At 58.5% G+C, this 57,671-nt stretch carries 47 protein-coding genes and 3 pseudogenes; 7 read left to right on the top strand and 43 right to left on the bottom strand.

The genetic code is table 11. The features are described 5' to 3' along the window. Positions 1–127: 127 nt before the first annotated feature. The 5 genes and pseudogenes from GGD67_RS12820 to GGD67_RS12800 all read right to left on the bottom strand — a co-directional run bounded on the left by GGD67_RS12820 (position 128) and on the right by GGD67_RS12800 (position 3,026). Positions 128–930 (bottom strand): annotated as a pseudogene (locus GGD67_RS12820) (SIR2 family NAD-dependent protein deacylase). A 47-nt stretch (positions 931–977) separates the two neighbouring features. Further along, the gene (gene nifT, locus GGD67_RS12815) at positions 978–1,202 is read right to left on the bottom strand and encodes a putative nitrogen fixation protein NifT (RefSeq protein ID WP_179733190.1); all 225 of its coding nucleotides are present in this window, start codon (positions 1,200–1,202) and stop codon (positions 978–980) included. 5 nt (positions 1,203–1,207) lie between these two features. Continuing rightward, a complete protein-coding gene (gene nifS, locus GGD67_RS12810; RefSeq protein WP_179733188.1) occupies positions 1,208–2,380 on the bottom strand; it encodes a cysteine desulfurase NifS in 1,173 nt (390 codons plus the stop codon). Beyond that, a complete protein-coding gene (locus GGD67_RS12805) occupies positions 2,377–2,727 on the bottom strand; it encodes a NifU family protein (protein WP_409411344.1) in 351 nt (116 codons plus the stop codon). The genes nifS and GGD67_RS12805 overlap by 4 nt, the downstream gene beginning before the upstream one ends. Then, positions 2,706–3,026 carry an iron-sulfur cluster assembly accessory protein gene (locus GGD67_RS12800; protein WP_179733186.1) on the bottom strand — a complete coding sequence of 107 codons (321 nt, stop codon included), beginning with the start codon at positions 3,024–3,026 and terminating at the stop codon, positions 2,706–2,708. The genes GGD67_RS12805 and GGD67_RS12800 overlap by 22 nt, the downstream gene beginning before the upstream one ends. A 272-nt stretch (positions 3,027–3,298) precedes the next feature. Between GGD67_RS12800 and GGD67_RS12795 the strand changes: the two genes are divergently transcribed. After that, positions 3,299–3,889 (top strand): hypothetical protein, encoded by a 591-nt coding sequence (locus GGD67_RS12795; RefSeq protein ID WP_179733184.1) that lies wholly within the window; start codon positions 3,299–3,301, stop codon positions 3,887–3,889. A gap of 9 nt (positions 3,890–3,898) precedes the next feature. Here GGD67_RS12795 and GGD67_RS12790 read toward each other — a convergent pair whose 3' ends face one another. From GGD67_RS12790 to GGD67_RS12635, 32 genes and pseudogenes are all read right to left on the bottom strand, one after another. After that, entirely contained in the window at positions 3,899–4,294 is a 396-nt protein-coding gene (locus GGD67_RS12790) for a Rieske 2Fe-2S domain-containing protein (RefSeq protein ID WP_179733182.1), read from the bottom strand. A gap of 493 nt (positions 4,295–4,787) precedes the next feature. Continuing rightward, positions 4,788–5,411 carry a host specificity protein gene (locus tag GGD67_RS12785; RefSeq protein WP_246790762.1) on the bottom strand — a complete coding sequence of 208 codons (624 nt, stop codon included), beginning with the start codon at positions 5,409–5,411 and terminating at the stop codon, positions 4,788–4,790. A gap of 1,073 nt (positions 5,412–6,484) precedes the next feature. Next, entirely contained in the window at positions 6,485–6,784 is a 300-nt protein-coding gene (gene fdxB / locus GGD67_RS12780; protein WP_179733175.1) for a ferredoxin III, nif-specific, read from the bottom strand. Between the two features lie 11 nt (positions 6,785–6,795). After that, complete coding sequence (locus GGD67_RS12775; protein ID WP_179733173.1) at positions 6,796–6,996, bottom strand: CCE_0567 family metalloprotein; 201 nt, start codon at positions 6,994–6,996, stop codon at positions 6,796–6,798. After that, the gene (locus tag GGD67_RS12770) at positions 6,993–7,469 is read right to left on the bottom strand and encodes a NifX-associated nitrogen fixation protein (protein WP_179733171.1); all 477 of its coding nucleotides are present in this window, start codon (positions 7,467–7,469) and stop codon (positions 6,993–6,995) included. Before GGD67_RS12770 ends, GGD67_RS12775 begins: the two co-directional genes overlap by 4 nt. A gap of 6 nt (positions 7,470–7,475) precedes the next feature. After that, positions 7,476–7,871, bottom strand: coding sequence for a nitrogen fixation protein NifX (gene nifX / locus GGD67_RS12765; protein WP_179733170.1), 396 nt, complete (start codon positions 7,869–7,871; stop codon positions 7,476–7,478). Beyond that, positions 7,868–9,277 carry a nitrogenase iron-molybdenum cofactor biosynthesis protein NifN gene (nifN, locus tag GGD67_RS12760; RefSeq protein WP_179733168.1) on the bottom strand — a complete coding sequence of 470 codons (1,410 nt, stop codon included), beginning with the start codon at positions 9,275–9,277 and terminating at the stop codon, positions 7,868–7,870. Before nifN ends, nifX begins: the two co-directional genes overlap by 4 nt. Before the next feature lie 9 nt (positions 9,278–9,286). Then, on the bottom strand, positions 9,287–10,933 hold the full coding sequence (gene nifE, locus GGD67_RS12755; RefSeq protein WP_179733166.1) for a nitrogenase iron-molybdenum cofactor biosynthesis protein NifE: 1,647 nt from the start codon (positions 10,931–10,933) through the stop codon (positions 9,287–9,289). 97 nt (positions 10,934–11,030) lie between these two features. After that, the gene (nifK, locus tag GGD67_RS12750) at positions 11,031–12,587 is read right to left on the bottom strand and encodes a nitrogenase molybdenum-iron protein subunit beta (RefSeq protein WP_104461849.1); all 1,557 of its coding nucleotides are present in this window, start codon (positions 12,585–12,587) and stop codon (positions 11,031–11,033) included. Positions 12,588–12,653: 66 nt separating this feature from the next. Beyond that, positions 12,654–14,156: a nitrogenase molybdenum-iron protein alpha chain gene (gene nifD, locus GGD67_RS12745; RefSeq protein ID WP_179733809.1), complete on the bottom strand. Its 1,503-nt coding sequence runs from the start codon at positions 14,154–14,156 to the stop codon at positions 12,654–12,656. Positions 14,157–14,597: 441 nt separating this feature from the next. Continuing rightward, positions 14,598–15,845: a cysteine desulfurase gene (locus GGD67_RS12740; RefSeq protein ID WP_179733164.1), complete on the bottom strand. Its 1,248-nt coding sequence runs from the start codon at positions 15,843–15,845 to the stop codon at positions 14,598–14,600. Beyond that, positions 15,842–17,164 carry a Fe-S cluster assembly protein SufD gene (gene sufD, locus GGD67_RS12735; protein ID WP_179733163.1) on the bottom strand — a complete coding sequence of 441 codons (1,323 nt, stop codon included), beginning with the start codon at positions 17,162–17,164 and terminating at the stop codon, positions 15,842–15,844. Before sufD ends, GGD67_RS12740 begins: the two co-directional genes overlap by 4 nt. Positions 17,165–17,183: 19 nt before the next feature. Beyond that, positions 17,184–17,936 carry a Fe-S cluster assembly ATPase SufC gene (sufC, locus tag GGD67_RS12730; RefSeq protein WP_179733161.1) on the bottom strand — a complete coding sequence of 251 codons (753 nt, stop codon included), beginning with the start codon at positions 17,934–17,936 and terminating at the stop codon, positions 17,184–17,186. Between the two features lie 63 nt (positions 17,937–17,999). Next, positions 18,000–19,496, bottom strand: coding sequence for a Fe-S cluster assembly protein SufB (gene sufB / locus GGD67_RS12725; protein WP_179733159.1), 1,497 nt, complete (start codon positions 19,494–19,496; stop codon positions 18,000–18,002). 194 nt (positions 19,497–19,690) lie between these two features. Next, positions 19,691–19,885, bottom strand: coding sequence for a 4Fe-4S binding protein (locus tag GGD67_RS12720; RefSeq protein ID WP_091956552.1), 195 nt, complete (start codon positions 19,883–19,885; stop codon positions 19,691–19,693). Positions 19,886–20,629: 744 nt separating this feature from the next. After that, positions 20,630–21,742, bottom strand: a complete 1,113-nt coding sequence (ald, locus tag GGD67_RS12715) for an alanine dehydrogenase (protein WP_179733157.1) — start codon at positions 21,740–21,742, stop codon at positions 20,630–20,632. A 388-nt stretch (positions 21,743–22,130) separates the two neighbouring features. Next, positions 22,131–23,177 carry a hydrogenase expression/formation protein HypE gene (hypE, locus tag GGD67_RS12710; protein WP_179733155.1) on the bottom strand — a complete coding sequence of 349 codons (1,047 nt, stop codon included), beginning with the start codon at positions 23,175–23,177 and terminating at the stop codon, positions 22,131–22,133. Then, the gene (hypD, locus tag GGD67_RS12705; RefSeq protein WP_179733153.1) at positions 23,174–24,316 is read right to left on the bottom strand and encodes a hydrogenase formation protein HypD; all 1,143 of its coding nucleotides are present in this window, start codon (positions 24,314–24,316) and stop codon (positions 23,174–23,176) included. Before hypD ends, hypE begins: the two co-directional genes overlap by 4 nt. Then, positions 24,313–24,489: a HypC/HybG/HupF family hydrogenase formation chaperone gene (locus GGD67_RS12700; protein ID WP_312013677.1), complete on the bottom strand. Its 177-nt coding sequence runs from the start codon at positions 24,487–24,489 to the stop codon at positions 24,313–24,315. The genes hypD and GGD67_RS12700 overlap by 4 nt, the downstream gene beginning before the upstream one ends. A 58-nt stretch (positions 24,490–24,547) precedes the next feature. After that, positions 24,548–26,803, bottom strand: coding sequence for a carbamoyltransferase HypF (gene hypF / locus GGD67_RS12695; RefSeq protein ID WP_179733149.1), 2,256 nt, complete (start codon positions 26,801–26,803; stop codon positions 24,548–24,550). After that, a complete protein-coding gene (gene hypB / locus GGD67_RS12690; protein ID WP_179733147.1) occupies positions 26,800–27,759 on the bottom strand; it encodes a hydrogenase nickel incorporation protein HypB in 960 nt (319 codons plus the stop codon). Before hypB ends, hypF begins: the two co-directional genes overlap by 4 nt. Beyond that, on the bottom strand, positions 27,759–28,100 hold the full coding sequence (gene hypA, locus GGD67_RS12685; protein WP_179733145.1) for a hydrogenase maturation nickel metallochaperone HypA: 342 nt from the start codon (positions 28,098–28,100) through the stop codon (positions 27,759–27,761). The genes hypB and hypA overlap by 1 nt, the downstream gene beginning before the upstream one ends. Next, positions 28,093–29,187, bottom strand: a complete 1,095-nt coding sequence (locus tag GGD67_RS12680) for a nickel-dependent hydrogenase large subunit (RefSeq protein ID WP_179733143.1) — start codon at positions 29,185–29,187, stop codon at positions 28,093–28,095. The genes hypA and GGD67_RS12680 overlap by 8 nt, the downstream gene beginning before the upstream one ends. A gap of 100 nt (positions 29,188–29,287) precedes the next feature. Further along, positions 29,288–30,151, bottom strand: coding sequence for a hydrogenase expression/formation protein (locus GGD67_RS12675; RefSeq protein WP_179733141.1), 864 nt, complete (start codon positions 30,149–30,151; stop codon positions 29,288–29,290). Beyond that, complete coding sequence (locus GGD67_RS12670; protein ID WP_179733140.1) at positions 30,148–30,594, bottom strand: hypothetical protein; 447 nt, start codon at positions 30,592–30,594, stop codon at positions 30,148–30,150. Before GGD67_RS12670 ends, GGD67_RS12675 begins: the two co-directional genes overlap by 4 nt. A gap of 189 nt (positions 30,595–30,783) precedes the next feature. Next, positions 30,784–31,074 (bottom strand): HypC/HybG/HupF family hydrogenase formation chaperone, encoded by a 291-nt coding sequence (locus GGD67_RS12665; RefSeq protein ID WP_104461859.1) that lies wholly within the window; start codon positions 31,072–31,074, stop codon positions 30,784–30,786. Between the two features lie 16 nt (positions 31,075–31,090). Then, positions 31,091–31,669, bottom strand: a complete 579-nt coding sequence (locus tag GGD67_RS12660) for a HyaD/HybD family hydrogenase maturation endopeptidase (RefSeq protein WP_179733138.1) — start codon at positions 31,667–31,669, stop codon at positions 31,091–31,093. Further along, positions 31,663–32,390: pseudogene (gene cybH, locus GGD67_RS12655) on the bottom strand (Ni/Fe-hydrogenase, b-type cytochrome subunit). Before cybH ends, GGD67_RS12660 begins: the two are co-directional and overlap by 7 nt. 4 nt (positions 32,391–32,394) lie before the next feature. Continuing rightward, positions 32,395–34,185: a nickel-dependent hydrogenase large subunit gene (locus tag GGD67_RS12650; RefSeq protein WP_179733135.1), complete on the bottom strand. Its 1,791-nt coding sequence runs from the start codon at positions 34,183–34,185 to the stop codon at positions 32,395–32,397. A gap of 12 nt (positions 34,186–34,197) precedes the next feature. Further along, positions 34,198–35,298, bottom strand: coding sequence for a hydrogenase small subunit (locus GGD67_RS12645; RefSeq protein ID WP_179733133.1), 1,101 nt, complete (start codon positions 35,296–35,298; stop codon positions 34,198–34,200). Positions 35,299–36,130: 832 nt separating this feature from the next. After that, a complete protein-coding gene (locus GGD67_RS12640; protein WP_179733132.1) occupies positions 36,131–37,402 on the bottom strand; it encodes a serine hydrolase in 1,272 nt (423 codons plus the stop codon). Between the two features lie 78 nt (positions 37,403–37,480). Further along, complete coding sequence (locus tag GGD67_RS12635; protein WP_179733130.1) at positions 37,481–38,170, bottom strand: molybdenum ABC transporter permease; 690 nt, start codon at positions 38,168–38,170, stop codon at positions 37,481–37,483. A 1,164-nt stretch (positions 38,171–39,334) separates the two neighbouring features. Here GGD67_RS12635 and dctA point away from each other — a divergent pair. The 4 genes from dctA (at position 39,335) to GGD67_RS12615 (ending at position 45,567) form a co-directional block, all read left to right on the top strand. Then, a complete protein-coding gene (gene dctA / locus GGD67_RS12630; RefSeq protein ID WP_179733128.1) occupies positions 39,335–40,645 on the top strand; it encodes a C4-dicarboxylate transporter DctA in 1,311 nt (436 codons plus the stop codon). 1,094 nt (positions 40,646–41,739) lie between these two features. After that, the gene (locus GGD67_RS12625; RefSeq protein ID WP_179733126.1) at positions 41,740–44,415 is read left to right on the top strand and encodes a PAS domain S-box protein; all 2,676 of its coding nucleotides are present in this window, start codon (positions 41,740–41,742) and stop codon (positions 44,413–44,415) included. Continuing rightward, positions 44,412–45,095: a response regulator transcription factor gene (locus GGD67_RS12620; protein WP_179733124.1), complete on the top strand. Its 684-nt coding sequence runs from the start codon at positions 44,412–44,414 to the stop codon at positions 45,093–45,095. The genes GGD67_RS12625 and GGD67_RS12620 overlap by 4 nt, the downstream gene beginning before the upstream one ends. Before the next feature lie 46 nt (positions 45,096–45,141). Continuing rightward, positions 45,142–45,567, top strand: a complete 426-nt coding sequence (locus tag GGD67_RS12615) for a response regulator transcription factor (RefSeq protein WP_179733122.1) — start codon at positions 45,142–45,144, stop codon at positions 45,565–45,567. A gap of 845 nt (positions 45,568–46,412) precedes the next feature. Here the strand turns inward: GGD67_RS12615 and GGD67_RS12610 are convergent. The 4 genes and pseudogenes from GGD67_RS12610 to glmS form a co-directional block, all read right to left on the bottom strand. Further along, positions 46,413–46,661 carry a hypothetical protein gene (locus GGD67_RS12610; RefSeq protein ID WP_179733120.1) on the bottom strand — a complete coding sequence of 83 codons (249 nt, stop codon included), beginning with the start codon at positions 46,659–46,661 and terminating at the stop codon, positions 46,413–46,415. A gap of 516 nt (positions 46,662–47,177) precedes the next feature. Further along, the gene (locus GGD67_RS40070) at positions 47,178–47,921 is read right to left on the bottom strand and encodes a hypothetical protein (protein WP_409411359.1); all 744 of its coding nucleotides are present in this window, start codon (positions 47,919–47,921) and stop codon (positions 47,178–47,180) included. Next, positions 47,913–48,888 (bottom strand): annotated as a pseudogene (locus tag GGD67_RS40065) (glycoside hydrolase family 127 protein); the annotation flags it as partial. The gene GGD67_RS40070 and the pseudogene GGD67_RS40065, both read right to left, overlap by 9 nt. A 1,259-nt stretch (positions 48,889–50,147) precedes the next feature. Then, positions 50,148–51,974, bottom strand: a complete 1,827-nt coding sequence (gene glmS / locus GGD67_RS12600) for a glutamine--fructose-6-phosphate transaminase (isomerizing) (RefSeq protein WP_179733807.1) — start codon at positions 51,972–51,974, stop codon at positions 50,148–50,150. Between the two features lie 1,013 nt (positions 51,975–52,987). Here glmS and gmd point away from each other — a divergent pair. Continuing rightward, on the top strand, positions 52,988–54,073 hold the full coding sequence (gene gmd, locus GGD67_RS12595; protein WP_179733119.1) for a GDP-mannose 4,6-dehydratase: 1,086 nt from the start codon (positions 52,988–52,990) through the stop codon (positions 54,071–54,073). Then, the gene (locus tag GGD67_RS12590; RefSeq protein ID WP_283814106.1) at positions 54,054–55,031 is read left to right on the top strand and encodes a GDP-L-fucose synthase; all 978 of its coding nucleotides are present in this window, start codon (positions 54,054–54,056) and stop codon (positions 55,029–55,031) included. The genes gmd and GGD67_RS12590 overlap by 20 nt, the downstream gene beginning before the upstream one ends. Before the next feature lie 317 nt (positions 55,032–55,348). Here the strand turns inward: GGD67_RS12590 and GGD67_RS12585 are convergent, their stop codons facing one another. Together GGD67_RS12585 and GGD67_RS39215 are read right to left on the bottom strand one after the other, a co-directional pair. Then, the gene (locus GGD67_RS12585) at positions 55,349–56,491 is read right to left on the bottom strand and encodes an MFS transporter (RefSeq protein WP_179733117.1); all 1,143 of its coding nucleotides are present in this window, start codon (positions 56,489–56,491) and stop codon (positions 55,349–55,351) included. Between the two features lie 453 nt (positions 56,492–56,944). Next, complete coding sequence (locus tag GGD67_RS39215; protein ID WP_246790761.1) at positions 56,945–57,343, bottom strand: hypothetical protein; 399 nt, start codon at positions 57,341–57,343, stop codon at positions 56,945–56,947. Positions 57,344–57,671: the final 328 nt, after the last annotated feature.

The raw sequence follows: 57,671 nt of genomic DNA, 5'->3' as shown, positions 1-57,671 counted from the left end.
GCGCTCCATGGCTTGCGCATTCATTCAGGCGCTGAGTGCCGGAGCCCGGCTCCATCTGAACGGGTCTTCGCGTTGCGGCTCTCGCAAATATGTCGATACGAGCTGGGGATTCGGCTTCACAAAGACGCTAATGGGTGACCAGTATCTCAACCGCGGCAGGGAGCCCAATCGCAAGCGGTGTAAGGCCTTGCTCGACTAGAAAGCGGAGCTCGTTGCGAGAGAGCGCGTCCGGATCAACGATCGCATAGTGGGTGTCGGCCGAGCGCTTGATGATCTGCCGGGCATAGCTACGCAACAGCTGGTCGTTGAAGCGACAGCCGATGAAGAGAAAGGTCTGTCCGATTCGCCTTTCCTTGATGATGTCCGGAATTGGTGTCTGAATGTCGATTTCGGTCAACGCCTCGACATAGTCAGAGTCGGAGATAAGTTGGCCGGCTCCACGCTGCCATGCGGATTGTACAACACCGTCGCCCAGCTGCCGGCCAAGGCACGTCGGCCTCTTGGCCAAGTGAATCGTAAAAGCGATACCAGCGATTCTCGCCAATGCCGACGCGGGTGATACCCTGCACTTCGCCCCATCCATCGCGCTTACCCAGCGCCGCGCGCATGGCGGCATCATACCACGCGTCGACTATGACAGGCAGCGACAGGGACGCAAGATGATGGTGCAACCGCGTCGGCTCGACTGGCCGAGCGAAGGCCTGCGTCATCAATGCCGTCACGGCGGACCGGTGTTTGCTGATCTCGATATGCTGCGCCGACGCCCACGCATTGCCCCTAGCCCGCCGCGGCAGCGCAACCTTGCTAGCGAAGAAGCTGGCCAACGCTTCTGGCGTGGTCGGCATACCGGATCTGCACAATTCGGCGAGGCCAGGACCGAGATAGAATGATGCTCGCGGCCCTCAGGCCGGCAGCGATGTCCACGAGCATCGCCTTTGCGTCGGCAGCATCGATAAAGTCGATCTGCGGGGACGCCCTCACGGAACGTCCCCGTTCTCGCCCCGTTTTTTAGCGTTGATTGTGATCGGTAACCGCGTGTCGCTCGCCATCTCTGGCAAATCGAGCACCCAGCCATTAGCTACTTTGATCCAGCCGCCCCATAGCGTCTCGTACTCGGATTCCACGATTGGCTCTTCGACATCCTTTTTTGGCACGTAGATCGACAGGCCCGCGTCCGGAGACCGGCGGATCATGATTTTCACGAGCTCTACTCCCTGACTGCGACGGGCGAGGTGGTGCGCAGGCGATCCGCGATGTCGGACACTGCGCACACGACCTCGTCGACCTCCGCGAAGGAGGTTTCACGCGACAGAGAAAAGCGCACCGCCCCGCGCATCCGCCACGCCGGCACCTGCATGGCACGCAGAACATGGGATGGCTGCATTGAGCCGGCGTTGCAGGCTGATCCGAGCGACACGGCAATGCCCGCCCTATTGAGATGGTGCGCGATGGCTTCGCCTTCGAGATGATCGAAAGCAATATTGGCCGTGTTCGCTAATCGATTGCTGATATCGCCGAGCACGACGCACTCGCCATTGTGCAAAATTCCCTGCTCAAGGCGATCGCGCAACGCGCCAATGCGAACGCGCTCCGATTCGAGCCGCTCCGCCGCAAGCTCGGCGGCCTTTCCCAGGCCGACAATGCCAGGAATATTCTCAGTTCCGCCGCGGCGCCCCCGTTCCTGTGATCCGCCGCAGATCAGCGGCCGGAATTTTGTCCCTGTGCGCAAATATAGCGCGCCGATGCCCTTGGGGCCGTGCAGTTTGTGCCCGGATAGCGACAGCATGTCGATCGCACTGTCCTTTAGGTTCACGCGCACCTTGCCGACGGCCTGGACCGCATCGGTGTGAAACAGCGCGCCCGCCTCACGGGTCAACCCGGCCAGAAACTCCACGGGAAACATCGTTCCGGTCTCGTTGTTGGCCCACATAACCGAGGCAATCGCTGTACGTGGCCCGAGTGCGCCGCGAAACGCCTCGATGTCGAGCCGGCCGTGGGCATCTACGGGTGCGATGCGCGTCTTGACTCCTCTTGCCGCCAATTGCTCGGTTAGCGCAAGAACGGCGGAGTGCTCAACTGAGGTGGTGACGATCTCGTCGCGGCCTTCCTGCATCGCAAGCGCAGAGAGGACCGCGGCATTATTGGCCTCAGTCCCTCCCGAGGTAAAAACGATTTCATGTTCGTACGCGTTCCCTAGTAGGCCCCGCAAGCTACGCCGGGCCTGCCTCACAGCGACTGCGACCTCGCTGCCGAAGGCATGCGTGGACGAAGCATTGCCGAATTGCTCCGTGAAGAACGGCAACATGGCTTGCACAACGGATGGATCCGTCCGCGTCGTTGCATTGTTATCGAGGTAGATCGGCACTCGATTTTCGCTCAATGCACTGCCTCGCCTGCAGCAGCGACGGGGATCAGGCGAACCAATTCGCCGAGTTTACCGACCAGCCGCGCCTGAATGCCTTTCAGCGTCACGATCGAAAGCTTACACAACGTGCAGGCACCGGTGAGCCTGACCATGACCCTGCTGCCATCGATCCCCATCAGGTGACGGTCGCTATCGTCGCGTTGCAGATTGGGTCGGATCTCTTCGATTGCGCCGCGAATGCGACGCTCTCGGTCTGTCGCAGTGGACGACGATTGCCTCAGTTGTCCGGTTCCGCCGGCATGCTCCGATGACCTTCTCAGCAGCTGAACGATTTGTCTCATCAGCTGAACGATTTTCCGCATGAGCAGTTCGCGGTGGCGTTCGGGTTGTGAAAGGTAAAGCCAGAACTCTCCAGCGCCATTACGAAATCGATGGTCGTGCCCATCAGATGCTCACAGCTCTTGTTATCGACGAACACCTTCAGCCCGTCGCATTCGATCACGGTGTCGCCAGGCTTCGGTTCTTCGACCAGACCCATCTTGTATTTGAATCCATTGCAGCCGCCTGCTTCGATCATGACGCGCAGACCGCCAGTCGGGTGCGTCGAGGATGAAATCGCGCTCTTGATTGCATTCACTGCGCTATCCGTCAGGTTGATCACGGCTTTCCCTCATCAGCTTGGATATAGCTGCTAAGGGCAAGCCACGTGCCAGCGCGCAGGCGCTTCATGATGCTCACTTTTTCGGATCGCGCCTGTTTGCTTTGGAACCGGTGTCGCGTTCCCGACAAGGCTCCTTGATGCGATCGCAGCCACTGAGGCATTTTCTTTCTAAGCTACGGCGAAGGCCCCTACTCGTGCGACGGCAAGCAATTTGCATCGCATCTGGGACCGGCAAAGGCGTCGGTGAAGAGCTTAGATCGAGGACGAATTTAATGACTGCAATCGAGAACACCGCACTCGGCAGACTTGAGAAGGAGGGCCGCTTGCTCAATGCCGTACTCAAAGGCGGGACTACCAAGCCGGGCAGGTTCGGCTTTCGCGGCGACGTCGCACTAAAATTCCAGACTCAGGTCGCGGACGAGAAACGGCCGCCAGAATATTCGATTGAGCAGGTGTTGACGATCGCGCAGGACGGCGAACGCACTATTCCGGTGCTGGCCGGCTACCTGCATTCCTTCGCCTATCTTGCTGACGTCGCGACCGTGCTTGACGGCGCCTTAAGCCCAACCGGCAGCTACTTCATGTTCTGCAACAACACTGACTTGCTGGCGAAGTACCGAGTGAAGTTAGGTGATATTATGTTCCATATTCTACCGTGCGATGAATCCACGGTTTGGAAGGAGATGATGGACCTGGTGGGGCTCAACAAGGACGAAATCAAGAAGCTCGATCCGGGCGGCAAGCTTGATTACCTCCTCGATGCCGCAAAGGATCTCGACCTGTCCTATGAGGAGATCTCGTACGACGACGGGCTAAAGAGGATGGAGCCCGTGAAAAACCGCAACGAGAACCGGCCCGTCTGAGCGCGGTCTTCAGGTGTGGGCCGATGCAACTTCTTCGACAAGATGCACACCAACGACGCAGATATCACCATCCAGAACTGCCAACGCGATCGGCGTGAGAGCTCTACCTTGACATGGACCTTCGACGCACCGGCCGGTGCCGAGTTCGAAGGTCGAACCGTGCTTGCCGCACATCAGCCGGATACCGTATGGGTCGAGGAATTCGTTCCGCTCCCAGTCCAAATTGACGCCGTTGTGTGGGCATTTATTGGCGTAGCCAAGCACCCTTTTGCCCCAGCGCACCACAATGATGGACCACGGCCGGTGATTGCCGTGATCATCGACGACCATGAGGTGGAATCCCATGGCCTGGCGGCTCGGAATGTCGTTAAAGCTGCAGATCGCGTAGATGGGATTTGACTTCATTTATCGCCCATTTATTGCAAGACGCTTTTTATTGTCGCTTTGCAATCAACCTGCAAGAACCGTACAAGTGCCGGGCTGATAGTGTCTGTGGTGATCCAACGCGCAAGCCAGCCGTTGCTGGCTCACCCAATTACCCGACGCATAATTCAGACCAATCAGTTCGACAATTTTGGGCCTTGCTGCCGTTTCCATGAAGGCCGTGCCGCTGCAGCTTTCGGGTCCAAGCCCTCTGCACTATTTGCCGATAGCTGCCTGCGGTGGCTGGTCATTGCTGCTCGTTGATGGCTACTCCGTAGGGAGCCCCCGTTACGCCCCCTCGGGATCGCGCATCCCACCGCAGCTTCGTAAGCACCTTCGGAGAAAGGTTGAACGGACGTTTCAGCCGGGGGCGACGCAGCGAGCGTGCGCCCCCCTTTGAAGCAAGACCGTTGAGCCCGGGATAGAACGGACAAATGTCCGTCATTTCAGGCCCGTTGCTGCTATTGCAGCCAATTTACTCCATGTGCATCCCACTAAGAGCGCGCTCCAAGTAAAATGAAGGGTCATCGTCCGACGAATCCGTTTCGTAGCTTCTCTGAGGACCGACATCACTGCCCCCATCTTTGGAAAGATACTTCGTAGGCTTGCCTACCCGCTGCCACTCGTCGTTTTCGTTCTTCGCCCACACATCGGGGCGCTGGTGAGGATCAAGCACCCAGTGGTTACGACCCACCTGAACAAAACCCATGTCCGCTAGACGAGGTTCCATGCCCGCTAGGGCCGGCCGCGACAAGATCAGCGGATGGTCCCCGTCCTCTCGCAGTTGATGTTCTAGCAAGATATCGCCAGCGTTCTCGACAAGCGGATGAGTCACCCTAAGATCAACCACGGATGTGATATCGTTGCGCCCAAACTGCTGCTGAAAATGGTCTCCTTTAATCCGAGCCGGGCCTCCTGCTCTTAGAAGCCCGACAACTTCGTCGCCCAACCGGTAGCTGTAAAATCGTGCCGGCTTATTTGGATCGTCGTAGGTGTTAACGTAACTTCCAGCAACCGTCGCTGCGCGCTCAGCCTTCTGGGAGACGAAGTCCGAGTACTCATCTGGGTTCTCGGCGATGTGCCTGATATCATTGCGCAAGAATCTCTCAGCTCCGCGCAAGAAGGACTCTCGGTCGATCTCTCTAATGGGCGCTTTGGAAACGAGAGAGTATGACGCCGCTGGTTCGGATGACGAGCCACCTCGCTCCATTCCTGCAACTGTTTCCGCAAACCGGGGACTACCTCCCGCTTCTGATGAATCGTCAGTTTGGTTACCGGGTGTGAACTGGCTGGATGAGCCAACGCTTCTGCCATACATGAGAGCGCTCTCCTATCGGCAAAGTTGCACGCAACTGAGCTCGTGCCGTGCAAGCTCTGCCGGCTAGGATAGGATTCCTAGCTGACCACAATCTGACCAAAGTACTCCGGGCGCTTCGGCCGACGCACTCTGCGCGTGAGTTACAGATAGTCGCTGCGACAAGCCAGATCCTGTGGGTAGAATCGGACGTAAGATCGCCCGCTGCCGATCCGTCAAAAAGACCGACGTCTAATGATAATCACTCGCAGGATCCTATCAGCAGATGGGTACGCGGCCCTACCAGGTACCCGCCCAACGACAGTAAGAGACCTGCGTGCCAAGTGCTCCGTGTCCTGATTTGCGATGTGCTCTCGATGTCCACGTGCCCTATTGCAACCACGGTGTACTGGGCAGCGAAATGTCCTCCGCCACCGGGCGTGCGCAAAAAGACCAACTAAGGAGTTCCCAGTACATCACGTTCTAGACTCGACCACTAGGCAGACATCATTATCCACGATCGGCAGCGCGGCGGACAAGTAAGCTTCTCCTGATCGTAAGCAGACATGCACAGCATCCCCTCCAATCGAAATTGGCTACCTGCCTTGAACTGTGCTCGTCGGACTTAATCATGACGGGCACATGGATCTACTTAGCGCCGCGGGAGGCACGGCTCGCCTTTGACGAATAGGCGGACCTTGGAGACGAGTGGTTTGTGAGCAACGGCGATTGCATCGGCATAACCTAGCCGTCGCCCAACCACCACCGGGCAATGCTTGCGCCTTAGCTCGCTCGATCTAGCCATTCAATGTTTGATTGAGATCCTTCTGGCGCGCCGTCCCCACCATGAGTGCCGCGAAAGGACGAGGTGTGTTCGCTCACGCCGCTTCAGAAACGTCCGAAGTGTGAGTCTGGCAGTTGGCCGGACAAACCCTGGCGCATGCACCACACCCGATGCAGGCGCCTTGATCATTCAGAACCATAATCTTCTTCTCGATCTCATCGTCCTCGTCGTCATCGAGCGTGACAAGTTCGCCCTCGTCGCTGATTCCTTTCAACGTCATGACATCTCGACCGCACACCTTGAAACAGCGACCACAGCCGATGCACTTCTTGGCATCGATCGAGCTCAGGTATTGTGGCGTCCAGTCGCGGCCGTCGCGCGTTGCAAATGACATGCATGGCTCCTTTAACTATTTTCGAGCGTCTTCAAGTCACGACTCTTGCGCTCGAATTCAGCATAGGCATCGTGCGCCTTCCGCGCCACCACCATGATCGACGTCCAATTGATGGGTAACTCTTCCGAAAGGTCGTGCAGATCCATCTTGGCCTGTATCGCCTTGGCGGATACTTTCTTTAGTTCGGCCTTCAGTGTTTCACGATCGCTCATGAGTATCCCCAATAGTTTGCCACGTCCGGAAATTTCCGAATAAGGTCGATTCCGTCGCTGACATATTTGTCGCCCTCCTGCGCAAGCTTTACGAAATTATCGAATCCGAAGCGATGCACGTCGCGCAGCTGCTTGTTCACGGCGATCAGCCGGCCTGAGATGAGCACCATGCGGCCGAAGCCTTCATGATGCAGATCCAGAATCGGCTGGATCATCCCGCCGGTCTCCCTCTCGATCGAGAGCGCGACGGCATCGAAGAACAGCTTAAGCCGCCACAGTGTATCGGGAGCGGGATCACCGATAATCGGCAATGCGCGCCTTTTCTGCTTGTCCAGGATGTAGGGTCCGAGCAGTTCAAGATCGCTCTTCGCCTCCCAAGCTCCGTTGGTATCCTGAGCACGCCAAATCTTGATCAACTCCTTGAGGAACGGCGCGTCGACTGCGCTGCCCTGTTGCTCTATATTTGCGGTCATATCACCTCATTCGTCGAACTCGAACGTACGCCCTCGGTCCTTTGCCATGGCCTTGCGTAGCCAGGGAGGTGGCGTGCCCTTCAGTACGCGCTCGAGTTTTTCGAGCAAAACCAGAATGCTTTCTGGCTTGTCCACCTTGATAGGATGGATCCTGTTGGCCACCACTCGCGCAGCCCCGGCACCACCAATGGCGGCGACGTAAAGGATTGCGCAATCCTTGATCGCCTCGATCTTCGGCGCCAACTTGTCGTCGTTGCCGTCTTCCTTAAGATCGCCCTCAAACTCAATCGCTTTGAGAAACACGTGCCCTCCAGGCGTGACATCGTAGATTGCGATATTCTTTGCCCAACCAAAATGGGCATCGACTCGTCTCAGGTCCTGAGTGGCAAACGCGACCTTCATCCAATCGCCCCCCCAGCCGCGCCGGCGGAGCTGTGATAGCCCGAGCAACGTGGCGGCCCGGACGCAGTCCGCCATCTATCAGGCGTAGGCTGATCGTTTTCCTCGCGGTGCGCGATCACGAGGTTGGCGATTTCGAAGATCAGATTGCGGGTACCGCGATAGCCCACGGACAGTTGGTGTCCCGCACCAAGTCGATCGAACATCGGAAAACCCGTGCGATAGAACGGCAATTTCAGCCGAGCCGCCGCTTGCCTGCCATGCGAGTGCGTGATCAGCAGGTCGCAATGGTGTGTTTTGGCAAGCCCTTCCAGATCCTCGAGATCGCCAATGAGTACCTCCTTGGTCTTGATCCGCTCGATCACCTCCGACTGGGTGGTCGTCACAGCCGCTGTCACCTGCGCGCCTATGTCGTGCAGCATGCCGGACAGATCGAACAGAAGGTCTGGCTCAGCGCCGATAGCAACTTTGCGACCGCCAATATGGAAGTGCGCGTCCAGCATTGCATCGGCGAGCTGACCGCGCTGGCGCCGATATTTCAAGGGTATGGGGCGGCCGCTGATCTCGCTTAAGAACGCCATGAATTCGTCGTTCGCACAGAGACCACACATCCGCTCGAAGACACGAAAAGGCACGCCGGTCTTGACCTGCATGACCTCTGCCGCACGCTGCATCTGCGCCCCGATTGCAATCGTCCATCCGGCTCGGCCCATGCTCGCGATTTCGTCGACGCCGATGCCGCCGATGGTCGTGGGCGTAAACTCATCGGGGATATGCCCATCGAGCGATCCCGCCAGGTCAGGGAGGAAGGAGGGGCACAAGCCGAAATCCTCCACTATGACACGGAGTTCATCAAGGTCGCCGGGCGTGAGGTGACATCCCGGCAGAACATTCACTTTCGACGGGTCCCGCAGGCCATTGGCGCTGGGCCCTTCCACCAGCACCTCCACAATGCGCGCCACAGCCTTCTCCCAGCCGTCCTGGAATGCGCCCTTGAAATCAGGCGTCGAGACATACACCAGTGGCAACTTTTCGAGTTGCGGATGGTTGCTCCGGATTAGCTTGAGGTAGGCATCCACATCGTCGCCGTTGGTCTCGGTGACACCGGTTGAGCAGATTCCGATGATCTTTGGCTTGGTACGGTTGTAGATGTTCAGTATCGCCTGCTCGAGATTCTCATAACCGCCAAGTACGGTCGCGACCTCGCTCATCGCGGTGGTCTGCAGCGGTACTGCCTCTTTGAAATGCCGGACGAAAAGCGTGAGCCCGAAGGATGTGCATCCCTGGGAGCCGTGCAGAAGCGGCATCGCCCCACGCAGCCCCATGAAGGCGAATGCGCCGCCGATCGGCTGGCTCATCTTCAGCGGGTTGACAGCGCAGGCTTTCGTCGGCGCCGTGACGATGGCCATGACGCCTCCCTACTCTGCGGCCTGTCGCATGGCAGACGGCCCGGACACCAAGATACCTTCGATGCGTCTTTGGCAGCAGCCACCGACCGCATTGGTATGCTCTCTCACCGCTGCGACGCTCCTCAGGCCGTGCGCGTATATTGCATCCTCAATCGTGCCCAGATCGACCGTGTTACACACGCAGATCTTCCTCGCACGGCGCGCGGTTTCGGCGAGCGCCGGATCGCAGGCGATCGCCGCCACCGGCGATTGCATCTGCTCCATCGCCTTGGCCAATGCCTGCCATGGTGCCGGTCGACGTAGCTGCTCCCACATCGGACTGGAGAGCGACTTATCGATCTCCTCCACCAGCTTGACCATTCCGACATAGCCCATATAGGCGTGGCAACGCTCCTGGTTGATATCGAGCCAGGGCATCGCCGCCTTCAGCGCGACGAACTGCGACTTGCCGCCCGATAGCATGATGTCCGCTTTTGCGTCCTTCAACATCTTATACATTTCGCGCGGCGTCATGTCCTCAATCATGTGGGCATCCTGCCCCATCAGCTCCTTGATGCGCTCCTTGTCTTTCCTGGTTGATTTCTTGACGCTGGTTCCGACTAACTCAAGCCCGGCTTGCTGGAGTGCCGCAACGACCGACCATGACTTGACGCCGCCGGTAATCAACAAGGCCTTCTTGCCTTCGAATCGTGGCTTGTACGGCTTGATCGCAGCCCAGGCCCACGCTTCCTCGCGCTCGATCACCGCTTCAGTGCGTCCAAGCAGATCTGTCGGCGCCCCGCGTTCAACCAATAAGCGGGCGAGCTGACGCAGTGATTCGCTTGAATCTTGAATACCGTAGAACGACCCCTCGAAGAACGGGATCCCGTAGCGCTGCTCCATCTTGCGTGCGACGTTGATCATGGACTTTGAGCACACCAACATCGCCGCCCGCGCGCGATGAGATGAAGCTACTTCGCAATACTTGCCATCGCCGGAGATACAGGAAAGAATCCGTACTCCAAGCTCATCTAGCAATGGCTTCACTTGCCAGAGCTCTCCCGAAAGGTTGTATTCCCCGATCAGGTTGATATCGTACGGGGTGGTGTAGTCCGGCTCTTGCGTCCCGATCACATAATCGAGCAACGCCTCGCCGGCGAGCTTGTTACCGAGGTTCTTCGAGCCGACGAAGCCCGGGGAATTGATCGGAATCACCGGCTTTGCGAACCTTTGAGATGCTGCCTTACAGACTGCGTGGATGTCGTCGCCGATCATCGCCGGGATGCAGGTTTGATAGACGAAGATGGCGGGCGGGTCGCACTTTTCGATGATCTCCTTGATCGCTTTGCAGAGCCGCTTCTCGCCTCCAAATACAATATCGGTTTCGCTCAAATCGGTTGTGAACGCGGTGCGCCACAGATTCGAGCCTGACGACGCCGCGCCGCGATTGTCCCAGGAATTACCTTCGCACGCAATCGGACCATGCACCAAGTGAGCGACATCGGTGAACGGCTGCAGCGCAACCTTGGCGCCATCGAAAGCACAGCCCCCGGCAGCGCTACCCGGCTGCAGTTGTTTTGTGCAGCCCCTCTTGCGTTCAGCCTCCGGCTTACTGCCGTTCTTGGCGCAGCCCGGCTCGTCGAAAACATTCTGGACCGTGGCCGCTAGTGAACTCATCCCTTTTTCCTCTCAGCGCAAATTAATTGCATGGTCAACCGTCGTGTGCTTGTGCCATCCTCGGGTGCTCGGGCGATGGCACGCGCACGGTCGCTCATCAACGAATGATGTCGAAGCTGTAATCAGTTTTGCCAAGAACGTTTGTCTTCTTGTCGATCTCATCGAAGATCTTGTCCAGGATCTTCACCAGCACATTCAGGCCACCCTGATAGCCCCATAGAGGGGAGCGGTGATGGTGATGCCGATCAAAAACCGGAAAGCCGATGCGGATCAGTGGCGTTCCTGTATCGCGCTCCAGATACTTGCCATAGGTGTTGCCAATCAGAAAATCGACTGGCTCGGTGAACAGGAGTGAGCGCATGTGCCAGAGGTCTCGGCCGGGATAGGCTTGGCACCCCTGCCCAAAAGGCGAGCTTGCAAGCAGCACCTGCATTTTTTCGTGCCAGGCCTTGTTGCCGTTGGTGGACAGCACATGGGTCGGTTCGGCGCCGAGTTCGAGCAGAAACGCAGCCAACCCATAGCAAAGATCCGGATCGCCATAGATCGCGAACTTCTTGCCATGGATATGCGCGCTGGAGTCAGCGATGGCGTCGACTAGGCGGCCACGTTCTCGCGCGAGTTGCTCGGGAATCTCCTTGCCGCTGATGCGTGACAGCGCCACGATAAAGTCATCCGTTGCGGATAAGCCCACCGGGTAGTTGAAGGAGACGACCTCCTGCCCATGCCCAGCCACGAATGGCAGCGTTTTTTCGGTGCACCACTGCTGCATGGAGATTGTCGCCTTGGCGTGAACCGCGTTGGCCGCATCTTCCAGCGTCGTGCCCCCGTCATACATCCGGAATTCGCCGTCGGTCGGAGTATCGAAGACTTCAGAATTATCCGCAAGAATCGTGTGCTGGATGCCCATCAACGCCAAGATGCGCTTGATCTCGCGAAGGTTTCCGACGGTATAGCCATCGAACCCACCGATGATGTTGATCGCCCCGTTCTGCTTGCGCTTCAGCTTCGGCGCTGTTCCGGCTTTACCGTCCCAAAAATGCTCCAGAATGCCCTTGAGCGCATTGTCATAACCGGTGACGTGGCTGCCGACGAACGCCGGGGTATGGGCGAATGGCACATCGAAGTTCGCCGGAACCGAGCCTTTTTCTTTCGACGTTTTGATGAAGGCGTTGAGGTCATCGCCGATCACCTCGGCCATGCAGGTCGTAGAGACCGCAATCATCTTGGGTTTGTACATGTTATAGCTGTTCGCGAGCCCGTCGATCATGTTGTTCAGGCCGCCGAATACGGCAGCGTCTTCCGTCATCGACGAAGAGACGCAGGAAGACGGCTCCTTGAAGTGCCGCGACAGATGACTGCGGTAATAAGCCACGCAGCCTTGCGAGCCGTGGACGAAGGGCAGCGTGCCCTCAAAGCCAACAGAGGCGAACACGGCGCCAAGCGGCTGGCAGGCCTTCGCCGGATTTACCGCTAGCGCCTCCCGCGCAAAGTTCTTTTCCCGATATTCGGCCGTTTTCGTCCATTCCTTGATACGTTCGACCTCGGCGGGATCGCGAGGATTCTCGAATATCTTCTTCTTGGCCAGCATCTGCTGGTATTCTGGACCGCGGAAAAGTTCGAGATGATCGAGCACGTGTTCGGCACTCTGCGCCATTGTCGAAATCCTTCACTATCGAGATTGGTATCGCCCCGGCTTTCCCAGAGAGCGAGATGAGTTGCTTTATTCTGCAGCCAGAAGTTTGGCCCTTGAAGCTTCCTTCCAGGGGGCCTTCGTTTTCTTCCAGATCGGCGAGTTGACGGCCATGTCCATGTCGCGCGCAAAGATCGCAAAGCCGTCATAGCCGTGATATGGACCCGAATAGTCCCAGGAGTGCATCTGCCGGAACGGCACACCCATCTTTTGGAAAACGTATTTTTCCTTGATTCCCGAGCCGACAAGGTCAGGCTGGAGCTGCTCGACGAAGCGCTCGAACTCATAGCCATTGACGTCATCGTAGATGAGCGTGCTGTCCTTTACGTAGTGCTGAGCTGTGCGCTGATAGTCGTCGTTGTGACCGAACTCGTATCCAGTGCCAATGACTTCCATCCCGAGGTCCTCGTATGCGCCAATCACATGACGCGGACGGAGCCCGCCGACGTACAGCATCACCGTCTTGCCCTCCAGGCGCGGGCGATATTTCGCGATCACGGCGTTCACCAGCGGTTGGTACTTTTCAATCACCCGCTCGGCGCCTTCCTTGATCTTGTCGTCAAAATAGCCCGCAATCTTGCGCAGCGACTCTGCGATCTTTGAAGGTCCGAAGAAGTTGTACTCGCACCAGGGGATACCGAACTTCTCTTCCATGTGGCGTGAGATGTAGTTCATTGAACGGTAGCAATGCAGAATGTTGAGCTTTGCTTTCGGCGTTGCCTCGAGTTCAGCCAGGGAACCGTCGCCGGACCACTGCGCGATCACCCGCAGGCCCATCTCCTCTAGTAGAATTCGTGATGACCAGGCGTCGCCGCCGATATTGTAGTCTCCGATGATCGCCACATCGTACGGCGTCGGCTCAAACTTTGGTTTACCATCGGGCTCGAGCTGATCGAAAATCCAATCGCGCACCGCGTCGTTGGCAATGTGATGGCCTAGTGACTGCGACACGCCCCGAAAGCCCTCACAACGGACCGGCACGATGGTCTTGCCGCCATATTCCTTGGATTTCGCTCTCGACACGGCCTCGATGTCGTCACCGATCAATCCGATCGGGCATTCCGATTGGATCGTGATGCCGTTGTTGAGCGGAAACAGCTCCTGGATTTCGTCAAGAATTTTGACCAGCTTTTTGTCGCCACCGAATACGATATCCTTTTCCTGGAAGTCGGAAGTGAACTGCAGGGTCACGAAGCTATCGATGCCCGTCGTGCCAACGTAATAATTGCGTCGCGAGCCCCACGAATACTGACCGCAGCCTACCGGGCCATGGCTGATATGGACCATGTCCTTGATCGGTCCCCAGACCACCCCCTTTGACCCTGCATAAGCGCAACCTCTGATCGTCATCACGCCAGGTATGGATTTGATGTTGGACTTCACCCCACAATCTGACTTGCCGGCTTGGTGAACGTTGAGGTGCTTGGCACGCCGTTTCGCGGTTTTCTCCGGATAGACCTTCAGCACCTCCTCGATCAGCTCTTTGTTGCGAGCCCTGATTTCTGCGATGCTCTGGGTCGTGGCGAGACTCATCTGATGTCCTTCAAAGGTTAGCTGTTGCGAGGGCGGCGTCTTGAGCAAGACTTTTGCAACCAGCATGCCAGCGCCTCGCGAGCACCAAAAAACACAGCAATCAAAATCGCTTAGCGCGCCTGGTGCGGTGACAGGGGGTCTTGTTGCGAACCCGACATCAGGCTTTGAGCAGAGAACGCTTGGTTTGGCCCTGTTCGAAATGGAACAAGGGCTGGCTACGTGTAAAATCGACCGCCCAATTCTCGAGGGCGTCCGATCTCAGTACTCTGCGCTCGCGGAAGGCGGCCGTACAGGAAGGCCGGCTCGCCGACACAGGCTTGCCAATGCTATTTATGCTTGCTGAGATCTACAGGTGCTTACCTGCTGTGATGTCGATGAGGTGCATGACCTCATCTCCAGACCTCAGCTATCTCGCCACCTGGACGTCGTAGGCCCGCCGAATTACGAGAACAGCCGCCGCGCCTTGATAAGCGCCCGCACGAGCACATCAATTTCTTCATGTGTATTGTAAAGTCCAAGGGACGCACGGCACGTCGCCAGCATGCCAAATCGCTTGAGCAGCGGCATCGCACAGTGGGCCCCCGCCCGCATCGCTACACCGGCGCGGTCGACGACGGTGGCAATATCATGCGCATGCGCACCCTCCATATCAAAGGAAATGATCGGACCCTTCTCGGCCGGGGTCCCGATCAAGCGCACGAAGTTGATGTCTGCCAGCTTCTCCTGCGCGTAAGCGAGCAGTACGCTCTCGTGCCTGCGGATCTGCACCTTGCCTATCGAATTGATGTAATCGATAGCCGCCCCTAGACCGATGGCTTCGACGATCGGCGGCGTACCCGCTTCGAACCGGTGTGGCGGATCACCATAAATGACGCCGGAACGCGAGACCTCACGGATCATCTCCCCGCCGCCATTGAAGGGCGGCATCGATCCCAGATGCTCAGACTTGCCGTAAAGCACACCGATGCCAGTCGGACCATAGAGTTTGTGGCCCGTCATGACGTAGAAATCGCAATCAATATCGCAGACGTCCGCGCTCAGATGGACGCAAGCTTGCGAGCCGTCGACCAGCACCGGGATACCACGAGCATGCGCGATCCTCACCACGTCTTTCGCCGGCAACACCGTGCCGAGCACGTTCGACATTTGTGTGATTGCAACCATCTTGGTGCGCGGGGTCAGCAGTCGCTCAAAATCATCGAGTAAGAAGTTTCCGTCATCATCCACTGGCGCCCATTTGATCACTGCACCGAATCGTTCCCTGAGAAGGTGCCATGGCACAATGTTGGAGTGGTGTTCCATAATCGAGAGAACGATCTCATCACCCGGGGTAATGCGTTCCCGGCCAAAAGTCTGGGCGACCAGATTGATTGCCTCCGTGGCGCTCCGAGCGAAGATGATCTCTTCGTTTAAACGCGCGTTCACGAACCGCGCCACTTTGGTACGGGCACCTTCATACGCCTCGGTCGCCGCGTTAGCGAGGTAGTGCAAGCCGCGATGAACGTTGGCGTATTCGCTGGAGTACACCTGTATCATACGGTCAAGCACGGCGTTGGGCTTTTGCGCGGATGCAGCGTTATCGAGGTAAACAAGCGGCTTGCCGTACACCGTCATGGCGAGCGCGGGAAAGTCCGTACGCAGACGGTTGACCTCGTAACTACCATTGCTCACGGCGGGATGTGCGCTCATCGCCCCGCCTGCAGCCAGTGTTCAGCTTGCCCTGTCACAAAATCGCGCAGTTTCTCGGAAGTGATCTCCTCAATCGATTCGCCAAAAAACGCTTTAATCAGCAACATCTGCGCGTCCTTCTCGGATAGCCCCCGAGCGCGCAGATAGAATACGAGAGTGTCATCCAGCGCGCCCGATGTCGCTCCGTGGCCGCAGGTCACGTCGTCAGCCAAGATTTCAAGTTCGGGCTTATTGTCGGCCTCGGCCTGGTCGGATAGGAGCAACGCTCCCGTCGTCAAGGTGGCGTTCGTCTTCCGGGCGGCGGGACGAACGACGATCCGGCCCTGAAACACCGAGCGGCCGCAATCGTCGACGACCGCGCGGAACTTCTCCCGACTGGTGCAATGTGGCACGGCGTGGTCGACCACGATCGTTGTGTCGGCGTGCAGCTTGTCCCTGATGAGATTAACCCCATTCGCCGAGACCTTGGTTCCTTCGCCGGCCAGCGTGATGAATCCCTGATAGCGGCTGATGGAGCCGCTGCAGGTCATGCTGAAGAGGTCGAGCTTAGCCCTGGCGCCCACTGCGATGATCGCCGACGAGATGTTTACGGCGTCAGAGGCATCGGCTGCCACGCGGATATGCGAAAGGCTCGCCTCGTCACCAACCAGGACGATTATCGCATCATTGGCTTGATAGCCGCTCGCGCCTTCAGCCGGAACGAAACTTTCCACGATGGCCGCATGCGCTCCTTTACCAAGCTGTAGATACGAGCGTGTAAAGGTGGACACCGACACTCCGGTTGCGACGTGAACGATTTGAATTGGACGCTTCACCGCGTTGCCGTCGGCGACCGTAATCACCAGGCCATCTGTCGCCATTGCGGCGTTGAGCGAGATAGCGGAATCGCTCGTCGTGGACAGCACCAGACCTGCCATGTCGCCAGGGACCGAATTCTCCAGAACCTCTCGCAGCGACCGCACAACCACTTCATTTTCCAGCCTGCCGAGATCGGATAGCTCCGGCGCGAATATGCCATCCACCAAGACCAGCTTGACCGCCTGATCGGCAGACACTTGCTCGGCCGACACCTTTGCGCGCACCAGCGCCTCGGCATCCGGTCGCGGAGCGAGTGGCAACACCTCGCCGATTAGGGCGCGCAGATCTGTGTATTTCCAGTCCTCCATGCCGCGATGCGGAAGGCCGGTACGCTCGTAGACCTCGAATGCGATCGCCCGGATTTGGGGGACAAGGCCTGCACCAGGCAGCCGTCCACGGGCCGCAGCGAAAACATTGCCAATTGTTCGTTCGGCGTCGGCTTTTGGCAAAACCTGCTTCATCGGGGAATCCCTAGAGCCGTCAGGCCGCGTCTTCGAATTGTGCGTAGCCAGAAGCCTCGAGCTCCAGCGCGAGTTCCTTGCCGCCGCTCTTAATGAGCCGCCCTTTCGACATCACGTGCACAACGTCCGGCACGATATGGTCGAGAAGCCGCCGATAGTGCGTGATTACGATCATCGCTCGTTCCGGCGAACGCAAGGCGTTGATGCCGCTGGCGACGATACGCAGCGCGTCGATGTCGAGGCCGGAATCGATCTCGTCAAGGATACACAGACTCGGCTCGACCAACGCCATCTGCAAAATTTCGTTGCGCTTCTTCTCGCCGCCGGAGAAGCCGACATTAACGCCGCGCTTGAGAATGTCCTGTGGAATGTTGAGCGAACCGGCCACCTGGCGGACTCTTTTCAGAAATGCGGGGGTGGAGAATTCCTGTTGGCCGCGCGCCTTGCGCTGGGCGTTCAGTGCCGCCCGCAGGAAGTTCATGGTGGTCACGCCGGGGATCTCGACCGGATACTGGAACGCCAGGAACACGCCCTTGGCGGCGCGTTCATTTGGCTCCATCCGCAATAGGTTCTCGCCCCTGAACAGGATTTGTCCGCCGGTGATCTCATAACCGGACTTGCCGGCGATAACATGCGAGAGCGTCGATTTGCCGGAGCCGTTCGGCCCCATGATCGCGTGGACCTCGCCCGCATCGACATTAAGATCGAGGCCGCGAATAACTTCTCGGTCTTCGACACCAACATGCAAATCTCGGATTTCGAGTAGCGCCATTCTGATCGATCCCTGAAATGTCATCTGGCGAGCCGCATTCGAGGGGGCTCGCGGGAGGTTTGGTTATCCGACAGATCCGTCGAGCGAGATCGAGATTAGCTTCTGCGCCTCCACTGTGAACTCCATCGGCAGTTTTTGCAGAACTTGCTTGACGAAGCCGTTGACGACGAGGCCGACCGCCTCCTCCTGCGAGAGACCGCGCTGGATGCAGTAGAACAGCACGTCCTCGGAAATTTTTGAGGTCGTCGCTTCGTGCTCGAAGGTCGCCGAAGAATTCTTCGCCTCGATGTACGGCACGGTGTGCGCGCCGCATTTATCGCCAATCAGCAGCGAGTCGCAGGCGGTGAAGTTGCGCGCGCCGGTCGCTTTCCGGTGCGCGGTGACAAGGCCGCGATAGGTGTTCTGCGACTTGCCGGCCGCGATGCCCTTGGAGATGATGCGGCTCGACGTGTTCTTGCCGAGATGAATCATCTTGGTTCCCGAATCGACCTGCTGGAAGCCGTTCGAGATCGCGATCGAGTAGAACTCGCCGCTCGAATTGTCACCGCGGAGAATGCAGCTCGGATATTTCCAGGTGATCGCCGAACCCGTTTCGACCTGGGTCCAGGAGATCTTCGAACGGTTGCCGCGACAGTCGCCACGCTTGGTGACGAAATTGTAGATGCCGCCCTTGCCTTCCGAATTGCCGGGGTACCAGTTCTGCACCGTCGAATATTTGATCTCGGCGTCGTCATGCGCGACCAGCTCGACCACGGCGGCATGCAGCTGGTTCTCGTCGCGCTGCGGCGCGGTGCAGCCTTCGAGATAGGAAACGTAGGAGCCCTTGTCGGCGATGATCAGCGTGCGCTCGAACTGGCCGGTATTGCGCTCGTTGATGCGGAAATAGGTCGACAGCTCCATCGGGCAGCGCACGCCCGGCGGCACGTAGACGAACGAGCCGTCGGAGAACACCGCCGAGTTCAGTGTCGCGTAGAAATTGTCCGAGGTCGGAACCACGGAGCCGAGATATTTCTGCACCAATTCAGGGTGCTCGCGGATCGCTTCCGAGATCGGCATGAATATCACGCCGGCCTTCTTCAGCTCCGCCTTGAACGTGGTCGCAACCGAGACCGAATCGAAGACCGCGTCGACCGCGATCTTGCGCCTGGCGGGATCTTCTTCGCCGGGCTTGGGCTCGACGCCTTCGAGCATGGCGACTTCCCGCAGGGGAATGCCGAGTTTCTCGTAGGTCTTCAGGATCTCCGGATCGATCTCGTCCAGCGAGGTGACCGTCTTCTTCGGCTTCGGCGCCGCGTAGTAGTAGAGGTCCTGGAAGTCGATCTTGGGATAATCGACGCGCGCCCAGGTCGGCTCGGTCATGGTCAGCCAGCGCCGATAGGCCTCGAGCCGCCACTGGAGCATCCAGTCCGGTTCATTCTTTTTCTGCGAGATGAATTTTACGATCTCTTCCGAGAGCCCCTTGGGCGCCTTCTCGGAGTCGATCAGGGTCTCAAACCCATAACGATACTGGTCGACGTCGATGCGCTTCACGCGCTCGACCGTCTCTTGTACGGCTACCATTGCCCGCTCCACTCGCGCAACGACAAGTCCCGTTGGAGAGGATTCCGCCACAATCTATCTGAGCGGATCGCGCAAGTTGCCGCCGACTCGGGGTCAGCGAGTGAGAGAAATAGAAGACGGATCCAAAAGGCGGCGGCGGTCGATCGCGTTTTCATCATGTTTCGTGCCGGAGCTCCTCTCATCGGCTACTCAACCTACGCCGGCACGCAGGTATCGGGCACCGGACAAACGACGGCGCATTGCGGCGCGTCAAAGTGCCCCTCACATTGGGTACACTGGGTCGGATTGATCACATATATGTCGTTCTTCAGGTTGATCGCGGCATTGGGACATTCGAACTCGCATGCACCGCAGACGGTGCACTGGGATGCGATTATCTTGTAGGCCATCACTGCGATTCCATGAGCGAAAGTTGCGGGACAGCTTCTTGCTTTCAAGTCTTGTGCCAGACAGTTTAACTTGATTTTGTCTGGGCCATTTTCGAGAACGCAAGTCGCCGTCTCGACACGGTGTCGCAAATCCTACACCGCGCATGACAGTAGCTTGAGCTCGATGCCGTGGTTTGCGCATGGTTGATCTCACGGCAGTCAGTGATCAGGTGAACCGCGTTCGCCAGCCTCAGGGAACGATCTCCGATCCTTGCTAAGGCCGCCGTGCCGCGGCGATGGATGCGCCGCGCGACTTCAAAAAGTTCTCCGCCGGTGTATCAGGTCGACCCGAGCCGCATCTTGATGGTTCCACTCACCGGGCAGAGGCGCCTTCAGCGACAGCACCACGGTAACCCGCCCAGTCATCACCGGCCTGGTTGGCGTCGCCAAGACAGTCAGAATCGCGGCGATCGGGCCAGACAAAGTCGTTCCGGTGATCGCGGGCCCCCACCGGACCCGCAGGACGCATTCTCAATTGCCCTGGATTACCCGGCAAAACCGGCATTCATATGCGCTGTATGGACCGAAAGTACATTGTCTCGCATCGTGCGGGGACTAAAGCCGGGCGTTCGTCTGGTGATCCTCCGCTTCGCTCCAAGTTCGAAATGCATACCGGCGCCGGTCAGCAGATCGATGGAGTCGAAAAAAAGCCACCCCGAAGGGTGGCCTAAGTCAGGGAGGAAACGCCCATAAGGGCCTCTGGGATCAGGCCGCAGCCTGTTCGATCGGTGAGAAGGGCAGCCCAAGGCTTTCGGCCACCGCTTCGTAAGTTAGCCGGCCCCGATGGACGTTGAGGCCTGCGCGCAAATGCGGATTTTCGAGCACGGCAGAAAAGCCCTTGTCGGCCAGAGCCAAACCAAACGGCAGCGTCGCGTTGTTCAGTGCCTGGCTCGAGGTCAGCGGCACGGCACCGGGCATATTGGCCACGCAATAATGAATGATGCCATCCACTTCGTAAGTAGGATCAGCGTGAGTGGTTGGGTGCGATGTCTCAAAGCAGCCGCCCTGATCGATAGCGACGTCCACGAGCACCGCCCTCTTGCGCATCGAGCTCAGCATGCTCCGGCGGACCAGCTTCGGCGCGCTCGCACCTGGAACGAGCACCGCACCAATCACCACATCCGCCGCAAATACCTCTTCCTCGACAGAGCCGATAGTCGAAAACCTGGTGCGAGCGCGTCCTTCGAATAGCTCGTCCAGCTCGCGGAGCCGGAGTATCGAACGGTCGATGATGGTCACCTCTGCGCCCAGACCAACCGCCATGCGTGCCGCGTGCGTACCAACGACGCCACCTCCGATCACCACGATTCTGGCAGGCTGAACACCGGGCACCCCACCGATCAACAGCCCTCGTCCGCCTGCACTCCGCTTCAGGGCGCTGCCCGCCGCTTCGATCGCAAGCCTACCCGCGACCTCGCTCATCGGCGCCAGCAGCGGAAGACCACCATGCGGATCAGTTACGGTCTCGTAGGCGATCGCAGTGCATCCAGATTTCAGGAGGCCCTTGGCCTGATCCGGGTCGGGGGCCAGATGCAGATAAGTGAACAGGATCTGATCTTCCCGCAGCTGACACCATTCGGATGGCTGAGGTTCCTTAACCTTTACGATCATCTCGCTCGATGCGAATACCTCGGCTGCGGAGGTTAGAATCGTTCCGCCAACATTGCGATAATCGTCATCGGTTGCACCAATACCAGCGCCCGCATTTGTCTCGATCATCACGCGGTGGCCCGCTGCCACGTACTCGCGGACAGCTCCCGGGGTAAGGCCCACGCGATATTCGTGCGCCTTGATTTCCTTGGGGACTCCGACCTTCATTTGAAAACTCCCTGCCTGGAGCGCCTTTCTAATCGGAAGCGAGCAGCGATATTGCGACGCAGCCGTCGAAATGGCGCAGAAATTCAACGATATTTGACAAGCTTCGCAGGATTTCAAACCCAAGGGGGTGCCGAGCGATCGTGTGACCATGCTCGCTGAGCTTAACGTCGGAACTGCGCGATGGCGATGAATTGTCTCGAATTGCGTTCTCGGCTCGTGGAAAAGCTATCAACCGAAATTGAGCACGCCTAAAGAGCGAAACCGCAGTCTGCCGGTTGGGCAGATTGTCCATAGAAGGGATCGCTTTCAGAGCTAATGGGTGATGGGTGATGGCTCATGACGATTGATCATAAACTTGGTTTGCAAAAACTGGATGATACGCAGCGTGTTAACAGATGCGAGGCAATTGTTCGCCCCACAACCAGTCGACGACTCGTCGACCGCCGAAACTGGTCGCCATCTGCACAAATTTCCGATTGTCAGCCACTGCTTCGCCGATATCAGCTGCGTCGGACCCGAGCGGGTGCGCCTTCATGGCTGCAAGCACGGCATCGGCCAAATCAGGCGCGACGATCGCAACGAGCTTGCCTTCGTTGGCGACATGGATCGGATCGAGTCCAAGGAGTTCGCAGGTAGCCGCAACCGCCGGCTTCACCGGAATGGATGCTTCCTGCAGACGGAACCCGAGCTCGGATTGATGCGCAATCTCGTTCAGCGTCGCGGCAAGCCCACCGCGCGTGGGGTCGCGCATCACCCGGATGCAGCTACCGCCGGCGGCAACCATGACCTCTACGAGGTTATGCAACGCTGCGGAATCCGAGACGACCTCGGTTTGAAAAACGACGTTCTGGCGTTTTGACATGATCGCCACCCCATGATCGCCGACGCTACCGGAGACCAGCACACGGTCACCGACCCTAGCCTTGTCGGCCGAGAGATCGAGCCCATCGGCCACAATCCCGATCCCTGTCGTAGAGATGAACAGACCATCCGCCTTGCCGCGCTCGACGACCTTGGTGTCTCCGGCAATGATGTAAACGCCGGCACTGCGCGCTGCCGCGCCCATGGAATCCGCGATCACCTTCAGATCAGAAAACGGGAAGCCCTCCTCGATGATAAAACTGGCCGACAGATAGAGGGGACGCGCGCCGGACATGGCGACATCATTGATCGTGCCGTGCACAGCCAGTGACCCGATATTGCCGCCGGGAAAGAACAGCGGCGAGACCACATAGCCGTCGGTCGTCATCACCATCCTGCCTGCCGCAACGTCAAACGTCGACTGATCATTGCAGCGGGCGAGCCATTCATTACCAAAGGCTTGGTGAAAAAGGCCGGAGATCAGCTGTGCCATGGCACGGCCCCCTGATCCGTGGGAAAGATCAACGCGTCCGTTCTCGACGTCGAGCTTGCGTTGATAACCCTTTACGCTCATGACGTCCGCCTCAACGGTTCATCGCGAACTCGGCCATAGGTCCAATACGCCGCACAAGCGCCTTCCGATGATACCATGCAGGACCCTATGGGAGTTTCTGGCGTGCAGACGGTTCCAAACAGCTTACAATCGACCGGCCGCTTGGCGCCACGCAGGATCGCGCAGCACTCGCACGCCGGATTGTCTGCGACACGCAGGTCGTGGATCGCAAAACGCGTCTCAGCGTCGAATTGCGCGTAAGCCCGTTTCAGCTTCAGTCCGCTGTTGGGTACGAGTCCGAGCCCGCGCCATTCAAACTGCTCGCGCAGTTCGAATATCTGCGATACCTCGTCCTTGGCGCGGCGATTGCCGTCACGCGTCACCGCCCGACTGTATTGGTTCTCCACCTCGTAGCGGTCTTCGTTCACCTGCCGCACCAGCATCAGAATCGCCTGCATCACATCGAGCGGTTCAAATCCCGCGATCACGATCGGCTTGCCAAATTGTTCTGCCAGGGGCTCGTAAGGCTGCGTACCGATAATTGTGCTAACATGTGCAGGCCCGATGAAGCCGTCAATTGGAACCCCGCCGGTGTCGCGAATTTTGGGGTTCTCGAGAATGCTGTGCATCGCAGAGGGTGTAAGCACGTGGTTGCAGAACACACTGAGGCCCTTCAGCCGCTTCTTCTCGGCAATTCGGATCATCACCGCGGTCGGGGGCGTCGTGGTCTCAAATCCGATGGCAAAGAAGACCACCTCGCGGCTCGGCGCCTGTTCTGCGAGCCGGATAGCGTCGAGCGTCGAGTAGACCATCCGAATGTCGGCGCCGAGCGCTTTAGCTCGTAACAGGGACTGTCCTTGCGACCCAGGCGCGCGCATCAGGTCACCGTAGACGCACAGAGTGACCTCTGGTCGATCGACAAGCCGGACCGCCATGTCGATTCGACTGGCGGGCAGAACGCAGACGGGACAACCGGGCCCGTGGATCATGCGGACGTTCGCGGGCAGCAGATCCTCCAGGCCATAACGGGAGATCGCATGAGTGTGCCCGCCGCAGAATTCCATGAACCGATAAGCTCTTTGCGAATTAACCTCGGCGCCAATCGCACGCGCAATTCCCTGCGCGATGGCCTTGTCGCGAAACTCGTCGGCATATTTCATGATCGGCGTTCCCCTGCGCCGCCTAGCTCCTGCAGCAGCTCCAGCGTGCGCTTGGCTTCCATCGGATCGATCTTGGCCAGCGCATAGCCGACATGGACAAGGACGAAATCGCCGACCTCGAGCTCGTCGACGAGAGCGATCGATATCTCCAGGCTGATGCCATCGATGGACACTATGGCCACGTCGTTGGGAAGAATTTTCGCAATCTTTGCCGGAACCGAAAGACACATATCAGGCTGTTCCTACCCTGGCGGACGAGTGTTGAGCTATCTGCAGGGCGGCAATCCAGGCCTGGCCAAGGCTCAAACCGCCATCATTGGGCGGCACCCGCCGTGGCACGAGCGGGGTAAGGCCGGCAGCGCTGCAACCGCGCGGGATTTCATCCGCCAGCACCGCGTTCAGGAAGCAGCCGCCGCTCAGAACGACGGTATTAACGCCCGTTGTCCGAGCGGACCGCGTGACCCAGTCGACGCAGGCGGCGGCGAAGGTGCCCTGAAACAGCCCGGCTCCTCCCACCGCGTCAATGTCATCTGCAATCAAGCGTGCAAACAGCGGACGAAGCGACAGCTCGCCGCCATCGATCGTCCAGCCGGCTTCGAGAATCGCGGTCCGCCGCGCCAGCGCCTCGAGCTTCATCGCCGCTTCGCCCTCATAGCTCTGCAAACTCGCAATCCCCAGCAGCGCCGCTGCCGCGTCGAACAACCGGCCCGCACTGGTCGTGGTGGCCCCGCCCGGCTGTTCGAGCAAGGCCGACACACATCCAGCCTGCCGTTGCGCCGCAAAGCGCGGCCCGATTTCGTTACCCCGGCCGAGCTCATGTAATACTGCGCTGGCCATGCGCCACGGCTCGCGGGCTGCACGATCTCCACCAGGCATTTGCAGGGGCGCTAAGTGCCCGATGCGTCGGCACCTCGTCCCTTCGCACAACAATAGCTCGCCACCCCAATTACCGCCCTCGGAGCCAAGGCCATGGCCATCGAGCACGAGGGCAAGCGCAGGTCCCGTATGGCCATGCTCGGCGATCACCGCGGCAGCGTGTGCGTGGTGATGCTGGACAGCGACCAGCGCGCGGCCATTTGCTTCCGCAAACCGGGTAGAAGCCATATCGGGATGCAGATCGTGGGCGATGGCGACAGGCTCCACATCGAGGCTCGATGTGAGGTGTCGGACCGTCTCCTCGAACGCACGGATGCCTTCGGCCGTATCCAGATCGCCAATATGCTGAGAGACGAACGCTTGGTTGTCCCGCGTGATGGTGACGGTCGATTTCAGTGCGCCGCCGACGGCAAGTACGGGCGGCACAGACATCACAAGCCTGATCGGTTCGGGAACATAGCCACGGGCACGACGAATGAATTGCGGCCGGCCAGCCACGACCGACACCACGGAGTCATCAGCACGCGTCACTATATCGCGATCATGGGTCACGATAAGGTCGGAGATCCCCTTGAGTCGCCCCAGCGCCTGCGCGTTGTCGATCAGGAGCGGTTCGCCGCAACGATTGGCACTGGTGGCGACGATGACCGGGCCGGTCCGCTCACATGCTCCTGCTGAGCGAAGTCCATGAAGGATGAGGTGATGCAGCGGCGCTACTGGCAGCATAACACCCACGCGCGATAAGCCAGGAGCTATGGCGGGCGCCAAATTGTTGCGCGAAGGCAGAAGGACGATGGGGCGTGCTACGGATTCGAGCAGCGCAAGCTCTGGCGCGTTCGCCTCCGCGAGGTCGCTGACGCGCTCTATGGAATCTACCATAACCGCGAACGGCTTCTGAAGGCGCTGCTTTCTCCTGCGCAAACGCTGCACCGCGTCCTGGTTACGCGCATCGCAAAGAAGCTGGTATCCCCCGAGCCCCTTGATCGCCACGATTTGTCCCCCCGCGATTGCCGCGACCATGGTGCTGATCCCATGGCTGAGCCGAGGCCCGCATGTCGGACACGCGATCGCCTCCGCATGAAACCTGCGGCTCGCCGGATCGGCATATTCGGCCGCGCAGGCGGCGCACAGCCTAAAAGCCCTCATCACGGTGTTGCGCCGGTCGTACGGCAGCCGTTTGGCGATGGTGTAGCGTGGGCCGCAATGGCAGCAACTGATGAAGGGGTAAAGGTAATGCCGATTTTCTGGATCGAACAGCTCGCTGAGGCATTGCTGGCAGGCAGCAGCATCAGCGACGATCTGCGTTGACAATTTGCCGCCTTCGCTCGTGCCGATCGAAAAGCCTTTCGCCGCGAGCGCCGCAGTCTCCCGAACGCAGATATCATCGATGCGTGCCAATGGAGGCGCCTCGAGCGGCAACGTGGCGACAAACTCCAACGCACGTTGGCCCTCGACCTCGATCGTAACGCCTTCGGGGCCATTGATGACAAATCCCGCCAATCCGTAGCGCATGGCGAGTCCATAGACGTAAGGACGAAAGCCGACCCCTTGCACGGCCCCACTCACGCGCACGCGCAGCCGCGTTCGGTCGCAGGTGGTTGGCGCGCTCATCGCCTTATGTCCTCTAGGGCACGCCTCTGATGCCCCGCCTGTCTATCGATCCAGGCGTAGAGCGCGTCAAAACCCTCACCCGTACGAGCCGAAACTACAAGCACGTCGATCTTTGGATTGACTCGTCTAGCGTATCCGATCGTCTTGCCCAAATCGAACTCAAGCAGCGGGGCCAGATCAATCTTGTTGATCACCATGAGCGAAGAAGCGGCAAACATGTCAGGATATTTGAGCGGCTTGTCTTCACCTTCGGTAATCGACAGCACTACGACCTTGCAGGCCTCGCCAAGATCGAAGGCTGCGGGACAGATTAGATTACCGACGTTCTCGATGAAGAGAATGCCACCCGTGAGCAGCGGCAAGCGGCGATAAGCCTCGCCAATCATCGCAGCGTCGAGATGGCAACCCTTGCCGGTGTTGACTTGAATGGTTGGCACGCCGGCGGCCCGAATGCGTTCGGCATCATTCGAGGTCTGCTGGTCGCCTTCGATGACCCCGACCGGCCGGCTACGCTTGAGCTCAGACACCCCGCGGACAAGCAGCGTCGTTTTACCTGCACCGGGACTGGACAAAAGATTAAATACAAGCAGGTCATCGGCGACGAAGAGCGCACGGTTGTCCGCCGCAATCCCATTATTCTTGCCAAGAATATCGCGCCCAATCTGGATGACCCGCTTTTTGCCTATGCCCGCGGCCTTCAAGCCAGCCGGCCCGGCGCCGCAGCTCGGAAGCGCCTGCCCACCGTGAGCCTGGTGATGGGCAGAGCGACGATGGCGACTATGACTATCGCCAGCATGGTTTGAACGCTGCGGACCTTGGTCCTCATGCGGATGGGCACAATAGCGATCGCAATCGTTCTGCACATGGGCATCGGATCGCTCATGGCTCTTCGCATCATGCGCCTTGGCGCGTTTGCTCGACGGCGTCTCTTCGGTGCAGCCGCAAACGGTACACATCAATCGATCTCCAGCTTTTTCACGCGCATCTGTTCGCCCGCGGTTACCTGCAACTGATAGCTGCCGCAGAAAGGACAGCATTCACCTCGTCGCGCAATCTCGACGCTCTTTGAACAGCTCATGCACCAGGCAACGCCTGGCAGTTCGACGATATTAAGGACTGCACCCTCGGCAACGGTCCGCCTCGCAACGACCGCAAAGCAGAACCTGATCGCTTCAGGCGCGGCATGGCTCAGCGCTCCCATCTCTAGACAGACGCTCCGCACCCGCGAAAGCGATCGGTGACGTACCTCCTCCTCGACGATTTGAATGATGCCAAGACAAATCGCCATTTCATGCATCGCCAACTTCGCGAAAATTGAGTGTGAACCCGACGCACGGATCGAGCGATGCAATCACCGCATCGACTGCATCCCGACGTCGCCTATCCGTCAGCACCGCGCCCTGCAGGCTGCGGACAAGCGGTCCGCGCGGGTGGAAATTCCACTCCGTCGGCGCAAGGAATTCGAAGAGGGATATCCGGCCCTGAGAATCAAGCTCAACCGCGTGGTAGAGACGCCCCCTGGCGCATTCGACCGCGGCCGCCGCACGGCCGGGCCCTAACTTATATCTTTCGATAATCCCATGCTCCGCCGAGTCAATCTGAGCACCGGCCCTTAGCCAGGCACATAACCGGAGGGCTTCGGCAATTCTGGCCCTCAGCCGCTCGGCCGCACCGGAGGGGCTCGGCGAGAGCCGATCACTCGTCATTTGGCGCGCCCATGGGCCCGTCTCGGGCACCTGTCCGTCAAGATCTGGACAATAGCAAAATGTCGTGCCATCCACGAGCAGCCGTTTAATGATGTTGAGGTCGTCAGCAACGGACAGGAACGAGTGCTCCGCCGGAATTGACTTCAGGCCGATCTCATCAAGCCTTGCAATGCGAAGCGCCAATGGGCTACCGGACCTCACTGCGCCCCCCTCATTCGACATGCCGAGCGCGTTCAGCGCAGCCACGATCCGCGCTGTTGCTTCGCATTGAGCTGAGCCCCAGGCCGGCTGTGCGCTGCCGACAAGCGCTGACATTCCCCGCATAAGAGAGCGGATTGCCGCCGCACTGGCGATGTCTTGCGCAAGATGTCCGACAAACACGCCCCGTAGCAACTCCGCGATGCGCTCGATAACGATAAGCGCAATACGATGCTGTTTTGTCGTGCGGGTGATCACTTCGTCGCGCGCCGTCTCGACCGCGGACAGCAGTGCAGTTTGCTGCGCAGCGGCACACAACGCGAAGAGCCGCGGCAGCACCTTGAGCAGCAACGAGGCTTGTTTGCCAGCGAACAACCGCGCCAGCGGCGGCCGGACTCGCGGCAGGATCTCGATCGCGGCGACTACGTCGGCAGCTACCGATACGGTTACATCGATTTTGTTCTGGGCAGCGAGGCTCATGCGCACCGCTCCGCCAACATCCTGCGCGAGTTATGCCGGCGGTCGCTGCGCCCCCGCCGTCTACGGGATTCCACCCGACGCCGAACGTTCTCCAAGCTCCTCATGTGAAGTACGCCTTGATAATTTCCTGCATGCGCTCAACAGAGTCCTGGAAATCCTCGTCGGCAGCCAACGCAACAATCGGTACGCCGCCGACCTCCAGCGTATCAAGGATGATATTGTCCGTAGAACTGAAGAACTGCACCGACCAGACGTTCCTGATCCCGGTCGCCTGCACTCGGCACGTGCTGTAGCCACGGAAGATGAGTTGGACCGGGCCATTGCCCACGCTTTGCTGCAGGAATGTTAGGTCGATAGCGCTCATCGGCAGCAAGGTGAGATTGATGACATGCGCGCGCATGCCAAAGCGCCAGACGCGCGCCCGCTCGCGTATCTCGGCGAGCACTGGTTGCACGTTCATTGCGCCGTCCGGCGCCGCGCCGATCGCAAGATCGGCGGACGTCAGGTCAGTTGCAGCGCGCCGGACAATCTGCGGGATCGCTCCGACCTCAATATATTCGTCCGCCGGCTCGCTCCCGATGCGCACGCGCCAGATTCCCGCAAGCACGGACTCCCGGATTTGCGCCAAGGAGCCATCTGGCAGCGCAACCACGCCAGCGACCTCACCTTCTCCGAGCAATTCGCCTATCAGCTTGCGCTCGGGATCGGTGAGATTCGCGAGTCCGTACAGTTGTGTTCGAGCGCTGCTTCTCTGACTGCCAACGGCAGCAGCGGTATTCGATAATAGCGCCATGGCATTCGGATAGTTCCTTGCAAGCCCGTCGCCTTCGTGCCAAGCGCGCTTGGCGAGCGCAGTCGCACTCGACAACCCGCTATAGAATACATCGAGACGTCCAGAGCCCGTGGCAAGGTTACTCGCCGCCCCGTCGGCGCCGTCGGATACAACGCGGATCGCTGTTTTCATGATGCGATGTTCCGTTGGCTGTATCGAGAGGCAGTGCACGTGCCGACACAAGCGCTGCCGGCGTGTGGCCGAACCATCGGTACCGAGATGCGATTGATCGTGACCAAACGGACCGGTCTCCTGCCGATCAGGCTGAGTGTATCGTGCCGATGGCACAGGATCGGCGTCGACGGGCCTCGCAGCCCGAGCCACTCAACCAGTACGCCACCTACGCAGCGCTCAGGCACTGTACCTTTCATGCGCCGCCGAAACGCCTTGACGATCTCACGAAGTAAGAATGCGACGTGGATGATCCGGAGCGAATATAGGGGATCGACCGCCGGCAGCGGCATCACGGCCGCCCTCAAGGGAGCGTGCGCGACCAGGCGCGCATCGACGCTGACGCCCTCCACGTCGGACGGAGCGGGCCGCGTCAGACCATGCCGCGTCGGCTGCAACTTCATCACACGCCTTCCTGATCATGTTCGGTTCTGCTAGCAGGGCATTAGCAAGGCGCATGCCAATCACCGCCTGGCCGCGACTCGCGCTCGAACCAACGGGCTCGAAAAGCATGACACTTCGATGCAAGGTTACGTCCGACTGCGATACGATTTGTGCGCAAGCCTGGTCGGCGCAACCGGCGAGCGGAACTGCTAGCGTAGGTGCTCCGGCAATTGCGGCTCATGACCGATCAAATCCGCAAAGAAGCGATCGCAGTCCTGGCCGTTGAGGCTTGCCTCAAGCCCGGCAAGTGCTTCCGAGATCAGCCTTGCTTCATTTTCGTCCAAAAGCCGCACCGCGCTGTCGATATGAACGAGCACCTTGGCGCCGGCCGAGGCGTCGGAGAGCAGCATGACCGAGACGCGGCGCTGTTCATTGCCATACTCGCACAGCGCCGTGATGCCGTCGGTCTCGACAATCGTCATTGGCAAGCCAAGGCACATGGTCAATCGCAGGCCGCTAGATCGGCTGCGCCCCCATCTCATAGTTTGCATGGTCGATATTGTTCGCCAACAGCCGTTCTGAAGCAGGCAGCGGCGCGGTCCGCGGCTTTGCCGGCGAGTCCCATTGCGCCAGGAGTTTGCAAGCCAGCTCAATCGCAGGCGCAATCTGAAGGCGTACCGGGGCGGTCAGCGGACCGCCCCAATGCTCCAGGTCCAGCGGCTGACAACCGATGAGAGCGAGCTCTCGCGGGCGGCGGCCAAGCAGGTCGGCCGCACTCAAGACCTCCTGAAAGCCGGTCTGATGCAGGCTCACCTTCTTGGCGGCGGTAAATGTTGGCACTTCCTCATCTCGCACAAGCTTCAACTGCCCGGGCAGCAATCCATAGTCGATGGCATCGAACACGATCAGGCAATCAGCCTGCTCAAGAAAACTGACGAGGTAGAGACCCTGTGTGCCGCCATCGAGGACGGTTACGTTGTCATCGATGGCGTAGCGGCGATGAAACTCCTCGACCACCCGCACGCCGAATCCCTCATCGGCCCACAGGATATTGCCGATGCCGAGCACCAGGATCCTTTTCTTATGATTCAGCATTCGCTTGCCAGCCAATCGCGGAGCCCGCGCTGACCCGATATCACAGAAGAGATGCTCCGGCGCGACATGAGTCTTCCCGGACCACCGCGTAGATGTGGACCAGCGCGAAGGTCACGATCACCCACAGGCCGAGATGATGCCAAGTATGGACGTCCTGACTGTTCGGCCAAATTGAAAATACCCAGCCGAACAGCTTGTGCTGCCAGCTGTCAGTACCGGTACCTTGCCCATAAAGTGCAAAGCCTGTGACGACCATGAACGTGATCGTCTGCGTAAACATGAAGAACATCGCGAGCTGAGCAAGACGGTTGTGCCCGACGCGCCTCTCGGGCTCAACTGTAAGGAACGCATACAAGCGAATCTCGTGGTACACCTCACGCCAAAAGCACCTGCGCCAGAGCGGCACCCAAAAGATCTGCATGGCATGCGCGTTTCCGATTAACGCCCAGTAGATCCGCAGAAGAAAGCCGATACTGAGCACATATCCCGCCGAGAAATGAGCAAAGCGGATATAGCCGAACAGGAAATTGCCGCTTTCCTCTCCCGACATCGCCGGTATCCCGGATCCAATGACATAGCCGGTTAAACTCAGCATCAGAATGGCCGCCGCATTAACCCAATGCCACAGTCGCACCGGCGCGTAAGCGATACCAGCGCCGATGCTCCGTTCAGTGGGTTCCGCATCGACGGCGGCAAGGAGCTTTCGAGCTCTGTCCAGCATGTCGTTAACGAACCCTGATTGAGGCCATTTCCTGGCCGTCAGGACTCATCACGTGGGTCGAGCAAGCCAAGCACGGATCAAAGGAATGGATCGTGCGCAAGATCTCCAGGGGCCGCTGCGGATCGGCCATCGGGGTACCGATCAGGGAGGCTTCAAAAGCGCCAATATTGCCCTTGTGATCGCGAGGAGATCCGTTCCACGTCGTCGGCACGACACATTGATAATTGTCGATCTTGGCGCCCTTGATCTTGATCCAGTGCCCAAGTGCACCGCGCGGGGCCTCACTGAACCCGAAGCCCTTGGCCTCCTTGTGCCAGCTTTCCGGCTTCCACCTACTGACATCGGCAGTTGCCGTATTGCCTGCCTTGATGTGGATTACCAGCTTATCTTGAAAATAACGCATCTGATGCGCCGCCCACTGGCATTCGAGCGCCCGAGCTGCAGTACGGCCAAGCGTCGAGAACAGCGCAGTCAGGGGAAGATTGAGCCCGTTGAGCAGTCTCTCGGCCGGCTCCTTGAACTCGGCTTTGCCTTGTGCATAACCGATGATGTATCGCGCCAATGGCCCGACCTCCACGGCGTGGCCGCGCCAGCGCGGCGCTTTGATCCAGGAATACTTGCCGCCTTCGTCGAGTTCCTTGATATCTGTCTTGTTGCCTTTAAGTTTTGGCCCAAGTTCAAAACGCGGCTCGGTGATACCGTCCCAGGGATGCAGTCCACAGCAATCGCTAGGGTATTTATACCATGAATGCGTGACGAATTCCTGGATCTGCTCGGGATCACCATGGTCGATCGGCAGTATCTCCTTGAGATTGCCACCGAGAATGACCCCACGCGGCAGCTTCAAACTTTTGGCGGAACAGTCATTTGCGATTTCGGGGATGTCGCCATAGGACATCACGCTCTTGCTCGAAAGTCCGCCGCCATGAAGCCAGTCCTTATAGAACGAGCAGATCGCGGCAATGTCGGGCAGGTAGACCTGCTCGACAAATTCGATCGAACGGTCGATGATCGAGGACGCGATGTTCAGACGCTCCATATTGATCGCACCCACCGCACCAGTTCCCTCGATGTTGATCGCACAGGGCACGCCGCCGACCAGCCAGTTCGGATGCGGGTTCTTACCACCATAGATAGCTTGGATCTTGACGATCTCCTTCTGGAAGTCCAGCGCTTCCAGATAATGCGCTACAGCCATCAGGTTCGCTTCCGGTGGCAGCTTGTAGGCCGGATGCCCCCAATAGCCATTCTTGAACGGACCGAGTTGTCCTGATCCGAAGAATTTGGTGAGCCGGATCTGCAAATCCTTAAAATAGCCAGGGGACGACAGCGGCCAGGGCGAGATAGACTGCGCGAGCGCAGAGGTCGACTTGGGATCGGCCTTGAGCGCGGAGACCACGTCGACCCAATCCAGCGCGTGCAGGTGATAGAAATGTACGAGGTGATCATGCACGAGCAGGCACAGCTGCATGATGTTGCGGATCGAATTGGCATTCTCCGGAATGGCAATTCCTAGTGCATTTTCAACCGCGCGCACGGAGGTGAGCGCATGCGTGCCGGTGCAGACCCCGCAAATCCGCTCGGTGAACGCCCAGGCGTCGCGCGGATCGCGCCCGCGCAAGATGACTTCGATGCCACGCCACATCGTCCCGCTTGAGACCGCATTGCGGATCACATTGCCGGAATCGAGATTGGCTTCGACACGCAGGTGGCCTTCGACCCGCGTCAGCGGATCGATGACGATTCGCCTGCCTGAACGATCGAGATTGAACCCGTTCGGTGTCTGGACGGCCACCGTCGCCCCTCCTCAACTCGGTTTGCTTTCTTGGGCTGGGCGATCCGGCTTGTGGGTCAACCGCTTCACGGCGGTGACCGCCGCATGGGCAGCGACGGTTAGCCCAACTACGCCGGCAGCGGCCATGCCGATCTGGTCGGCGTTCTCCTCGATGCCGAATTGCCTGATGGTTGTGAGTCGGTCGTAAAATGACCCCTTATCCCAGAAGCCGTCTTCCGAGCAACCGAAGCAGCCGTGGCCGGATTGAATCGGAAATGAAACGCCGCCGTTCCACCGCAGGGCCGAACAGGCATTGTAGGTGGTTGGCCCCTTGCAGCCCATCTTGTACAGGCAATAGCCCTTGCGTGCGTACTTATCGTCCCACTCTTCGACGAATTGACCAGCGTCGAAATGGGAACGCCGATAGCACTTGTCGTGAATGCGCTCGGAATAGAACATACTTGGACGCCCTTGGCTATCGAGCTCCGGAAGCTTTCCGAACGTGGTGATGAAAGTCACAAGGCCGCTCATGACCTCTGCGATAGGCGGGCACCCGGGCACCTTGATGATCAGCTTGTTGGTGATCACCTTATCGATCGGTACCGCGCCAGTCGGATTGGGCTTGGCCGATTGCACGCATCCCCATGACGCACACGTGCCCCATGCGATGATCGCCATGGACTCTTCCGCCATGGACCTTAGCTTTTCGACGAACGGCTTGCCGCCGTCAATGCAGAACATGCCACCCTCGTTCAGCGGTGGATTGCCTTCGACGGCGAGCACATACATACCTTTGTACTTGGCGCGAGTTTCCTCCAGGATGGCTTCGGCCTGATGTCCTGCCGCCGCCATGATCGTATCGTCATAGTCGAGCGAAATCATCGACAGCAGCGCGTCCTTGATCAAGGGATGGGCCGAGCGGATAAAGCTTTCCGAGCAGCAGGTACACTCGAGCCCGTGCAGCCAGATGACGGGCACACGCGGTTTGGTCTCCAGGGCGTTGGCAATACTGCTTGCGGCGAGAGGACCAAGCCCCAAGCTCGCGGCAGTCAAACTACAGAATTTGTGGAAACTACGACGCGTCATACCCTGACGTCTGATCACGCTGTAGAACGTTTCCGTTGCACCACCCATGACGCCTTCCACGTGAGTTGTCGTCGGCCGTAACGAATTACTGACGTTCAGCAAGAAACAAGCCACCGAAGCGAAACACTTAACAGATACCAAGCAAGCGCTTCGGGAGTTGCGGACTGGCGAAACGAGCCAACGAGCCACAAGCTGCGCCATTGATCTGTCATGCTAATGGTGTCCGGTTTTGGACGTTCATGTGAGCACTTCGACAGAGCAGCACGATGGTTCACCACTGCATGGCGGCTACGTCATGCTCGCTCTTGCACGACCGCGACACTCACGTGTCATGCCGGTTGTTGAATAGAATTGGTGCAGTTGACGGGCACCGGACTGCCCTCCAGTCTTAATCAGAATTGCCGATTGCTGTCCAATGGGGCGTTAAAGCCGGTCATAGTCGCAACTGCGCAAGCAGCCCGCACGAAAGCGGCTGTCGAGCGACGAAGAGAAGCCGCAATGTGAGCCGGGATGCGCACACTGCCTTCGCTTTTTAGGTCTGGTCAATCCGATCTACCTTTGATTCAAAGCGCCTCTCTCTACGGCATCGCTGCAAGATCGTGGGCGAGAGCCTGGACGTTCACAGCCATCACAGGAGGGTTCATCGCGCAAGCCGACCGATAGCCATGTGCGATCGTCTTGGCGCATCGCGACACCAAATCCGCTTCCAAGAGTTTCTTCGCCATAGCGGAGGCGATCTCGTTGTTGAAGCACTAGCGCGATCCGCGCCAACGCGGCTAGCAGGTAGCGGCCCCGACTTTCAGTCGACATCGATCCGTAGTAGCAGCACTGTCTGTCGACTACCCAAAACGGTTGGCCGAGCCTTTCGGCGGAAAGCGGACTATCGAATTATTGCAGCATAGACGATATATTGGACTTGTTCGCGGTAATACTTCCGGATTTCTCCGGGCGCTGCCGTTCCGACCACCACGACGAGACGCTCCTTAGGGTCGCAGAAAAATTGTGTGCCGTAGGCGCCAGTCCAGCTAAACTCACCTGGATTGCCCGGAACCGCCGAGAGACCCTCGTTTATGCGTACAGCTACTCCGAGCCCGAAGCCGAAGCCGGCACGGTGCGCCTCCACGTTGGCGACCTTATTTTTGATCTCTGCCCCGAGGTGGTCGGAAATCATGTGGCGCACCGTCTTAGGACCGAGAATGCGCTGCCCATCGAGCTCCCCACCGTTGAGCAGCATTTGTCCGAAGCGCACGTAGTCACCGACTGTCGCAAATGCGCAGGCTCCCCCACAGTCAAACTTCGTCGGACTTTCGAGGAGCTCGATATCCTGTGGCTTTCCCGTCAGCGGGTCGCCTGGAAATGGATGCGCGAGGCGCTCGCGTTGCGATTCCGACAAATGGAAAGTGGCATCCTGCATTTCGATGGGCTTCCACAGATTGCTGGCAAGATAGTCGCCCAATCGCTGTTGGCTGACCTGTTCCAGGACAGCTCCCAGCACATCGGTCGAGAAGCCGTATTCGAATTCCGTCCCCGGTTGGTGCGCTAGCGGCAGCTTGGTGATGGCTTCGATGAACTCCTGCTTATCGCCCCTCAGTGGCGGAGCGGCGAAATGGGGATAGAGACGCGAAACTTGGTCTGAGCTGTCGAGGGGCACACCATAGGTGAGCCCGGATGTGTGGCGATATAGATCATGGATGTAGATCGGAGAACTCTGCGCTTGAAATTCTAATGAACCGTCATGCTGTGGCACTCCCACCTTCATGTTTGCGAATTCCGGGTAGTAATCCGTGAGCCTGGCCTGTAGAGGCAGCCGACCCTGCTCCATGAGGATAAGCCCGGCAACGGCCACCATCGGCTTGGTCATAGACGCAAGCGCGAACATCGCGTCGAGCCGCATCGACTTTCCTTTTGCAGGATCGAGTTGCCCGTACGCCTTGTAGTGAATCAGCTTGCCGTCTCTGGCGATTGCAATCACTGCACCCGGCACGCGTTGACTTGCGATTTCGCGAGCGAAGAACTCGTCTAGCCTAGCGAGGCGACGCTGAGAAACGCCGACGTCATCGGCCGTCGCTTCGGGCAGAGGCGCGGAGTGCACTGAGTGCACTGAATTGAAGCCAATTACAGCAGCCGCCGCGGTCATAACAAGCTTGTTCATTGTAGCCTCGCAAGGATTGATGGATCCGGCTTGCAATACTGCTGCTCGGTCGAGATCGGATATGTCCGGCCGGCAAGCCTAAGACGGTTCGGTGCCTCTCCTGGCACGGTGTCTGTCGATGAGGGATAAGGTGAAGATGGCCGCAAAGGCGAACATCACCATACCGCCGGCAAGCACACTCGCCTCGCGCCAGCGCGATGCTTGGACGTAGTCTACGACGTAGGCTGACAACACCTTGGTGCGCCCAGGAATGTTACCGCCGATCATCATCACGACGCCGAATGTGCCGATCGTATGACAAAAGCCAACGATGGCGGCCTTAACAAACTCCAATCGCGCCAGTGGCCCTCTGATGGTAATGAAGGCATACAGCGACGAAACGCGCCCCGTAGTTTCCAACGAGCGATCCCCTATCCCGACAAAGGCGTTACGGATCGGCTGCACCACCAACGGCAGTGCCGAGAGGACCGATCCGATCACGATTCCTGCGAAGGTAAAAGCGAGCGTGCGCTCGCCCCACAAAGAGGCGAGAACGCCACCCGGTCCGTTGGGGCCGAGCAACACGAGTACGCAAAAACCGAGAGCCGTCGGCGGTAGCACTAGCGGCAGGGCGATCAGCGTCGCCACCGCCTCGCTCAAAAGAGTCTTTGAGCGCGCTTGCCACCAAGCGAGTGGCACACCAATCACGAGGAGGATCACGGTCGTTACGCTGGCGAGCTCAATCGTGAGCGCAACGGATTGCGCAATCTCTGCCGAAAAGACATCCATGTGCGTCAGCCCAAAAGTGAAAGCGGATCGTCTTATGGGCCCAGTAACCGCCTGCACGTCCGGCTCGCGCAGGTATGTGGCGCGGATCGCCCTCTAGTCGCGCAGCACTTCGTGGCGGCCGCCACATTCACGCGCGTCGTTTCTACGAGCAAGAGCAGCATCGCAAGTTTCATCGGCAACTCCTGTGACAGGGCCGCTTCCATCCATCTGACGGCGGCACCTCCTCGTTCGAAATCAGCAATTCCTGTGCCGCGGGCGAACTGTGGAGCGCTCTATGCGCAAGGTGGGAGCAATTCGCATAGACGTCGACGTCGCTGTGGCGTGGACCTAACGCTATGTCGGATTTCTGGCAGCTTTGTTGCCGAGCAGACAGCGATAGCCGCGCAACGAAACGGCAGAATTTGATGCCGCCAGAGATGCCTATTTGGTTCTGTCGGTAGCTCAAGCGCCGCACTCGCCGCGCCGGTAATGGAACGGATCGCAGGAAGCCTGCCCTTTGGCAGCTCGCGAACGATCTAGCTGAGTAATCATCTTAACGCTGCTTCTGCGACGCGGCAAAAGGCGCGAGGGGCCGAGAGCGAAGGTATCCTGCCTAATGCGCATCGCTAGCACAGGCTTGGAGATAAATGCCCCGTGCACGAACGAGCCTTGCCGCTCGCGACAACGCAGTGCATCGATTCAAGATTATTGGCGCGCAATCGAGCTCCTAAACAGGCTTCCATCGCGTGGATGAGTGCTATCCAAACTATCAATTTTACCAATGTCATCTACTCTTGCATCCATCTCAGCAGTCGGCGCATATCGATCACGCTCGGGCTTCCATCCCGAGACGGGACTCCGCTAATGCGCCCAGCCGATCAAGATACGCGTCTCGTTGCAACTTTTTGTTCGAGCTTGCGAACGCGGGCCGAGCACTCAAGCCGATGCCGCCAGGAGACAGACGGTTTGTCCGAGACTGCCCAATCGGGCGCACTTTGGGCATCTGGTGCATATCTTGCTTAACGAGAAGGGATAACGCAACTAAACGCCTGCCTTTGGAACGACGCGCCCGCTCTCGGAACCGTCCTTCAATCGGACACGGCTAAAATGATGAGTCTCGTATGACGCCGTCGTCTCTCAACGACGCGGCGGCTCACATTCGAGTATATTCGGGAAGGAAGCGTCATGACCACCATGGCAACAGCGGCGCCCGCACGCGCGTCGCAAGCTTGGTATAAGATTCTCTACGTGCAGGTGCTGATCGCGATCTTGCTTGGCGCCGTGGTCGGTTGCCTATGGCCGTCTGTCGCGACCAATGACTGGGTCAAGGCGCTCGGTGACGGGTTTATCAAGCTCATCAAGATGGTGATCGCGCCGATTATTTTCTGCACCGTCACATCTGGTATTGCACATATTCAGGATGCGAAGAAAGTCGGGCGAGTCGGCGTCAAGGCGCTGGTCTATTTCGAGATCGTCTCCAGCTTTGCCTTGGTGTTGGGCCTTCTTATGGGCAATCTGGTCCAAATCGGTCATGGTCTTGCGGTCAAGCCGGATGCTGCGGCGGTCGCCAATTACGTCAAGCAGGCGGAAGGCTCGAAGACCGTCGATTTCTTTCTCAACATCATTCCCGATACCGTGGTCGGCGCCTTCGCCCGCGGCGATGTTCTGCAGGTTCTCCTGTTCGCGATCCTATTCGGCTTTTCGCTGATGGCGTTGGGAAGCCGTGGGGAGCGGCTGCGAGGCATGATTGACGACGTCGCGCACGCGGTGTTCGGCGTGATCGCTATCATTATGAAAGCGGCCCCGATCGGCGCCTTCGGCGCGATGGCCTTCACTATCGGCAAGTTCGGGCCGGCAGCACTCGGCAATTTGATCGGTCTGATCGCGCTGTTTTACGCGACGGCGGCGTTATTTGTCGTGGTGGTGCTCGGTTTGATCGCGCGCCTCGTGGGCTTTTCAATCTTCAAGTTCATTGTCTATATCAAGGACGAGATTCTGATCGTGCTCGGCACATCGTCCTCTGAAAGCGCGCTGCCGCAATTAATGGAGAAGCTCGAACGGCTGGGCTGCTCCAAGCCTGTGGTCGGCCTGGTGGTGCCAACTGGCTACTCCTTCAACCTCGACGGCACCAATATCTATATGACACTTGCGACATTGTTCATTGCCCAGGCACTTGGGGTCGATCTCACCTTTGGCCAGCAGCTCACGATCCTGCTCGTGGCAATGCTAACGTCGAAGGGAGCAAGCGGGGTCACCGGCGCGGGCTTCATCACGCTCGCTGCGACGTTGTCGGTGGTCAACCCAGCGCTGGTGCCGGGCATGGCAATCGTATTTTCGATCGACAAGTTCATGAGCGAGGTGCGTGCCCTTACTAACATCACCGGCAATGGCATCGCCGCCGTGTTCGTATCCTGGTGGGAGGGCGAGCTCGAGCACGCAACGCTGCAGGCTCGGCTCAACCAGCCCAACGTTTCCACCACTATCGACCCACGATGAGATAGGTTCCGGATCTTAACCGCCGCCATTCGAAGACGCGTCGAATGCAAGCGCAGCCACATTTCTCGTAGTTCGAATCGACACTGCCGACTTGACACGAGCCGGACCCTTTCGCGCACCATCTCAGCGCAGCCCTTACACCGCGTCGCCCCCCCGGCAGCCGCCCTGAAAAGATGCCAGCCGAGCAAAAGAGTAGGGACTTTTCTAACAGTCATTTTCAAGCGCGTCTTTCGCCGTCAAGCTCCCGGCCATCTGAACACTTTTGCGACATTTTGCCGTGCCAGATAACAGGACTGCGACACAACGTGTCCGGCTTGACGGACCTTGATGTTGCTCCGCCTACAATTGCCCATGTGCGCGGTCACTGCGCTTGCCTCGTCGGACCAACGACGTGGTAGCGATCTTGCTGACGCAACTCATCATCCCTTGTTACGGTCCGCGCTGCCGCATTAGATCATGATGGGTGTGATCAGCACGGATTAGATGGCACCTCGACAGAGCCGTGGCGGCTCGCACACGGCTAGTGTCGGCTCGGCGTCGCTGCGCGCGCTCGATTCCGGCCAACCACACGGAGACAAGTCCTCCGCACCTAGGCGTGATGGCCTAGGGCAAACAAAGCAGTCGCGTAACTTCGCCTTCGTATCTCGGCACATGACCATTGCGGTTTCTTCCGCATGACCGGTCGTACCGGCGAGATGAGTGGTCCGGTAGCTTGTCTTTGTTCTTTCCGGTTCGGCGAGGCGCGCCTGATTGTTCCGGCCAACGTCTTGACTGAACTTCAGCCGCTGTCCTCGTGCGGCTGGCGTAAGCGAGTTGTCCTCGGCTGCAGCCTCGAGCGCCTGCCCGGGGATATCGGCAGCGGAGGAAAGCAGACATCTAAGCATCGATTGCAGGCGTGTCAGCGCGCCATATTGAAAGGTTTAGGACAACTATACGTACGTCTGTGATGCAATTTTTCTCGGCGCGTGCTCAGTTCGGCATCAAGCAATCGATCTCGGAAGCGCTCGCCAGCGGGTGCTGGTGCCGAGTATTGCCCTATTTTCGCCTAAAATGTTATAGCTCTCCCGCCGGAGAACAGGCCGGACGGTATCAAAATGCGTAGCCAGATCAGCAGTTTAGAACGTTCAGCCCTTCAGTTTACCTTCGGCAGCATAATGCTGGCCGTGGTAACACTGGCTTGCTTGTACCTTCGCGCGCATTTCGCCGCGACGGCGTTCGCATATTTGTTAATGGTATTGCTGTTTTCCCTGATAGGCAGCTTCATCGCGTCGTCCGCGCTTTGCATCGTAGCCATCGCTGCTCTCGCTTACTACTTTGCGCCGCCGGCATTCAGCCTGCGAATCGATGACCCCCAAGACCTGCCGGTGGTTGTTGCATTCTTTATTGCCTCGATTGTCGGAGCGCACCTGATCGCAAAGCTCCGCCAGGAAAGAGAGGCTGCGCGTGTGGTTGCGGCCAAGCTTCAGCGGAGCGCGGCCGATTTGGAGGATCGCGAAAAACGGTGGGGCGCCATCTTCGAGCACAATCCGGCCATGTACTTCATGGTCGATGAAGCCGGCACTGTGCTCAACGTGAATACATTGGGCGCGACACAACTTGGCTATGCTCGTGCTGAACTGATCGGTCAATCCGTGCTGGACGTATTTCTTGAGGAGGATCGCGCGTTCGTTTGCGAATGCGTTCGGACATGCCTTGAAGATGTCGGACAAACGCGCACGTGGGACGTCCAAAAAGTCAAGAAGGACGGCTCGGTGTTGTGGGTACGTGAAAACGCCAAAGCCATGCTCCGGGCCGATGAGCAGCCCATTGTCCTTATCGCCTGCGAAGATATCACGGAGCGGAGGCGGACCGAACTTGCCCTGCAGCGGAGCGAAGCACATCTAGCCCAGGCGCAGGAGTTGAGTCACACAGGCAGCTTCAGCTGGAACGTCACTACGGGCGAGGCCTTCTGGTCAAAGGAAACATTTCGAATCTTCCAATTAGACCCTCAGACAGTGCCACCGGGGCCGCAGCTCGTCGTTCAGCGCACGCATCCAGATGATAGGGCTTCGGTTAGAGAAATTATCGATCGCGCGATGCGAGACCCGAGCGATTTCGAGCACGAATACCGGCTTCTGCTACCGGACGGCTCGGTAAAGCACATTCATGCGCAGGCACGAGCGACGAGGACAGCCTCTGGTGACATCGAGTTTGTTGGGGCAGCTACGGATATTACGGCGGCGAGGCGAGCAGAACAGCAACTGCGCCGCAGCGAGGCCTATCTGGCCGAAGCCCAGCATCTCAGTCACACGGGCAGCTGGTCCTGGGACGTCTACGGTCTAGATTTCGTGTATCGCTCCGCCGAGGTCGATCGTCTGTTTGGCTTTAGCCCCCAAGAGCCGGTATCGATCGAGACCATTCGATCGCGCATCCATCCGGACGACTTGCCGGGGCTACAGGAGGTGCAGCGTCAGGCGATTGAACACAAGGAGGGGCGGTTCGAATATGATTTTCGTATCCTTCTACCAGATGGCGGGATAAGACGCATACACTCCGTTGCGCACGTGGTGGTCGGCAGCGATGGTAATGTCAGCGAGCTGATCGGAACACATATGGATGTGACCGAGCAACACGCAGCTAGGGAACGCCTGGAAAACACACTTGCCGCGCTGCGCGAAAGCGAACAGCGCTTTCGCGACTACGCCGAAACAGCTTCCGACTGGCTCTGGGAGACCGGGCCGGATCATCAGGTCACTCACTTATCCGAGCACACCAGCGCTGCGGGAATTTTGGCGACAGGATTGATGGGCCTGCCTCGCTGGGAGATTGCGTGCGACGTCGAAGACGAACCCGAGAAGTGGGCGCGGCATCGGGCGACGTTGGAGGCCCATCTTCCATTTCGGGATCTCGTCTACCGCACCGTGAATCGGACAGGTTCTCCGATCTACGTCCGCACGAGTGGCAAGCCTTTTTTCGATGGAAAGGGCAATTTTCTCGGCTACCGTGGCGTCAGCACTGACATCACCGCTACCATTCGCGCCGATCAAGCCGAACAAGAACTACGAAAGGCACAGGCGGAGCTTGCGCACGTGACGCGTGTAACGACGTTAGGAGAGCTGACAACTTCCATCGCCCACGAAATAAACCAGCCCCTCGCCGCTATTATCAGCAACGCCGATGCGTGCCTGGGATGGATGGGGCGAGAAGCTCCTAATCTTCCCGCCGCGCGCTCTTCGGTGGAGTGGATTATCGAAGACGCAATCCGGGCAAGCGAGGTGATCCGTCGTGTTCGCGCGCTCGCGAAGAAAGGCGAGATTGAGATGGTGCCGCTCGATATCAATGAGGTCGTCAAGGACGTCATTGCACTGGTAACACGAGAGCTGGTGAGCCACCGAGTGATGTTACGAACCGAGTTGACGGCAGGGCTGCCTACGATCCTCGGCGATCGGATTCAGCTGCAACAAGTGATCATCAATCTCGTGATGAACGGAATCGAAGCCATGGACGCAGTTACAGACCGGACGCGCGAACTGCTGATTCAATCATCGAAGGACGATGTGGGGCACGTCCAACTTGCCGTGACCGATTGCGGCGTCGGCATCGCCGAGAACGACGCCGACCGCGTCTTGGATCCCTTCTTCACCACCAAATCGACTGGCCTTGGAATGGGTCTTTCGATCTGCCGGTCGATCGTGGAAGCTCATGGAGGACGACTGTCAATGGCCCACAAAAATGGACCGGGCGCGACGTTCCAGTTTGCTCTGCCGCTGCATAAGGAGGCCGTCTCGTGACAGGACGATTTGACTCGCCACGTGAAGGCAGCAACGCCAAGGCCTCGACAAAGGCGATCGTCTTCCTCGTCGAGGATGACATCTCCATGCGTCGCTCGCTTACGAACCTTTTTCTATCGGTAGGGATGGATGTCATTGCATTCGGATCGGCTCGCGAAATGCTGCAGAGCACAATTCCGGACGCTATTAGCTGTCTAGTTCTTGATGTCCGGCTGCCAGGCTTGAGCGGCCTTGACTACCAGACCGAGCTAGCAAGGTTGAACATACATATTCCGATCATTTTCATTACCGGCCATGGCGACATTCCCATGACCGTCAGGGCCATGAAGGAAGGAGCGGTCGATTTTCTCAGCAAACCGTTTCGCGATCAGGAACTGCTTGATGCCGTGGTTGCGGCGACCGAACGCGATCGCAAAAGACGGGACGCTCAGCAGATCGTCGCGAACCTGCAGTCTCGATTTGAGACCTTAAGCCCACGCGAGCAGGGGGTGATGAAACTGGTCGCTGCCGGCCTGATGAACAAGCAGGTAGCCGCCGAGCTTGGGCTGGCCGAGATTACGGTCAAGATCTACCGGGGACACGTAATGAAGAAGATGCGTGCACGGTCGCTGGCCGACTTGATTAGAATGACTGAGACGTTGGGAATTCGCGCCAATCGTCCTGAACAAACCCAAGTATGATTTTACAATTTCATCAGTCGAGCCCACTTTTCGCCGAAGGTGGCTGATGCTTGCAGCCGCTATTCCCCGTTCAGGAGTGCTCGTCTTGTCCACGTCTTTGATTTCCGTCGTTGACGACGACGCCTCAGTCCGTGCGGCGACAGAGAATCTTTTGAAATCGCGTGGCTACATCGCCCAAATATTTGCGTCGGCCGAGGAACTCCTGAGGTCCCCGCAATTGGACGAGACATCCTGTGTGATTACCGATGTACAGATGTCGGCTATGAGCGGCCTGGAGCTATTGGCAGAGATGCGGACACGCGGTTACGACGCACCATTCATTTTCATTACGGCTTTCCCCGACGACCGCGTACGCGCGTCAGCGCTGGGCGCCGGAGCGATTGGCTTCCTCGCCAAACCCTTTACCGGACAAGCGTTAATCGAGTGCCTCGACAACGCACTGAACGCGTATGACGGCCGAGGCGGCATCTGATGCAATCAACCTGCGGCTTGAAATGATGTCCGATCAAACGGTCCACGGGTCGATCTCGCCACCGATCAACCCCTTCGCGGTCAAACATGCTACTTGCTTTAAAACGCGAGCGAGAGGCCAATTGTTGCCTTGTCCATGCTTCACCGACTATCGCCGGGCGGCTACATTGGTGCAGAACAACCTTATCGCTGCGAGGGCCGGAAGGGCAGGCTAGCTCGACTCATTCTGTAGGTCGACGTTAAAGATAATGCTGACCCAAAGCAATCGACGACCCTAAGCACTTCTTAACTCGTCTAGATCGAGGTTATATACTCCATTGCAGAGCGGAGCTGGCGCGAGAGCGCTCGACAAAGCAAGAGATTGGCAGTTCGCAGCCCGACTGCAGTGACGATGATAACGGAGCTTCGCCCAGGACAACCGCCTCGCGTGTGTGTTGAGGCTTTTCTGGTGAAAGAGCTCTGCACGATCCTCGTGCTCACGGCGTCGTTATATCGGTTGACGAATGCCGGCCGTCTTGTCTATCGAGCGCCGCTTCGCTGTACATTTCTTTGCCCACCGACACACGGCAGGCGCCCACGCCGTTACTACTTCGTAGGCCGCGATCTGTAGAAGACTTCTGCCTCCAAGCCGTCCAACGTGCTCGGCGCAACACGCCCGGCCCCTCGGCGGCCGGACGCACTCTGGCGGCACCCCATGCAGGTCCTCGCCGCGGCGAGCATTGCCGCAATTGCCTTGCGCAGTGAGCTCCTACTTCCAACGCTCACACAACTCAGCAACCGCTAGGCCAAGGAGCACTCTGGGGGTAGTCTTCTGAGCCAACTCAGAGGAACTCTCAGCCGCAAACGCTATAAACAGAGAGGAGCCGGAGCGGAGACGAAGTCGGAGTACTCATGGGGGTTGTCGGCGATGTACTCGATTTCGTCGCCATGATAGGCCTTCGCGGCTTCTCGGAATGAGTGACGATCCTTGAACTCTATGATGGGAGGGGTTGAAACGAGCGAATACGGTCTTGTTGCCGAAGATGAACTGCCACTCGAGCCGGATTCGGCTAACTGCATATTGGCGAACGCATCCGCAAAGTTGGCTGCGTCCATTTGCTCATCAGTTTCTGCAAAGTGAGAGGATTGGAAGTAGGACGAGCCATTGATCCGATTATATATCGCGATTGGTGCTCCCGTCGCACATACATTTCCGCATCTAGTTTAGGCTTGGTAGGCCCAGCGGTGCTGATAGGGAGGCTGGCTTACCAAAACCTGACGCGGCCGCCCTCACGTTGGCTTGTCATAGGGCTTCCTTCTAAACGACACGGCGGCACGCTCGTGCCATCGGCATTCATCAGGTTTGATGAGAGGCCGCGAACAGCTCCGAAGAAGCTCCTTGATTAGGGAATTTGGTTGATCGCTGATTGACCTGCCGACGCCAATCGGACCGTACTCTTTTCGGAGTTCCGCCGCGCCGCCTTATGTCCAAGTTTTCTTTTGAACGCCCCAGCGGAGCTCCCGGACCGCCTTCCATAGACTGGCCGATTTCCAGACTTTGAGCAACGCCATCGCCTGCCCCAGAGACTTAGTCTAATGTCAACTCGTGGAAGCGCGACCGCGCGTTCGGCGTCAACGCTCATTTATCCAAATCCGCATTTCGCCTTCGCCGCGGTTAGCCCAGCTGAACCACGGAATGAATGTCAGCCGCTGCGGTTCTAGCTGTCCAGGCACTTTGTCGTATTGATAAAGCGCTGCTTCTTCAGAATGCGGGTGTTGCAACCGCGCCCCGCCGGCGTGCAGCAAGATGTTGCCATTAAAGAGACCAGTTCCTTCGATAAGGGAAAACCGACTGTCTGCATTAAGCCAAATGTTGTGTAACTCGGTCCCGTTGTCGGCTTCCTCCAGACAATAAATTAAGGGGCCGCGCTGGATGGCCACCTTGCCGGCCAAATTGCGAAGTTGTGGATGGCCGTATACGCGACGCACTTGCATTGGCAGCGATAGTTTGACGCGATCTCCCTGCCGCCACGTTCGGCGAATGTGCAAATAGCCCTTGCGCGGCTCCCAATTCACAGGCTCGCCGTTCACGCTCGCCTGCGGCGCGCTGCACCATTCCGGCAGGCGCAGGGCGAGCGTGTGGGCAATTGGCGGCGCAGATTCGACGGCGATCTCCACCTGGTCTCTCCATGGATAGCTGCCGCTTATGAGCAACCGCAGCGCATGTCCGTCCACGGATATTGCCACCCTATTACCAACGTAGAGATTTACATAGAGCGCGTCGGTGCTGGGCGTGTAGATGTAATGACCAATCGATGTGAAAAGGCGTGCGATGTTCGGTGGACAGCACGCGCAGCCAAACCAGCGTCGTCGCACCGGCGAGACGTGATTGTAGATGCCATTATACCTCAGCGTTTTGGGATGCACTTCGAGCGGGTTAACATAGAAATAGTGACGCCCGTCGAACGCGATACTGCCGAGAACGGTATTGTAGAGCGCGCGCTCCATAACGTCGGCATAGCGGCCGTCCAGTTCCATCTCCAGCATACGGCGCGCGAACATCATCAGGCCAATCGACGCGCAACTTTCCGCGTACGCCGTATCATTTGGCAAATCGTAATCGCTGCTGAACGCTTCGCCGGCGCCTTGCGAGCCGATGGCTCCGGTAATATAGATCTGGCGCTGGACCATGTTTTGCCATAGCCGCAGGCAAGTTTGGCGCTGCTGCTCGTTCTGGCGCAGACGCGCGAGATGAGCTACTGCCGTCATGAGGTATACAAAACGAACCGCATGACCAGTTGCAGTCCGCTGCTCCGAAAGCGGCAAGTGCGCTTGGCTATACGCTTTGCTTTTTATCATCCAAGGCGTGCCGTCGGATTTGAGGACGCAGGATTGCTGGCGCTTCTCGTACTCAATGTCGTAGAAGTGTGGCTCCCTGCCGCGTTGCTCCACGAAATAATTGGCTAGCGTGAGATATCGCTGCTCCTTTGTCGCTTCGTAGAGGCGTGCCAACGCAAGTTCGATTTCCGGATGGCCATCATAGCCGCGCAACTGATCGCGCTCTGGGCCGAAAACCTGTGCAGAGGTGGTCAGCAAGCCTGCAAACGACCTCCAGCAATCGCCGTTTGCCAGTCCCATGAAAGAATGCGACACCTGCTTCAATCAAGTGGCCAGCGCAATAAAGCTCGTGGCACTCCGTTAGGTTGGTCCAGCGCTCCTGAGGCGCGTTCAGTATGAAATAAGTGTTGAGATAACCGTCGCCGCATTGGGCGGCCGCGATCAATTCAATCAGCTCATCGACGGCATTCTCCAGCTTTGGATTTGGTGCCTGGCATAGCGACCATGCAGCCGCCTCAAGCCATTTTGCGACGTCACTGTCCTGAAAAACCGTGCCATGGAACTCGCCCCTCGCACGTCCGGCAGCGGAAGTTCTCTACCGCGTGACTCGGTATCACCTCGGGATCGCGATCGTTTAGCACCTCCCATTGGTAGGGAATTGCCACTTCCCTGACCAGCTGCTGGCATTGCCCAATCAGTGGATCCGAGACCTGTAGGTTCTGAAGATCGACTTCGGCCACACTGGGATCATTCATCGCGTTCCTCCTTGAGTGTGGCGAACGGAGACCTGGCCAGGTAAGCCACCTCACCACGATTGTGTTGTTGAGCTTGTCGCCCAGAGATTTGCGGCTGCACCCGTACTCTCGGTGCGAGGCTTCAAAACGATAGAAATGGAGAGGCTGCCCCAAGGCGCCGCCCTCCCAGACATGCGTTGACAGCAGTCGGTCGAGGAGCGGGACAGCAAATCCCGTGCCCAGAATAAGGAGCGGTTCTTCTGGTCAACCAAATCTGCGGCTCCCCGTAGGAACCCGATGCGATCGCCGGCCCACCAACAGGATTTGCCAGTCGTGCTAAATCCCGCGTCGCTGCAAGGGGGGTGCGGCGTCCTTCCGGTGCGGCGCCCCTGCACTTGGTTTTAGGCCCTAAACCTTGCGCGGGAATGTCCGGTTTCTAACAATCCATTTGATGACACGTAGCAGCTGGGAGGGCCGCCGCGGCGGCGTATGATCCAACCGGATTGCGTGAGCCGCTGCTACGCGCGATCTAAGCGACAAACTGCACTGCATCCTAAGGAATCGTCCCCGCGGTGGAAGTGCATGCTCAACGTGCCCGACATAGGGCAGATGAACGTAAGTTGTCGCGCGTATGCGCTGCCAGTGAATAAGCCGCGACGGAGCGGCCCGAAGCTGGTGTGTGCACCGACTTGCTCGTCGGCTTCGCTAAGGTGGGAGGATAAGTTAGAGGGTATCTTTTGTGTACCGAGCTTCAGGTGATTTGGCCCTGCAAAGCAGATGGCAGGCTGGGTAACCGAGAGCCGACTTGGATCTCCCAATGGTCAGTAATTCCCACTTGTTATCGACCGTTCCTCTCGAACGACAGGAAGGTAACGATGGCCTCCATTGGCGTTAGTCGGTTGACGATGATGACGCAAGCAGGACTCTGCTCATCGAGCTGGACCGGTCTATGATTGACCTATCGATACTGGGATCGCTCTCCTTGAGCTCGCCCACTCCATTAGTGGCCTCGATGCTTCAAACTGCCGCCTCATTCCACAGTCACCGATTTTGCTAGATTACGCGGCTGATCCACGTCCGCGCCCCTTACGAGCGCGGTATGGTAAGCCAAGAGCTGAACCGGAATGGCATAGACCATCGGCGTAAAGCTTGCGACCATCTCCGGCAGCACAATGGTCATGAGTGTGTCCATCGTCGCTTCTAAAGCACCCTTCGAATCGGTGATCAGGATGATCTTGCCGCCCCGAGCCGCAACTTCTTGCATATTCGAGACGGTCTTCTCGAAGACCCCGTCATAAGGGGCGATCACCACCACAGGCACAGCCTCATCTATCAATGCGATCGGTCCGTGCTTGAGTTCGCCGGCCGCATAACCTTCTGAGTGGATATAGGCAATTTCCTTCAGCTTGAGTGCGCCCTCAAGCGCCAGGGGGGCCGATGTGCCACGACCGAGATAGAGCACGTCCCTTGTCTCGGCGATATAACGCGCGAGCTTCTCGATCTGCGGCTCAATCAACAGCGCCGCAGCAATCAACCGCGGCACTTCGATAAGCTCACGCACAAGCTTCGATTCATCGATTTCAGATAGTTTATCGCGCTCTTTGCCTGCTGCGACGGCAAGCGCCGCCAATACCATCAGCTGGCAGATGAATGCCTTGGTCGAGGCGACGCCGATTTCTGGTCCCGCCAGCGTCGGCAGAACGGATTCGCTCTCCCGCGCAATCGTCGACGTCGGGACATTGACTACAGATATCGTGTGCATGCCCTGGTCCTTGGCGTATCGCAACGCAGCCAGCGTGTCAGCGGTTTCGCCCGACTGCGAGATGACGATCGCGAGATCGCCCCGGCGCAAAGGCGCCTCTCTGTAGCGGAACTCGGAGGCTACATCGATCTCGACAGGCAAGCGCGCCAGCCGCTCGAACCAGTATTTGGCGATGTGCCCGGCATAGCTTGCAGTGCCGCACGCGGTAATTGAGACGCGCTGAATGGATTTAAAGTCGAACGGCAATGCGAGGGGCAGGACGACGCGCTTGGCCGCCATGTCGAGATAATGCGCCAATGTCTTGCCGGCCACTGTCGGCTGTTCGTGGATTTCCTTGGCCATGAAGTGGCGATAATTCGCTTTGTCTACAAGGAGTGACGATACGCCAGACTTTGATGTTTCCCGCTCGACGACAGATCCGTCTGCGCTATAAATCACGCACGTCGTGCGCGTAAGCACGGCCCAGTCGCCGTCTTCAAGATAGGTGATGGTGTCGGTCAACGGCGCGAGCGCGATCGCGTCCGATCCTAGATACACTTCGCCCTTGCCATGTCCGATCGCAAGGGGCGACCCCTTACGCGCACCGATCAAAAGATCATCGTGGGCCTTGAAAAGGAATGCCAGCGCGAAGGCACCGCGCAGCCGCGGCAGCGACGCTTGTACCGCATCCTGCGGCGAGTAACCCTTCTTGAGATAAGATTCGACGAGATGCGCCACCGCCTCCGTGTCTGTCTCCGAGCTAAAATGGGCTCCATTCCGCTCCAGTTCAGCTCGCAGCTCGCGGAAATTCTCAATGATCCCGTTATGAACGACCGCGACATTTTCCGTCGCGTGCGGGTGAGCATTGCTCTCGGTCGGCTTTCCATGAGTCGCCCAGCGGGTATGACCGATGCCGGTATGACCCGACGGCGGATAGCAGCGCAGCTGCTCCTCAAGGTTTCTCAGCTTACCTTCAGCGCGGCGGCGCTCGATACGGAGACCTTCGAGAGTCGCGAGGCCTGCGGAGTCGTAGCCACGATATTCCAATCTCTTGAGCGACGCGACCAACTGCCCAACGACCGGACCACGCCCCAAAATGCCTACAATTCCACACATATCGATCAATGCAGCCCAAGTTTAAGGAGTCCGGCGTCCGCCTACAGGAACCCGGTCATGAAGTCCGCTTGCCTGATGGTAACGGGTGTCTAGTTCGGTTTTCGCGGCCGCCTGTATCGCCGCCGCATTCACAAGCGTGAGTTCTTTCAGCCATCATCGCTTCGCCCGGCTACATTCCGCTTTTGGCTGCCGATCGAGTACAAACGGCACAGCAGCTCTAGCTTGAATTTTCCTGTCTTACTGGAGACATTTTCCGGCGCGGGTTAAAGAGACTTATCATACTCGAACCGAGGCAACTTACGCTCGGTCAAGGTTAAAGGATTGCCGTCGAAGCTCCATTGTACGAAAGTAAGCTCTCGATATCGAAACGTTCGACGATCTATACCAACGTTTGCTACTCTTTCTCACCTTGTCTCGCGTCAACCGTCCACTGCCTGCCGCGAGTTGGATATTGGCAACGGCGCTGATCGTGGTTGATGAGTCGACCTACAAGACTGCGTGTTATGTTCCGACGCTAATAGCGCTTTGTAGACTGCGGCTCTATGAGCAGGATGGCCGCGTGCTGCCTTGCATGCCGTCATTCCGACAAATGCATTGACGAATACGACCTCAGCTCGTCGCTCTCCCACGCCATGATGAGCCCACGCGAATGCACACATGCGCCTGAGGATGATAAGGAGCACGGACCAACGCTTCTATCTCATTGAAATACCGCCCAGGGGCAAGCGCGCCCCGGGCGCACGTAAGGGCGTTTTGCCATCCATCTCGCCTTAGGACTATCGCGCTGCTAGGGTTACTGGGCTTCATTTTTGACGCTCAATGTGTTGGCACCCTTCAGTCCAAATATAAATCAATGTATATGGTGTGCATTCCTGCATGGTGTGTATGACTGGAGCTAACGATCGCTTTCCTTTAATTGCGGGTGGAGCGCGCGTGCACATCTAGATTTTTCGAGAAACGGCTTCGCATGGTGTTTCACAGCGAGGCTCTTTGCGGCGCAACTAAGAGAGACCATGGTGGCTCAGGACTCAAAGCGGCGCGTTGCGCTAATTACGGGCGTCACCGGGCAGGACGGCGCATATCTCGCCGAGTATTTGCTCGGTCTCGGCTACACCGTGCATGGGATCAAGCGCCGGTCTTCCTCGTTCAACACCGCGCGCGTCGATCATCTTTACCAGGATCCGCATGCCGGCAACGTGCGGTTCCTGATGCACTATGGCGACATGACGGATTCGACCAATTTGATCCGCCTGATGCAGCAGATCCGCCCCACCGAGATCTACAATCTCGCAGCTCAAAGCCACGTCGCCGTCAGCTTTGAGAGCCCCGAATACACCGCCAATGCCGACGCGATCGGCGTGCTGCGCCTCCTAGAAGCGATCCGCATCCTGGGCATGGAGAAGGAGACGCTGTTCTACCAGGCCTCGACCTCAGAGCTCTACGGCCTCGTGCAGGAGATCCCGCAGAAGGAGACGACGCCGTTCTATCCGCGCTCGCCTTACGGCGTCGCCAAGCTCTACGGTTATTGGATCACGGTGAACTACCGCGAAGCCTATGGCATGTTCGCCTCCAACGGCATCTTGTTCAATCACGAGAGTCCGATTCGCGGCGAGACCTTCGTGACCCGCAAGATCACCCGTGGTGTCGCCCGCATCGAGGTGGGTCTCGAACAGACGCTCTATCTCGGCAATCTCGAGGCCAAGCGCGATTGGGGCCACGCGAAAGACTATGTCGAAGGCATGCATATGATCCTCCAGGCCGACAAGCCGGACGATTTCGTGCTCGCCACCGGCGAGACCCGATCGGTGCGCGAGATGGTCGAGCTTGCCTTCGCGCAGGTCGGCCGCCGCGTTGAATGGCGCGGCACGGGCGTCGATGAGACCGGGGTCGACGCTAAGAGCGGCAAGACCGTGGTGAAGATCGATCCGACCTATTTCCGGCCGACCGAGGTCGATCTCCTGGTCGGCGATGCCAGCAAGGCGCGCGAGAAGCTCGGCTGGAAGCCGAAGCGGACCTTTGCCCAGCTCGTCGAGGAGATGATGGCGAGCGACCTTGCCGAGGCGAAACGGGACGCGGTCCATGGCAAGCGCAGCGTTTGAGCTGACCGGCAAGAGCGTCTATGTCGCCGGCCATCGTGGCATGGTTGGCAGCGCGCTAGTGCGCCGGCTGGCGCGCGAGGACGTCAAGATCGTCACGGTGGACCGGCGTGAGGTCGACCTCTGCAACCAGGCCGCCGTGTTCGACTGGTTCGCGCGGGTTCGGCCGCAGGTCGTATTCCTCGCCGCCGCGAAGGTGGGTGGCATCGTCGCCAACGACACGCTGCGCGCCGAGTTTATCTACGACAACATCGCGATCGCGGCGAACGTGATTCAGGCCGCGCAGCAAGCTGGCGCCGAGAAGCTGATGTTCCTCGGCTCGTCCTGCATCTATCCGAAGCTCGCGCCGCAGCCCCTGCGCGAGGACTCGGTGCTGACAGGCCCGCTGGAGCCGACCAACGAGCCCTACGCGATCGCCAAGATCGCCGGCATCAAGATGGCGGAGGCCTATCGCAGGCAGTATGGCAGCGACTTCATCAGCGTGATGCCGACCAATCTCTACGGTCCCGGTGACAATTATCATCCCGAGTACAGCCACGTAGTTGCCGCCCTGGTCCGCCGCTTCCACGAGGCGAAGCTCGCAGGCTCGAGAAGCGTGGTGGTCTGGGGCACCGGCACGCCGCGCCGCGAATTGCTCTACGTTGACGATCTCGCCGACGCCTGCATTCACCTGATGAAGACCTATTCCTCACCGGAACTTGTCAATATCGGTACCGGCGAGGACATCAGCATCGCCGAGTTAGCACTCATGGTCGCGGCCGCTATCGGTTTTCGCGGTGAGATCAGCTTTGATATGTCGCGCCCGGACGGCACGCCGCGCAAACTGCTCGACGTCGGGCGGCTGTCCGGGCTCGGCTGGCGTGCCACGACCTCGCTTGAGGACGGCATTCAGCTGGCATACCGGGCATATCGCGCCGACAGCGATGGACGGCACCAGAGTGATCTGCCTGTTCCGGAATAACGGGACAATCCTAGGTCGCAATCGGCGGTCAATGTCTAGCATAGCGGACTTGCCGCCCACGTAACGACCAACTTTGCTTCGCAATTGACAAGTCGTTCATTGTCAACGACCGGCCTCGGTCGGACGCCAAAACCCAAGTGACGCGGTGTATCCTACGTACGACGCAGCCAACGACTTGCAGGAAAAGGAGAATGGCCATGACCGAGACCTGCTGCCATGAGGTTGAGAGCTCATCGTCTCTAAGCCGCTAAAGCGCCGACCGCTGGACGGTCATTAGCCGGAAGCGTACTGGTGTCCCTTTCCTCTCGGCCAACGCCTTAGCGATGGTCTGTCATCATCATCCTCGCCGACAGCGTAACGATGGACATGAGCGCGCCCAACACCCCAAACGCCAAGCGCAAGCCAAACATGTGTGCGACGAGCCCAACGCCGGCGGGCCCAACGAGTATACCCGCATAGCCGACTGTCGTGATGACCGCGATCGCAACGCCCGCTGGCATCATTTTCTGTTTGCCGGCGCGTCGACAAAGCACAGGTACAACATTTGAAATACCCAATCCAATAAGCAGGAACCCCGCCATAGCAATCAACGCAACGGGCGCCGCCACCACAGCCAAGAAGCCTGTTACGATCGGCAGAGTCCCGAGCATCAATGTGGCACGGTCTCCGATTCGCGCCACCACGGCATCTCCGCTGAGACGCCCTCCGGCCATTGCGATTGAGAAGAGCATACAACCAATGCCCCCGTGCGCTTCCGCGAGAAGATCTCGTTCGACGAGAAGCAAAGCGCTCCAATCGAGCATTGCACCTTCGACAAGAAAGGTGATAGCCGCGAGCACAGCTATTAGCAACACACTGCGATGGGGCAAAACAAACGATGGCCCCTGCTGCCCCGACCCCACCGCGAGCAACCCCGGCCAGGCCGATACAAGCGCGATCGTCATTAACGCCGAACAGACCAACGTCGAAAAAAGCGGGCCAAGCTGCAGCGACATTAACGAGGTCACGGCGGCAGAGCCGGTGAATTCCCCAATGCTATACTGAGCGTGGAAGCCAGACATCAATGGACGGCCTGAGTCGCGCTCCAGTTCAATCGCATGAATGTTCATTGCTACATCGATCGAGCCGAGTGAAACGCCGAAAGCAAACAGCGTAGCACCGAGTCTGACAGGTGTGTCGGCAATTGCAAGGCACGGCAACATGATCGCGAGTCCAAGTCCACCCGCGAGGATAATTGGCTTGCTGCCGTACCGCGCATTCAATACGCTGGTCGAAAGCATCGCGATGACGGATCCCGTTCCGAGACAGAGCAGCAGAAGACCAAGCATGCGGTCATCGACCGCGAGCCGCTCCTTGGCGAGTGGCACCAAAGGCGCCCAAGCCGCGAGGCCGACTCCGGCCACAAAAAATGCGAGCCGTGTCCCAAGCAGGCCGGCTGACCAATTACCAGGAAGTATCACGGGCGCTCCTGAGAGAACGGGCTCGCGAGCGCGACGCCCCTCACCCTGCGCGCATCGCCTAAAACGACGCTATCGACAATGATGGCCTCAAGCCGGCATTCTTTATCCCTGCAAATGCAATGCCGTCACAAAAACAACTGGGACTACGTCACTAGGCGAGCGGGCGGTGATCGTCGAGGCCGTGGATACGGTGTTTCGGCTATCCCTTCCCGGTTAAGTTGGCCATAAGAGGGTGACAGTTTTTGCTGATCTGCGACAACGGCCGGAGGCGCAACGACTGAGGCTTTGTCGCAAATGCTACAAACCCCGCAAAGCCAACGGTGCCGGACGCCACTGTGTACTTGGCGCGAACACCGCCGTAGGTTTTCCGACAGCTCTTGCAAATCGGGAGCTCTCATCACGAGTGGCGCTGACTCGGGGGACCAATACAAGACCGCTATCACACGGAAGCCGTCAATGTCGGCCCCGTACTTTTGAAATTCGATTATTCCTGGTTTCAGGCGGCCAGGTAGTTTCCATGACATCATTCGCGCCGCGGAAGAGGTCGGCGTCGCTCAGGTCCACGACGCGCGCGCATTCGATACCGAGATGCCAGCCGGCATCGTTCAAGCGCTGATATCCGCAGTTCGCCTCGCTCCGACCAAATTGGACTGTGGGTGGTAAGGAGCAAGTGTAGCAGGATCCATCAGTATCGCCGCCCCTCACGTTATAAGCCCAGGCGCGCTGCACTAGATCGAGCTCGATCATCACCAGTGACAAACCGACGCCCGCATCAAAGCTCATGCAGATGCGTCGAAATATCTCCGGATCAAGCCGGCGCATGAGGTAGGAGCCCAGCAGGATGTCAGGCATGACACTGGGTATAAAAAATAGAGCAAGCTGCCGCTCTCGGGAACGAGCCGAGGTGATAGTAGACGAAGGGGGGCACGCTCGATCCACCACGCGAACCAAGGGCTAGGCCGGCGCGAAATTCGTGTTTAGCCAGCCCTGATTGTTAAACAACATCGCTAAGGGAGGGCCGGAGATAGTCGTCACCGAACGAGAGGATACCCAGCATCCACCCGAATGGCAGGCCGATCCGCCAGCTTGGCTCGATGGGGCGGCGTCAACCCGCAGCTTGCAGCACGATCAGGGACAAAATGATCGTGTAGGCGAATTTCATCCAGCCCGGCTGGAGCGA

It is taken from the genome of Bradyrhizobium sp. IAR9 (assembly GCF_013408065.1).
GTDB lineage: Bacteria > Pseudomonadota > Alphaproteobacteria > Rhizobiales > Xanthobacteraceae > Bradyrhizobium.
Note: the sequence above shows the minus strand (reverse complement) of the source record. Positions and strands in the feature narration are given on the sequence as shown.

Coding starts and splice junctions, on each gene's coding strand:
- GGD67_RS12675 (WP_179733141.1), bottom strand. CDS start 30,151: ATGAAAACAGCGATCCGCGTTGTATCCGACGGCGCCGACGGGGCGGCG.
- GGD67_RS12775 (WP_179733173.1), bottom strand. CDS start 6,996: ATGAGCGATCGTGAAACACTGAAGGCCGAACTAAAGAAAGTATCCGCC.
- GGD67_RS12635 (WP_179733130.1), bottom strand. CDS start 38,170: ATGGATGTCTTTTCGGCAGAGATTGCGCAATCCGTTGCGCTCACGATT.
- GGD67_RS12590 (WP_283814106.1), top strand. CDS start 54,054: ATGGCAAGCGCAGCGTTTGAGCTGACCGGCAAGAGCGTCTATGTCGCC.
- gmd (WP_179733119.1), top strand. CDS start 52,988: ATGGTGGCTCAGGACTCAAAGCGGCGCGTTGCGCTAATTACGGGCGTC.
- GGD67_RS12610 (WP_179733120.1), bottom strand. CDS start 46,661: ATGGACGCAGCCAACTTTGCGGATGCGTTCGCCAATATGCAGTTAGCC.
- hypE (WP_179733155.1), bottom strand. CDS start 23,177: ATGAGCGTAAAGGGTTATCAACGCAAGCTCGACGTCGAGAACGGACGC.
- nifN (WP_179733168.1), bottom strand. CDS start 9,277: ATGGCCATCGTCACGGCGCCGACGAAAGCCTGCGCTGTCAACCCGCTG.
- dctA (WP_179733128.1), top strand. CDS start 39,335: ATGACCACCATGGCAACAGCGGCGCCCGCACGCGCGTCGCAAGCTTGG.
- GGD67_RS12720 (WP_091956552.1), bottom strand. CDS start 19,885: ATGGCCTACAAGATAATCGCATCCCAGTGCACCGTCTGCGGTGCATGC.
- nifE (WP_179733166.1), bottom strand. CDS start 10,933: ATGAGTTCACTAGCGGCCACGGTCCAGAATGTTTTCGACGAGCCGGGC.
- GGD67_RS12795 (WP_179733184.1), top strand. CDS start 3,299: ATGACTGCAATCGAGAACACCGCACTCGGCAGACTTGAGAAGGAGGGC.
- glmS (WP_179733807.1), bottom strand. CDS start 51,974: ATGTGTGGAATTGTAGGCATTTTGGGGCGTGGTCCGGTCGTTGGGCAG.
- sufC (WP_179733161.1), bottom strand. CDS start 17,936: ATGGCGCTACTCGAAATCCGAGATTTGCATGTTGGTGTCGAAGACCGA.
- GGD67_RS12740 (WP_179733164.1), bottom strand. CDS start 15,845: ATGAGCGCACATCCCGCCGTGAGCAATGGTAGTTACGAGGTCAACCGT.
- sufD (WP_179733163.1), bottom strand. CDS start 17,164: ATGAAGCAGGTTTTGCCAAAAGCCGACGCCGAACGAACAATTGGCAAT.
- GGD67_RS12680 (WP_179733143.1), bottom strand. CDS start 29,187: ATGAGCCTCGCTGCCCAGAACAAAATCGATGTAACCGTATCGGTAGCT.
- GGD67_RS12640 (WP_179733132.1), bottom strand. CDS start 37,402: ATGAACAAGCTTGTTATGACCGCGGCGGCTGCTGTAATTGGCTTCAAT.
- GGD67_RS12660 (WP_179733138.1), bottom strand. CDS start 31,669: ATGCTGAATCATAAGAAAAGGATCCTGGTGCTCGGCATCGGCAATATC.
- nifK (WP_104461849.1), bottom strand. CDS start 12,587: ATGGCGCAGAGTGCCGAACACGTGCTCGATCATCTCGAACTTTTCCGC.
- GGD67_RS12790 (WP_179733182.1), bottom strand. CDS start 4,294: ATGAAGTCAAATCCCATCTACGCGATCTGCAGCTTTAACGACATTCCG.
- hypF (WP_179733149.1), bottom strand. CDS start 26,803: ATGAGCGCGCCAACCACCTGCGACCGAACGCGGCTGCGCGTGCGCGTG.
- GGD67_RS12625 (WP_179733126.1), top strand. CDS start 41,740: ATGCGTAGCCAGATCAGCAGTTTAGAACGTTCAGCCCTTCAGTTTACC.
- hypD (WP_179733153.1), bottom strand. CDS start 24,316: ATGAAATATGCCGACGAGTTTCGCGACAAGGCCATCGCGCAGGGAATT.
- fdxB (WP_179733175.1), bottom strand. CDS start 6,784: ATGTCATTTGCAACGCGCGACGGCCGCGACTGGACGCCACAATACCTG.
- GGD67_RS12805 (WP_409411344.1), bottom strand. CDS start 2,727: ATGCGGAAAATCGTTCAGCTGATGAGACAAATCGTTCAGCTGCTGAGA.
- nifX (WP_179733170.1), bottom strand. CDS start 7,871: ATGAAGGTCGCGTTTGCCACTCAGGACCTGAGACGAGTCGATGCCCAT.
- GGD67_RS12645 (WP_179733133.1), bottom strand. CDS start 35,298: ATGGGTGGTGCAACGGAAACGTTCTACAGCGTGATCAGACGTCAGGGT.
- nifD (WP_179733809.1), bottom strand. CDS start 14,156: ATGAGTCTCGCCACGACCCAGAGCATCGCAGAAATCAGGGCTCGCAAC.
- hypB (WP_179733147.1), bottom strand. CDS start 27,759: ATGTGTACCGTTTGCGGCTGCACCGAAGAGACGCCGTCGAGCAAACGC.
- ald (WP_179733157.1), bottom strand. CDS start 21,742: ATGAAGGTCGGAGTCCCCAAGGAAATCAAGGCGCACGAATATCGCGTG.
- hypA (WP_179733145.1), bottom strand. CDS start 28,100: ATGCATGAAATGGCGATTTGTCTTGGCATCATTCAAATCGTCGAGGAG.
- GGD67_RS39215 (WP_246790761.1), bottom strand. CDS start 57,343: ATGCCTGACATCCTGCTGGGCTCCTACCTCATGCGCCGGCTTGATCCG.
- GGD67_RS12665 (WP_104461859.1), bottom strand. CDS start 31,074: ATGTGCCTTGGCTTGCCAATGACGATTGTCGAGACCGACGGCATCACG.
- GGD67_RS12670 (WP_179733140.1), bottom strand. CDS start 30,594: ATGAAGTTGCAGCCGACGCGGCATGGTCTGACGCGGCCCGCTCCGTCC.
- GGD67_RS12770 (WP_179733171.1), bottom strand. CDS start 7,469: ATGACCGCAAATATAGAGCAACAGGGCAGCGCAGTCGACGCGCCGTTC.
- GGD67_RS12615 (WP_179733122.1), top strand. CDS start 45,142: ATGCTTGCAGCCGCTATTCCCCGTTCAGGAGTGCTCGTCTTGTCCACG.
- sufB (WP_179733159.1), bottom strand. CDS start 19,496: ATGGTAGCCGTACAAGAGACGGTCGAGCGCGTGAAGCGCATCGACGTC.